We start from the raw sequence: 57,671 nt of genomic DNA on the forward strand, positions 1-57,671 counted from the left end.
ATTTCCAGCCGCCCCCCCCAGTCAATGGGGGGGTACGCTTTTCGAGTTCGCAATAGTCTGACCCCACAAAAGCACCAACGTATCGGTGAGTGGGAGCAGGTCTATGTCTGTAAAAGTGCTGATCGCCGGTGCAGCAATGGTGCCGTTTCTACCGCTGGGTGGCTCTGACAGTCATGCGGCATTGGCGGGGCAAGCCATTCGTGCAGCGCTGGCCGATGCGCGGATCGACTATGACCTGGTCGACCAGGTGTTTACTTCCTGCGTACACGCAGAAGCTGGTATCGCCGAGCAAATGTTGTCGCAGATTGGCTACTCGGGCGTGCCGATTTTCAGCCTCGGCGATGGCTGTGCGTCGGCCAGTAGTGCTTTCCATCTGGCCCGCAATAGCCTGCTGTGCGGCCAGGCTGAATGTGTCCTGTTGGTGGGTGTCGAGTGCATGCCGGCACACATCTCCAATCGTGAGTTTTTCGGTTTGAAAGATCTCGCTCGCGATGAGTCGGCAACGCTCAGGCAGGATGAGAACCCCATCGGCTTTATCGAGCGTCGACAACAACCGGCGCTGCTGTTCGCGGCCCAAACCAGTTGGTTATTGACACGCATGGGCATTGCTCAAAGCAGCTTCGATCAAGTGCTTGAGCAGGCACGGGCCCAGGCCGGACGCAATCCCTACGCCGTGTTGAACCGAGTGCCGGATCGCGACGGCTGGCTCCCGCCTTATCTGTGCCCGCCCGCCTGCGGTGCGGCGGCCATCCTGCTCTGTACCCCGGCCTTCGCCCTGCGTTTCGGCGCTCGGGCGGACGTCACTGTGTTGGCCTGTGTCAGGGGCAGTGACAGCGCTTCAGAGCAGGAAGCGGGTTGCGTGCTGGATGTGCTCGGACAGGCGACCACCCGGCGAGTCGCGCAGTTGGCCTATCAGCAGGCTGGCCTCGGTGCGGAAGACATCGACGTGGTTGAACTGCACGACCAAAGCGTCGGCGACTTCATGGTCAATAGCGCCGCGCTGGGCTTTTGCCGGGAGGACGAGATCGATCGATTCGTGCAGCAAGGACACCGCCTGAAAGGACAGATGAATGCGGTGTGCCCATCGGGTGGCTTGCTGGGACGTGGTCACGCCCCGGGTGCCACCGGGTTGGCGCAACTGGTCGAGTTGGTCTGGCAACTGCGCGGCGTGGCCGACGGCAGGCAAATTGCTGGTGCCCGCACGGCTTTACAACATAGCACCGCCCTGGGCCGGTCGGTGTCGGTCACCCTTTTGCAGCGCACCTGAGAGGAGGCTCACTACGCCGTGATTCAACCCATGACTTTTCGTAAACCATAGAGCAGGTGGCAAGCTAGATGAACAAAAATAATAAGATCTGCCATGCAAACCTTCGCAAAGGGTTGTTGGCCTCCGCCATTCTCACCGGCCTGGGCATCGCGCCCGTAGGGGCTGTGGAGATCAACACGGGGAATGAAGACTTTGCGGTTCGCTTCGACAACACGCTGAAGTTCAACTACGCCCAGCGCGTGGAAGCCCCCAACAGCAAGTTGGCCAATTCGTGGAACAACAATGACGGGGATCGCAACTTCTCCTCCGGCAGTCCCGTTTCTCAACGACTGGATGTGCTGACCGAACTGGACGTGGTTTACAAAGAAAAAGTCGGTTTCCGTGTCAGCGCCAACACCTGGTACGACCACGCCTACGACGATATTGGCAGCGATAACGCCTCGACCAATCAGCTCAACAACGGTAAGCCGGACTCTCGTCATCAAAGCGGTTACGCCGATCGGTATTACAACGGTCCTTCTTCGGAAATCCTTGATGCCTTCGTGTTTGGCAGCACTGAAGTCGGCGATGAATCACTGCTCAGCGGCAAGCTCGGCAAGCACACCGTTTACTGGGGCGAAAGCATCCTCGCCTTTGCCCATGGCAACAGTTATGGCCAGTCCGGCCTGGATATTTCCAAGTCGCTGGCGGTCCCGGGAACAGAAGCCAAAGAATTGTTCATTCCGCGTAATCAGTTGTCCACCAGCCTCACGGTCAATCCGGAACTGACCCTCGCCGCGCAGTACTTCCTGGACTGGGACGCCGCGCGGTTGCCTGAGTCGGGTACTTATCTGGGGTTCAACGACGGCATTCAAAATGGCGGGCACAACCTGTCGTTGATCGGCGGCCGAAACCCGTTGTTCGGCACACCTGGCCCACTGGGTGCCAACCAGTTTTTACGGCTGTCCAACGGGCATACGTTTACCCCGGACAACCAGGGTGACTTTGGCCTGATGGCCAAGTGGAGCCCGGAATGGCTGCAGGGTACGCTGGGTTTCTACTACCGCAAAACCTCCGACATTCTGCCCAACCTGGTGTTGCAGCCAACGGCGGTCGGCCCTGCGCAACTGATCTCCGGCAATGCCGGCAGCTACAACCAGTTCTATGTCGACGACATCGATATCTACGGCATCAGCCTGTCGAAAAGCATCGAAGGTGTCAGCGTCGGTCTCGACCTGAACTATCGCCACAACATGCCGCTGGCCAGCGTGCCGGCAACGGTCAATCCGGTAGCCGGTGCTGCCGGTTTGCCTGGCTTCATCAGTAGCTTTGATGGTGATAACGGCGTGGCCCGAGGCAACACCGTGCACGCGGTGCTCAACGGCTTGACCACTTTCGGTGCGACACCGGTCTGGGACAGTTCGACCTTGCTGGTTGAACTCGCCTACAGCCGCTGGCTGGATGTCACCGAGAACAAGCAGCTGTTCAAAGGCGAAGACTGGTATCGCGGTGTCGACAAGGTCACCAGGGACAACTATGTCCTGGGCGTCAACTTCAACCCGACCTGGTATCAGGTGTTTCCCGGCATCGATATGTACCTGCCGGCCAACTACAGCGTCGGCCTTGCGGGCAACTCGTCGGTTCAGCTCGGGGGTAACAAGGACTCCGGCAGTTACTCGGTGGGCGTTGGCATGGACGTGCACAACCAGTACCGGTTTGACCTGAAGTACGTGGACAACTTTGGTCCGTTCGACACCTGCGGCTCAGCCGGTGGTGCAGGTGCACAGGGCGAGGGTGCCGCACCAGGGGCCAACGGCCAATACAACTGCGTACCGGGGCAGACCACTGCTTTCGGCGGTACTCAGCCTCAGCTCAAGGATCGGGGCATGGTCACTTTTACCTTCAAAACGACCATTTGATCGAAGTCTTTGCTTGATAGCAGGAGTCACTCCATGAAGTTCGTCAATACGCTTTTGTTCACTGCCTTGACCGTTGCCATCGCGGGTGCGGCACACGCAGCCGTGTCCCCCGATGAAGCAGCCAGACTCGGCAACAGCCTGACAGGCGTCGGCGCTGAAAAGATCGGTAATGCCGACAACACCATTCCGCCCTACACCGGCGGTCTCACCACGGCGCCGGCCAGTTTTCAACCGGGTAGTTCGTTCCGTCCGGACCCTTATGAGGCCGACAAGCCACGCGTTGTCGTCGATGGCAAAAACGTCAGTCAATACACCGACAAACTGACCGCAACCACGCAAGAACTGCTCAAGCGTTACCCGACGTTCCGGGTCGATGTGTTTCCGACTCATCGCAGCGTTGCGCTGCCTCAACGGTTGCTGGATAACACCGCAAAAAACGCCGTCGGCACTAAAACACTCGAAGGCGGGGTAGCACTGGAGAACGCGTTGCCGGGCGTTCCGTTCCCGATCCCGAAAGATGGTTATGAGGCCATGTGGAACCACTTGCTGCGTTATCAGGGGTATGCCACCAATTTGAAATATGACTCCTGGAACGTCGACAGTTCCGGGAGGGCAATTCTGGCCACGTCCGGCAATGCCTATCTGGAATACCCGCTGTACGATCCCAAGCGTATGGACCCGGCGAAAGAAACGGATCTGTTCTTCAAGACCAAACTCTACTACCAGGCCCCGGCCCGTCGCGCGGGCGAAGCCATCCTGGTGCAGGATGCCGTCAACCCTCTGAAAATGGAGCGTCGTGGCTGGCAATACCTGCCAGGTCAGCGCCGCGTGAAACTCGCACCGGATATCGCCTACGACACGCCAAACCCTGGCTCGGCCGGTGCTTCGACCTATGACGATGCCTGGGTATTCAACGGCGCAATGGACCGTTACGACTTCAAACTCGTCGGCAAGAAGGAAATGATCATTCCTTACAACACGTACAAGTTGAACTACCACAAGGTCGCTGCGGATATCACCACGCCGCATCACGTCAATCCAGACCTGATGCGCTGGGAGTTGCACCGCGTGTGGGTGGTCGAAGCCACGCTGAAACCGGGCAAACGCCACATCTACAGCAAGCGCACCTTCTACCTCGACGAAGACAGCTGGATCGCCCTGGCTTCGGATGAATATGACGCCAGCGGCAAGCTGTACCGCGGGTCCTTTGCACACATGGCATACAGCTATGACGTGCAGGCGCCGAATTCCGATAACCACATGATTTATGACCTGGTCTCTGGCAGCTACAACATCACCGGCATCTACGGGCCGTACGGCGGCGTCAAGTACATCGACCCGCTTTCGAAAGCGCAATGGGCACCTGAGTCATTGGCCGGCACGGGTATTCGCTGAGCCGTAACGCAGGTGTTTTCTTGTCGCCGACAGTGTGTATCGCACTGTTCGGCGGCTTTTTTGCCGAGTAGACCTCATGAATACATTTAGATGGATTGCGCTCACTGCGCTAATTTTGGCGTTGGCTGCCCCATTCACCAGATCCGTCGTCGCCGCTGACTTTGTCGACGTGCTGTCGAGCCCCGCGATTCAGAGTGACAAGGCGATTGGCGGGGTGTTCACCGGGCTGACCCGTGCAGGTCAGCGCCTGGTCGCCGTGGGCCAACGCGGCCATATTTTTTATTCCGATGACAACGGCGTCCGCTGGCACCAGGCAGAAGTGCCGGTGAGTTCCGATCTGGTGGCCGTGCATTTTCCGAGCCCGACGCAGGGGTGGGCGGTCGGGCACGACGGCATTGTGTTGCACAGCGACAACAGTGGTGAAACCTGGAAGCGTCAGCTCGATGGCCGTCAGGTGGGGCAGATCATGCTCGAACATTTTCAGAGGCAAGAAGGGCAACAGCCCAACGATGCGTTATTGGTCGAGGCTCAACGAATGGTCGATGAAGGGGCTGACAAACCTTTTCTGGACGTTTGGTTCGCCAATGATAAAACCGGATATATCGTCGGCGCGTTCAATCTGATTTTCCGCACTGAAGACGGCGGCCGGAGCTGGGTTCCGTTGATGGATCGCACCGACAATCCGGGAGCACTGAATCTCTACGGGATACGAGCAATCGGCGATGACCTGTTCATTGTCGGTGAGCAAGGCCTGGTGTTGAAACTGGACTCGGCAACGCAACGCTTCATCAACATCCCGACGCCCTACAGCGGCAGCTATTTCGGCATAACCGGCAAGCCGGGCTCGGTGCTCGTCTATGGCCTGCGAGGCAATGTTTATCGCAGTGTCGATCACGGCGTGAACTGGGACAAGGTTGAACTGGGGCTGTCCTCAAGCATCACCGCGAGCACGATCACCGCCGACGGCCGAATCATCCTGGTCAGCCAGGCCGGGCATGTGCTTGTCAGCACCGACGACGGCGCCAGTTTCACGCTAAAGCCACAAGACCGCCTGGAGCCCGCCGCTGCGGCGCAGGCCATCGCATCAGACGTCGTGGTGGTCGCGGGCGCACGGGGCTTGCGCCAGTTGCCCTTCGAATGAGCCCACATCCCACATAATAAAAAGAGACGAGCCACTTCATGGGTAACTATAACCTCGATACGATGCCGGTGATCCGAGAGCTGAAGGGCTTCGATGCACGCTCCGGCAATGTCCTTGAACGCCTGATTTTCAACAACCGCCTGCTGGTGGTGCTGACCTGCCTGATCGTGACGGTATTGCTGAGCTATGTCGCGGCCACTGGGCTGATGCTCAATGCCAGCTTCGAAAAGATGATTCCGCAGAGTCAGCCGTACATCAAAAACTACCTTGAGAATCGTCAGGCGTTGCGCGGGCTGGGCAATACGGTTCGGGTGGTGGTGGAAAACACCGACGGCGACATCTACGACCCGAAATACCTGGAGGTGCTCAAGCAGGTTAATGACACCTTGTTCCTGACCCCGGGCGTGGACCGGGCCTGGATAAAGTCATTGTGGACGCCTGCCGTGCGCTGGACCGAGGTCACGGAGGAGGGCTTCCGTGGTGGCCCGGTCATGCCGGACTCCTACGACGGCTCGGCCAGTGGGGTCGAGCAACTGCGCTTGAACATCGCCCGTTCCGGCATCATCGGCAGTCTTGTCGGCAATAATTTCAAATCGAGCATGATTGTGGTGCCGCTGCTGGAGAAGGATCCGGTCACGGGCGCAGCAATCGACTATCACCATTTTTCGCGGATGCTTGAAGAGCAGCTACGCAACAAGTTTGAGTTTGCCGGCAGTAGCGCGGTACACCTCGCCGGTGAAGAGGGCAAAGGCCCGATCAAGATCCGCGTGATCGGTTTCGCCAAACTGGTGGGCGATCTGATCGATGGCCTGATGCTGATCATGATGTACTTCGGTGCCGCAGCGCTGATCGCTACTGCCATCATCTTTGGCTTTACCCGTTGCGTGCGCAGCACCGCGCTGGTGATTCTGTGCTCGGTGGTTGCGGTGGTGTGGCAACTGGGCCTGATCACCTTGTTCGGTTATGTACTCGACCCGTTTTCGATTCTGGTGCCGTTTCTGGTGTTCGCCATCGGCGTGTCCCACGGTGCGCAAAAAATGAACGGGATCATGCAGGACGTCGGACGCGGCACCCATCAGTTGATCGCCGCGCGTTACACCTTCCGTCGTCTGTTCCTGGCCGGACTGACCGCATTGCTGGCCGATGCCGTGGGTTTTGCGGTGCTGATGCTGATCGACATTCCGGTGATCCAGGACCTGGCCGTCACCGCGAGCATTGGTGTGGCGGTCTTGATCTTTACCAACCTGGTGTTGCTGCCAGTGCTCCTGTCTTATTGGGGTGTCAGTCCCAAGGCGGCGGCGCGCAGCTTGCGTCAGGAAAGTCAGGAGCTGAAAGGGAAAGGGCTGGGCAATGTGTGGAGCCTGCTTGACCGCTTTACCGAGCGTCGTTGGGCAACAGTGGCGGTGGTGGTGGCCGGGTTGCTGGCGGTAGGTGGCTTCATGGTCAGCACGCATTTGAAAATTGGTGATCTCGATCCGGGCGCCCCCGAGCTGCGCGCCGACTCACGTTACAACCGCGACAACGCCTACATCACTGCCAACTATTCGCTGTCCAGCGACCAGTTTGCGGTCATGGTCAAAACCGCCAGCGAAGGTTGCCTGAAGTACGAAACCCTGGTGGAAGCCGATCGTCTCGGCTGGCTGCTGCAACAGCAACCGGGCGTGCAGACGACCGTGTCACTGGTCAACGCTGTGCGCCAGATCACGGCGGGTTCCTATGAGGGCAACCCGAAAATGCTGACCGTCGCGCGCAACCAGAACGTGTTGAACTACGGCGCGCAACAGGCCTCGGTGAACAACCCGGAACTGTTCGACAGTGATTGTTCAATGATGCCGGTGATCGCTTATCTCTCCGACCACAAGGCCGAAACCCTCGATCACGTGGTGAAAGTGGCCGATCAGTTCGCCCGTGAGCACAGCAACGACGATCGGCAGTTCATGCTCGCCGCCGGTAGCGCCGGGATCGAAGCGGCGACCAATATCGTCGTGCGCGACGCCAATCGCACCATGTTGTTTTACGTGTATGGCGCGGTGATCGTGCTGTGCTTCATCACCTTCCGCAGCTGGCGAGCGGTAGTGGTGGCGGTCGTGCCGTTGATGCTGACGTCGATTCTCTGCGAGGCGTTGATGGTCTGGCTGGGCATGGGCGTGAAGGTCGCGACCTTGCCGGTGATTGCCTTGGGTGTCGGCATCGGTGTTGATTACGCGCTGTACCTGCTCAGCGTTCAATTGGCTCAGCAGCGTGCCGGTCTGTCGTTGACCGAAGCCTACAAAAACTCGGTGGCGTTCACTGGCAAAGTGGTGGCGCTGGTTGGCATCACCCTGGCGGCGGGCGTCATCACCTGGGCCTGGTCGCCGATCAAGTTCCAGGCCGACATGGGCATCCTGCTGACGTTCATGTTCATCTGGAACATGGTCGGCGCCTTGGTGCTGATCCCGGCGCTGTCGCATTTCCTGCTCCGTCGCGCTCCTTGAAATGATTGCTTGCATGATTTATCCGCTCCGCCACCTGTGAGTCTCTGCCGTTTCTGAAACATCGACATCAAACAAGAATAAAAGGAACACAAAACCATGCTGGGCTTGATGCAAGATCAACCGCTGTTGATTTCTTCCGTTCTGGAACATGCGCTGAAGGCGCATTCGCACACCGAAATTGCCTCACGTACGGCAGATGGAACGGTGCATCACTGCACTTACGCCGACATCGGCGAACGCGCTAAACAAGTGGCCAATGCACTGGTTGCGTTGGGCGTGCAATCCGGCGATCGAATCGGCACCCTGGCCTGGAACGGTTACCGGCACATGGAATTGTATTTCGGTGTGTCGGGCATGGGCGCGGTACTGCATACGATCAACCCGCGGCTGTTCGCCGAGCAGATCGAATTCATCGCCAACCACGCCGAGGACCAGTACCTGCTTTTCGACCTGTCGTTCGCTGAGTTGGTCGAGCAGATCGCGCCGCGCCTGAAGACAGTCAAAGCGTTCATCGCTCTGTGTGAGCGGGAGCAAATGCCGGCAATCAATGTGCCTGGCTTGATGTGCTACGAAGACCTGATCGCCGGGCACAGCAACGACTTCATCTGGCCTGAGTTCGATGAGCGCACGGCATCGTCAATGTGCTACACCTCGGGTACCACTGGCAATCCAAAGGGTGTGCTGTATTCGCACCGTTCTTCGATCCTGCATTCGCTGGCGCTGTGTACCTCGGAGGGCTTCGGTCTATCGGCGGCGGATTCAGCGTTGTTGGTTGTGCCGATGTTCCACGTCAATGCCTGGGGAATGCCGTATGCCGCCGCAATGTGTGGGGCAAAATTGGTGTTGCCGGGCGCCGCACTTGACGGCGAGAGCCTCTACACGCTGATGCGAGATGAACAGGTGACCCTGGCGCTGGGTGTTCCGACGGTGTGGATGATGCTGCAACAACATGTCGAGACTCAGGCTCTGCAACCGGCGACAGAGCTGTGCCTGAACCGGGTGGTGATCGGCGGAGCCGCCGCGCCGCGCAGCCAGGTCGAGACGTTTGAAACCCGTTTCAATGCGCGTGTGTTGCATGCCTGGGGGATGACCGAGATGTCCCCGCTGGGCACCATCTGCAATCCGCTGCCCAAACACCGTGATGCTTCGCTGGAAGCAGTGCTCGACTTGCAGGCCAAACAAGGGCGGGCGTTGTTTGGGGTGTCGATGAAGATTGTCGATGAGCAAGGCGCTGAACTACCGCGAGACGGCAAGGCAAGCGGTCTTCTACTGGTCAAGGGACCATGGATCGCCAGCCAGTATTACGGCGGCGAGGGAGGGCAGATTCTTGATAGCGAGGGCTGGCTCGATACCGGTGACATCGCAACGATCGACACTGACGGCTATATGCAGATCACCGACCGCGCCAAGGACGTTATCAAGTCGGGTGGCGAGTGGATTTCCTCGATTGATCTGGAAAACGCTGCCGTCAGTCACCCGGCCGTCGCCGAAGCGGCGGTGATCGGCATCCCTCATCCCAAATGGCAGGAACGGCCGTTGTTGGTGGTGGTGCTCAAACCTGGTAGAACCGCGAGCAAAGACGATCTGCTGACGGTGCTGCAAAGCCGCGTGGCGAAGTGGTGGCTGCCGGACGATGTGGCCTTCGTCGAAGCGCTGCCGCATACCGCCACCGGCAAATTGCAAAAGATGAAGCTTCGCGAACAGTTTCGCGACTTCAGATTTCATAGCTGAAAGGCTATTTATCCAAGGGCACGATCAGCGGGCCGGCGAAGGCCTGCATGATCAACGCCACGGGTTGGTTGTGGCTGACCAGTTGGGCCATGGCGTTCATGTAGGGCGTCAGGTGACGAAAGTATTTCTTGTAGCTCGGACACAGATAGTTCAGACCCGGCTCGCCGTCGGGCGCGTTCATGAAGCGGTTTTTCGGGCATTCGCCATGGCAGGCGAAGCGGTAATCGCACTGCTGGCAATACGTCGGCAGTGTCTCTTCCTTGGCGGCGCCAAAGGCTTGTTGCGCAGCAGAGGCGAGTAGCAGGGCCGGATCATCGGTCTTCAAGTTGCCCAGCAAATACTCGGGATACATGTAGTGATCGCAGGAGAAGACGTTGCCGTCGTGCTCCACGATCGCCGCTTTGCCGCAGCGCGGGCTGAACAGGCACACCGAGGCCGGTAGCTGACACCATGAAGCCAGTGCCCACTCGAAGTTCATGACATGAACCTCCCCGACGTCCTGGCGCACCCACTCGTCAAAAATCGTGATGAGAAAATCGCCATAGGCCTCGGGGGCAACCGTTTGCTCCGTCACCATCGCCGGCTCCGGCACCACGTGCAAGCGCAATTCCGGCGGGATAGCGAAATGCAGACCCAGACTGACCTGTAAGGCGCTTGGCACGCGTTCCACCACGGGATTGAACTGAATATGACGAACGCCCTCTGACTTGAGGAATCGATAGATTTCCAAGGGGAATCTGGCGACATCGCGCGCCACGGTCACCAACACATTGAAGTCGACGCCATGCCGCTTGAGCAGTTCGAGACCGTGTATCACGTCATCGAAACTGGAGCGTCCACGCTTGTCGGGGCGATAGAGGTCGTGAACGAATCGCGGGCCATCGAGGCTGATCCCCACCATGAAGCGTTCACGGGCGAGGAACGCGCACCAGTCGTCATTGAGTAACGTGCCATTGGTCTGCAACGTGTTGCGAATGACTTTGTTCCCCGCGAACTGGCGTTGATACAGGACCGCGCGCTGGAAAAAATCCAGCCCCAGCAACGTCGGTTCGCCGCCTTGCCAGGTAAATTCGACCTCAGGCGTGGGCTGGGCCTCGATGTAGCGCTGCACATACAGACGCAGCACCTCGTCGGTCATGCTGAAGCGTTCCCGAGGCGGGTAAAGCTGTTCTTTTTCGAGGTAGAAACAGTAGCTGCAATCGAGGTTGCAGATCGGCCCGACGGGTTTGGCCATGAGATGCAAGCCCTGGGGCGGGGATTCGTGGGTAGGCATGGGGGCAGGGTCCGGGAGTCATCTGTTTGCCGCCCGGTTGTCCGGGCGGCATTGTGGGTCAAGGCAAATATGTCACGTGTACATCCTTGACCTTGCCGTTGAATGCGAAGGGCGCACGCTCGAAATAGTCCAGGGTGACGGGGGAGCCGAGGTCTTGAGCCACGTCGAAGGTTTCGCTGGCGGTGAACGTCAGTGCCGGAGTAAACGACGTCACCCCTTTGGCGACTTCCTGCCCGTCAAGTCGCAGGCTCAGACTGGCCGGCGCTCCGGGCTTGGCTGACGACAGGGTCGTCAGCACTTCGATACTGACTTTGCCTGCGGGTACTCGTTCGGTCGAACGCAGTTTGACTCGAGAGATAGCCAGCGCGTTGTACTCGTAGTTCAGGAAACCGTCATCCATGTACAGGCTGACCCCGCCACCGATTCCGCCCAAGGCATACAACACGCCGGTGGCGTTAGCTGGAACCTCGGCGTCGACGAAAACTTTGCTGTTCTGATTGCGCAGGTTCGGGGCCGCAAATTCCGGAAAGCGCTGGACGCGATCGCTGAAATGCCATTCGCGTTGGCTGCTGGAGATTCGTGCGGTCGGATCGAGGAAGGGGTAGAGACCGGCACCAATCGGATAGACATGGTTTGCCTTGGCCTGCACGTCAAACTCCGCCTTCAGCTCCGCAAGTTTTTGCGGATTGATCGCGGCTACATCGTTGGCCTGGGAGTAGTCGTTTTGCAGGTTGTAGAGCGACCATTGATCATTCGCCGGATTCCAGCCCATGAACTGTGCAAAACCTTGCACCCAGGGTTTGCGCGGGCCAAAAACCGAGGCCATCCAGCCATCCTTGTAGATGCCGCGACTGCCCAGGACTTCGAAGTATTGCGCCGGTTTTTTCGACTTCACCTGAGCGTCATTGAAGGTATAGCGCAGGCTGATGCCATCCATGGGGTCCTGAGCGATACCGTTGACCTCTTTGGGTGGCATGATCGACAGCACGTCGTAGACCGTTGGGGCAATGTCGTTGACATGGTGAAATTGTCCGCGAACTCTGGCGTCGGCCTTGATCTGTTTCGGCCAGGAAACGGCCAGCGGCGTGCGCGTACCGCCGAAGTAACCAGCGACCAGTTTAGTGCCAACGAATGGCCCTGATCCTGCCCAGGCCCACGCAGCGTTGTACATGCTTTCAAGTTTGGGACCGCCGAGCGCGGACAAGCCGCCATACATCTCGTCGAGGACTTTCAGCTGCTGCTCTTTGGGAACTGGAATCCCGTTTTGGGCCAGCAACTCATTAATCGTGCCCTCCATCCCCTCGGAAGAAGCGCCGTTGTCGCTGAAGACATAAAAGATCAGCGTGTTGTCGCGCTTACCTTCACGCTCCAGTTCGTCGAGGATCTTGCCAGCCTGCGTGTCGGCATGTTCCAGGAAGCCGGCATACACCTCCATCAACCGAGCCTGATACTGTTTCTGTTCGGAAGACAAGCTATCCCAGGCTGGGAGTTCCGCCGGGTGTGGGGTGAGGACGGCGTCCTGGGGGATAAAGCCCAGCGCTTTCTGGCGAGCGAACGTCTGCTCACGATAGGCATCCCAGCCACCGTCGAACTTGCCTTTGTATTTATCGGCCCATTGCGCATTCACCTGGTGCGGGCCATGTACGGCACCCGGTGTCCAATACATGAAAAATGGTTTTTCCGGCGCGTAGGTCTGATGGTCTTGCAGCCAGTTTACGGCCTGATTGGCGAGATCTTCGCTGAGGTGATATTTCGGATCTCGCGCCGGTTCGATTGGCGTTGTGTCGCGGTACAGACGCGGTTCGTACTGAGAGGTTTCGCCGGCCAGGAAACCGTAGAAATGTTCAAAACCGTAGGCCGTCGGCCATGTATCGAAAGGACCGGCCGCCGTGGTGTCCAGGGGGGGGGTGTTATGCCATTTGCCAAACGCGGCGGTGCTGTAGCCATATTGCTTGAGCACCTCGGCCATGGTCACCGAGCTTTTGGGGATCTTGCCGGTGTAGCCTTCCCAATCGGTGGCCAGCTCTGCGATGACGCCGTTGCCAACTCGGTGATGGTTGCGTCCGGTAAGCAAAGCGGCGCGAGTTGCGGAGCTGATGGCAGCGGTATGAAAAGCGTTGTAGCGCACACCGCTGTCGGCGACTCGACTCAGGGTCGGCGTATGGACTGCGCCGCCGACGGTGTCGGACTGCGCGAAGCCGGCGTCATCGAGCATGATCACCAGAATATTGGGGGCCTCGGCAGGAAGGCGGGATTGCTGCTGACGTTTCTGGTGCTTCGATTCTTGCAGCGTCGGTTTGGCGTCACTGGCCGAAGGCGTCGGCGGGAAAGGCAGCGAGTCTTGTGCGGATGCGACCGAGCTGGCCAACAGTGCGCAGAGTTTCAGGGTGAAACGTCCGGCGGGTTGCAGCTTCTGGGACATGGGTGTCTCCGTTTTTTATTCATTGCGACGGCGCAGCCGCCCGGTCGAACACCGGACGGCCGAGAGATTGGAGAGCAGGTCAGACCGCAAAGCTGGTGATGTCTTTGGGCTCGATATCATTGGCTTTGCAGAACGCCAGGTAACGATCCACGCTGGATTTCCAGTTCTCGATGGCCACGACGTTGTTGTTGTCGTCGTAATACAGCAGGTCGCCCTGGGTGATGTTCAAGGTGATCAGTTCATCACCATATTCAGTCAGCACGATCGGCGTATGGCTGGAACCTGCGGTTTCGAACACCACGCCGCCCTGTGTCGAGATCCAGTCGTGCTCCAGGTATTTCCAGCCACCCTTGACGGTGTAAACGATGACCGTGCCGGAGTGATAGTGCTTGGGCAGAGAAGACCCGGCCGGGGCCTTGAGCAGGGTGATGGTTTCCCCGCGAACCGGGTCGCATTTGATGTATTTGATGAAGATTTCATCACTGTAAGGTGCGAACGGAACCCACGGCAGGTCCTCGTCGTTGATGGAGGAGGTGTCGATGTTTTCATAAAACATGCTTGTTGTTCTCTATTGGACGGTGGAAGGAACTGCGCGGTGCATTAAGAGCATCGTGAACAAACCGTGCTCACACCGCCCCCCTCTTGAGGAGGGGTATCCATCCAATGGCGTTGAATCGCGGCATTCGGAGTGCCGCGCAAATAACGCCAAAACAACAATATCTACGGTTTGCGGCCACCGTCGGCCTTTGGGTGATCAAATCGGACGTCAGGGCCTCTGCGAAACCCTGACGCTCCGGTTTAGCGGCGGCATGCCAGCGCCGTCCGCTGCAACTGGTCGTTAGGCGCTCAATTGATTTTAACGATCGCGGGCGGACTCCACGTGCCTTTGCCAGGAGGCAGGACGGAAGGGGTTTCGGTCTTTGGCCAATACAGGCGCATCACCATGTAGATCAGATCATTCGGTGCGGGCAGCCAGTTGCTTTCCTTGTCCGCGCCGGGCGAGTCCTTCTGGATGTAGAGTGTCAGCGAGCCGTCTGCATTCTTCTTCATGTCGGGTAGCATCGGCGAGTTGATGAGGTAGCGATTGATCGGGTTTTTAATCAGCAGTTGCGACTTGCCGTCGTACATTGTCACCGACCAGAAAGCATTGACCGGCGGAAGCTGTCCAGCGGGAAAGGTGATGGTGTAGTTGTGTTTGCTGCCGTCAAGCGGCGTACCGTCGGACAGGATCTTGGCCATCGGATACGTGGCCTCTTCGGCGTCGTTGGCGTAGATGCCCGCTTGCGCGATGGCGGCACGCTTTAGCCAATCATCCTTGTAGAACGCCGCGTCACCGCCGGAACTCACGATGTTCCAACCATTGACCTGCGTGCCGAGATGATTGACTGCATTCTGGACCTTCGCATGCCCAGCCTGCATGCCCTCAACCACTGCGGCCTTTTGCTCGGCGGAGAGCTCCTGGAAGTTGAAATCCTTGCCGGCGCCAATGCCCAGGTGGGCCAGCTTCGCGCGGATCGCCGTTTCTTCCGGTGTAGCAGGGGCAAGCTGCATTACAACGCCCAGATATTTGAAGAAGTCGGTCTTCACCAGGTCCTTGTCGATCTTCGGTAAGTCGAGCGCCGGCGCGGCAGGCGGCGCAGGCTGCTTGAGATAAGCCGATAGCGGCCGGGCCGCATAACCGGACTGGATCTTCTCGACGTTTGGCATGTCCGCCGGGTTGTAGAGCTGAGTGCGAAAGATCACGAAGGGCAGTTGTGTGCTGGAACGAAAAACCTTCTTGATGCCTGTCGGGGTCACGCCCTTCCAGTCTGGGCCGACCAGCATGTAATCGCCGGCTGCGTTGCCGGTGGTACGGCTGCCGATGTAACCGAAGTTGTTGGTGCTGTTATCGATGAGCTGCACCGAGTAGTACCGCGGTTTCTCTACCGCCGGTACCGAGAGCACCATCGGCTCGCTCCGCAGGTCCATGAACATCAAGGAATACGGTGTGTCGCTGTTCGGCGAGACGATGGCCGTGTCCTTGTAAGTAAAAACATTGTGCATGCTGTGAATGTGGTTGAACGGCGCCTTGTACTGGCCGGAGTTTTTGTCCACGGCATAGTCGTACATGATCGCGTAGTTCATCACGATGGGCAGACCGTAGATATAGCCTTCTTCGGCGATGGCTTTCGTTTCGGCGGCAGTGATGTCCGCTGCTTGGGCGTGCGTAAGTCCAAAGGACGCGAGCAATGCCAGCGCACAGCCAAATGTTCTCGGGAGTGTGGTTATCATGAACTTGAAACTCCATTTTTCGTACTGGATGAGTGAGTCGGCCAGTTAACTGCAGGTCCGGTGATATTCTAGTTTCACTTAGGAAAAAGGAGGGTGTACGCCACTCGAAAGCCCCAGCCGTGTGCACCCTCTTCAGGACTGTCCGCCCAGTATCGCGGTCCCACCTGAAGGCTCATGGGCTGCTTGCCGACTTTGAACAATTGCGTCACGAACAAGTTGATCGGCACATTCCACTCCCTGGCTTCCCAGTCGTAAGTGGATTCGGTATTAATTCCAAAACTGGTGTACGACGTTGTCGTATAAACCAGGAAGGGTTGTAGATACGTCTGGTTGACCTTCTCCTTGTCATCGGCCGGGTCGTTGTCCAGTGACCAGATATGGTTCGCCAGAATACCGGTCGTCCAACCGTTGGCTTGCTTCAATGCCACCGCTGTCGGTCCAATTCCCCATTGTTCGCTACTCAGAAGCTCATCACTGCCGGTCGGTAACAACAACGCGGGGCCTGCGCCCCAGATCCAGCCGTCCTCGGTGGGCTTTTTGGGCGAGAAAAAGAAGCTTTGCGAGGTGTCGCCCACTCCGCTTTTATCGGCGATACCCCTCGGTGCCAACCCGTGCTGATCAATGATCGGGAGGATCGTGCGAGAAATCAGATTCCAATCTTCATTAAGTGTGAAGGGTAATACCGGCTGGATATTGGTTACGCTCTGGATTCCATTACCGGAGGGACCCATTTTCTGATTCCAGTTGTATTGAATGGGCAAGCTGTACAGTGCCGCGACTGGATTTAATGACTGCTTAGCCAGTTCCGCCTGATCGTCAGCCTGGCTGGAAACGGAAATACCTAAAAACAAAGGTGATAGTAAGAGTCGTTCAATGTACTTGGTCATGTCGAATTCCGTTTACAGTCAGCCTTAACTGCCTTGCGGCATAACGCGGGCATCATTGCCTGAGCCTTGGATATACACCTTCGAGCCTTTAGCCAGGGACGGATTGATCGGTTGGGTTACCGATACGAGCACGCCACTGCTGACCCGCACGATGATCTGTTGCGCCTCGACCGGTTGGTCATACTTTTTCTTCTCGGCGTAGTTACCGCCAGCAGCACCGGCGAGCGCGCCGGCAACCATGGCGACGTCACGGCCGGTGCCTCCCCCGATCAAGCTGCCAAGCGCCAGACCGCCAAGGCCACCGAGTACGGCGCCGACACCACTGTCGTGGTTGGTCTGCATCTGCGTCAGCGATATCTGCTCGATCTTCCCTGAGCGAATCTCGATTTCACCAGCGCCACCATCGGTTGACCCGACGGCGGAACAGGCACTTATCAGCACCGTCATCAACGTGACTGACAGCCAGGACAGGATTATTTTCATTACGGTTCACCTCGTTATTGGTATTTGGCAGTTCAATCAAGGCTTAACTGCGAATGAACGCCCAGAGATCGACATTCAACTTGTCGATCGCCGCTTTGAAGTCCTGGGCGGTGATCTTCTGACTTTCGTTTTCCAGCGTTGTACCAAACACTTTGCGTACTACCTTGGCTACCGTCTGGTTGGTTCTCGCATCGATAATCTCGGCCTCGATGAACAAAGTGCTGTCCTGATCACGGTGGCCGGTGGCGGCCTGTGTTGCTCCGACCACGGCGGCGATCGGCACCACTTCGTACCATTTCATCCCTTCGTTTTCGGCATTCACCCCGGTGATCGCCGCACGCATCAGCAGGGTGTTGGAACCCACCGGCGCGGCGCTGGTATTGGAAACCACACGGTATTTCTGACCCAGGGTGCCTTTAACCTTACTGGTCATGTAGTTCTGGATGTCGGTCAGCGTTTGCTGGTTGACCCGCTCATCGGGCTTGGGCGCGGGATAAAGCTCCAGATTGTTGAACACCACCGTGTCATAGGCATTCGGGTTCCACGACGGACTGACCCAACGCATTGTTGTACCGCCGCTTGCCGTTTTGACTTCCTGCAAGTTGTTGTAGTTGGACAGATAGCCCGAGTATTGCTCGGCTTCAGTGACTTTCGATACGCAGCCGGTCAATAACAAGCTGCTCAGTGCGGCACTCGTTATCCATTTGTGCGAGAAGTTCATATAACGGTACTCCTTGAGGGATATGTTCCTGAATGTCTTTTATTCAAGGTCAGATTCTGTGGCCTTAGCCCCTTCGGAATAGGCCCCACTGGATCTCAGCCTGAGCAATCGAACGACTGCTTGCCAACTGCAAGCAGTCGCAAGCGTCGCGTTACTTCAATGCCACCACTGCCGGCGGCTGCCAGCTGCCGCTGCCTGCGGGAAGAATTGAAGGCGGCGTGGCCTTCGGCCAATAGAGGCGCATTACCAGATAGGCCGTGTCGTCAGGCGCGGGCAACCAGTTGGACTCCTTGTTCTTGCCCGGCGAATCCTTTTGGATATACAGCGTCAGTGAACCGTCCGCGTTCTTTTTCATGGCCGACAGCATCGGCGAATTGATCAGGTAGCGGTTGATCGGATTCTTGATCAGCAGTTGGCTCTTGCCGTCGTACATGGTCACCGACCAGAAGGCATTGACGGGCGGCAGTTTGCCGGCGGGGAAGGTCAGCGTGTAGTTGTGCTTGCCGGTATCCAACGTCTGGCCGTTGCCATCGGTACGCGTAATGGGATACATCGCCTCGGCGGCGTCATTGCCGTACAAACCAGCCTTCGCGGCGCCAGCACGCATCAGCCAGTCGCCTTTGTAGAACGCCTGGTCGCCGAAGAACGCGCCGACGCTCCAGCCGTTGATATTCTTCATTCCGCTCGAGAGGAACTTGTCGACCTTTTCGTCGCCGGCTTTCATTCCGAGCAGGACCACGGCCTTGTGCTCGAGCGAGAGATCCTTGAATTCGAAGCTCCGGCCGGGGCCTACGCCGATGCTGGCCAGCTTGGACCGGATCTCCTTGTCGTCTGCCGATGGCGGCACATACTCCAACGCGGCTGACAGGTACTCGAAGAAGTTGGCCTTGATGCCCCCCGTCGTGGCCGGAACGAAATCAATCTTCGGCACAGCGGGCGGCGCGGGTTGATGGAGGAAAGCGGACAGCGGCTGGACCTTGTAACCCGCCTGCACCTTCTCGACCTTCGGCATGTCGGCCGGATTGAACAGCTGAGTGCGGATCAGCGTCAGTGCGAAAGGGGTCGTGGAGCTGAACACCTTGTCGATGCCTGGAGGTGTCGCACCCTTCCAGTCGGGGCCTGCAATCAAATAGCTCCCGGGTGCGCTGGCCGTGGCCCGACTGCCGATGTAGCCGTAGTTATAGGTATTGCCGTCGATCAGTTGCACCGAGTAGTAGCGTTTTTTGGAGACGGCCGGCACGGTGATCACCAACGGCTCGGCGCGCAGGTCGGTCCAGAGAAAGGAGTACGGCGTGTCGCTGTTGGGGGTAATGATGGCCGTGTCAGCGGGGGTCGCGACCTTATGATCGTGGTGCAGTTGGTTGAAGGGGGCCTTGAACTGGCTGGACTTGGAGTCCACCGCGAATTCGTTCATTACGGCGTAGTTCATGACCAGCGGCAAGCCGTAGATAAAGCCTTCCTCGGCGATCGCCTTGGTTTGCTCCAGGCTCGGCGCGGGAACGCCCTTGGTCACATCGGCCTTGTCGGCCTGTGTGATCGGATCGAGCTTGCTCGTGCACCCGGTGAAAAGCGTTGAACCTACGACGACCGCCGCAGCCAATGTCCAGCCACTGTGAGACTTCCTGTTCATTTTCACCTCGTTAGTTTTGTACAAGCCGGTGTCGTGAGCGTTCATGCCCACGGTTAGATACTAGGCATGACACCTGAAACGCTCTTGGATTTTTCTCAGTAGCGCCAAGTCATGTTGCCAGTCAGGGCTTGAATCCAGGCGTTGTCGAACTCGCCTGAGACACGATTACCTGACAACGTTTTTTGCTGATCGACGGACATGTCCCCCATCCACACCGTGACCCAACTGAAATTCACGTCTGTCTCTTTATTCAGTGAATAAGTAAAGCCTGTGGCGAAGCGCCAGGCGGCGCCCATGGGCACGGTGAGCGTACGATTACCGTCGGACACTGCGGACGTGTCATAGGCGACACCGAAATCCCAGACCCAGTCCTGGTTCATCTGGTATTGAGCGCCAAGCGCCAATTGATACGTGTCTTTGTAATGCGCATCGATTGAAGCGGCCCGGGAACCGGTTCTGGACGTGTCTACGTCAATGCCGATGTCACCGAATTTCGACCAGTCCTGCCAATTGACCGAGGCCAGAACGGCCCATTGCGTATCCAGTTGCTGGTACAGGCTGAGGGTCGCCGTTTGCGGTACTTTCAGGTCGATTTTGGTGTTGAGGTTGTTGAGGCGACTCACCAACGGAGCACTGCTCTTCACATCCAGGCGATCCTCGAAGTCGAGGTCAACCTGACTGGTGTAAGCCAGGCCAATCCGGGTACCGGGCTTTGGGGCATAAATCACGCCTGCGTTGGCGCCGTAACCCCAGGTGCTGTCCCGGTATTTGTATTGGCCGTCACCCCGTTGTGTCAGTCCGAGCGGCGCCTGATCGATGGCGGCTTCGCTCTTCAGCATCCCGTACATGGCTTTGAGTCCGACGCCGACGGACCATTGATCGTTGAAGCGATAGGCGACACTGGGTACCAGTGACAGTCCCGCAATGCTCGCGTTCTGTACGAAATAACGGCCGGACCAGTCATTGTCGTAGTTTACAGCCAGACCGAAATCGCCATAGGAGCCGAAACCGACGGACCACCGATCATCCAGTTGATGGCTGATGAAGAAACTGCCACCCGGTATGGGATCGAGCGCGTTACCGCTGCCAGTGCCCGGCGTATTGGTTTCACTGTCCCGATCGAACGATAAGTCACCAAAAAGAACCTGAGCGCCAGCGGAGATCTGTGTTCCGCTGAGGTAGCTCAAGCCGGCGGGGTTGCTGGCAATGGTCGAAGGGCCTTGTGCCCGGGCCGCTGCACCGGCATTGGCCAGTCCGACGTTGTCGGTGGCGGTTTCGTACAACATTAGGCCACCGGCAACACTTCGGCCACTGGTCAAGAGTGTCAGCGCACCAAGAACAGCAATCGACAACACGCTTTTATTCAATGGCATGAGATCCTTCTCTTCAGATCACTCAGTCGATATCGCTTAGATCGCCCCAAGGCCGAGGCGCCGTCTTTTACTCGTGCGGCTTTCTTGAGTGTCTGCGCGGAACTCCAACCGCAGGTGCAACTAATCGCCGGCCTCAAGAACCGTTCAAAAAACCGAAGAGCAGCTTTGCGACCAGCCTGTTGTTGCGTTCACTTTACGACAATCATCAGAAAGGCACCTTGCATTTTCGGACAGTGCGTGCGGTATCGCGGGGGTATGGGAATTGTTGAATCAACCCTCGATGGAAGTTACCCCAGCCCGTCTCTCCAATGCTGTGGTGACGTATTTGTCCACGTTTTGAATGCACGGGAGAAGGCGTTTGGATCCTGGTATTGAAGGGTTTGAGAGATTGTGGATATCGGCAGATCGGTATCTTTCAAGAGCTGCCGCGCGAAGTTGCTTCTGGAATCGGTGATCAGTTCTTTCAGGTGAGAACCTTCCGCATCCAGCCGGCGTCGCAGCGTTCTTTCATGCAATGAGAATTGACTGGCGATGTGCTTGGAGTTTGCCTGGCCTTGCAATAATAGAGCGTATGCCTGGCTCTTTATTTTTTCTGACATCGTCAAATGTGACGTGGCGATCGAAATAGCCAGTTTAAGTAGATGGTGTAAGCGTGGATTCGCCGTACATTGAATTTGCCGGAGTTGCTGATTGTTTATTACAAGCCCGGAGATGCTTGCATTGAACTGAATGTTACAGCGAAATTTTCTGACGTACGGGTTGATATCGGATGGCTTGCGATATGAAAACTGCACACGAACGGGGGTCCAGTTAGCGCCTAACAATGTCCGCAACATTTGCAGGCCAACCATGACGGCAGTGTCAACTAGTAATGATTGATTGGGCAGGTCGTGGCGATAAATGACATATCCCAACAAACTGTGTTGACCCGCCAAGGGAAGAAGGAGTGGGGTCGCACCACGATCATAGAGATTGGCATGCCCGACCAGATCGTTCAATGCATCGCCTGGTGTAGTCGCAAGACGCATAAGCTGACCCACCGGACCCAAATTTTCCAGCGAAAAGCGCTCACCGATCAACAGGCCAATATGGGGGCACTGAGTGTGTTCGAACGCCGTGTTGAACAGACGAGCAACGTCCATGTAGGCGAGATGGTTGTCTTCATATGCAAATTGCTCAAGGCTGATACCAGCGTCTTTGAAAACGCCTCGCGAGGAGCCCCCTATCGCGTCAACTACTTCCGGGAACCTACGGAATGGACTTGTACTAATTTCTCCAGGCCCGCCCATTCTTAAAGATGATTTTTTGGAGGGCATATAAGCTCGCTATCATTCCTGAAACTGGGGCATTGGCCACGCTGGCGAACATCTGACACATGACGAGCAAAAGAGCGTAGCGCCCAAGAGCCGGCGCCTGGCACCTCGCGGCCGTTCTGCGCTGCCAGTCCTTGGACCGAATCATCAAATACACGAGTCGTGCGCATTAATTGAATCCAAAAATACATAATATTGAATACATTGGTTTTAGCACGGATGCGCTTTTTTTCAAATGGTCCATAGAGACTCTGCTCCACCATAATAGCCGCTTCCATATATCGACGAAGCTTGGTTAGAGGGCATTCTTCTGATGGTTTCGTTTCGAGTACTTGGTAAGAAACAAAAAATGAAGTGGAGCCAACAGAGGGAGTGGGCCCTCTTTTTCTGTTTTAGCAAGGCGACTGTCCGCCCTCAAGGGTTGTCGCTTGCCGGCGCTTTGGGAACGCAGATGTGTCCGATGTCGTTTATCTGCGAAGACTGCTATTGGCCGATTTCTGCCGGTCATTAAGCCGAAATCAAGCTGAAGAACGTGCTCGGCGATGTTTGCGCAACGATGAGGACTCAACACTAAAGACGCCGGCTTAAGAAGGCGGTAAAGAGCCAGTCGCGGTATTCGCAGGAAAAGACAGCATCGACTCGGCTGGCGGATGCTCGTAGGTGGAGGACAGCACGGCACTGAGTCGATCGCCCAACAGGTCCCAAGCGCGCTTCTTCTCTTCGGCATAATCGTGATGCAGGTAGTGGCGCCTTACCCGGGAGCCGGCCAACACATGGTTTTGGCAGCGGTCGATGACGTCCAGGCTGACCCCCAAGGCCTGCATCATGGTCGCACCGGTGCGGCGTAGGTCATGCGGCGTCCAGTCGCCGTTTTGGCCGTGGGCAAGGACCAGGGTGTCGTCGTGACGCCGTCTGGAGAGGGCCTTACGGTTTTTGAACCGGGCTTGGCGGTCACCCACCTGTTTGCTCACCACCTTCACGTCCACATGCCCATCATCCTGCTTGTTGGGAAAGCACCATTGGCTATGTCCAGTAAGGGTTTTCAAGTCCTGAAAGAAATGCAAGGCGAAGGGGGAGAGGAAAACATGGTGATCCTGTTTTTTGCCCCGGGTGCCTTTGACGTTTTCACTGGGGAGGAACCAGGTCTGCCGGTCCAGGTCGACATTTTTCCATTCGGCCTGCAGTAACTCACCAATCCGGCACAAGGTGCCCAGGCTGATCCAGAGCGCAAGTTGAGTCTCCTTCTTTAATGGACGAATACCTTCGTACTTTTGACCAGCGGGGAGGGCGTTGTAATCGGCGGTCATTTGCTGGAAGCGGTTGTGCAGTTCCAACAGCTCAGCCGGCAAAAGGATGCGGCTTCTTTCTGCCTCGTAGCCGGCGGGGATCAAGGGGGAGATGTCGACCAGTTCGGTCGGATCGCCCTCGATCAATAAGGCCCGCCAGGGCTGACGCTTTCTGGCCCAGCTGAACATCTGAGTTAGGTCGGCGAAGAAACTGATGGCTTGCCGGTGAGCGCCGCGGTTGAGCACGGTGCGGATCAGCGCCCGAACATCGTGTTCGGAGACGCTGCTCACCGCGGTCTTGCCAAGTGCCGGAAAAAGGTCTTTGTTAAAACGGCGTTGTAGTTCGGCATTGCCATCTTTGCGCGCCACGCCATCCAACAGCCAGGCCTTGGCCAGATCTTGGACGGTCAGCGTTTTCACCCTCGCCGTTTTTACTTGTTCGGCCTCTACCTTAGCCGCGGCGTATGCCTGCGCCTTGGCGGTTTTCTTCTGCTCGTTGGGATTGATTTGCTCATCGATGAGCGCTCGGGCCTGGTTGCGAGCCTTGCGGATGTCCGTCAGGGATTTGCGCGGCCAGGAGCCGCAGGAGTACTCTTTGTTCTGGTCACCCCACCGATACCGATAGAAAAAGCTGACTGTCACGCCGTCCTTGCGGACTGAGATTCGACCGGCCAGATTGCCATCCTCCCTGAGGATTCGGCCGGCATCTTCAGCGGTCAGCGACTCGAGTTCTTTGATGGTGATTTTAGCCATAAAATAGGTTCCCCCTACTTTTACCCCCACAAAAACGTCGGCTCTTGATGGACGTTACTGGACTCTCGTAGAGCAGAACACCGCTGGAGCTCAAGTAAATACTAGCTTAGAAAAATCCAGAGTAAAATTTTGGAAGCTTTCAAGAAGTATGAAAAAGGAGATGGGGTGCTAGGGGTCGAGTGTTCGAATCACTCCGTCCCGACCATATAATTCAAGGGGTTGCGAGATTTTATCTCGCGACCCCTTTTTAATCCAGGCCGTTTTTACCCCTACAAAACGGTTGGCTCTCAGTAGAATCATCACCGCATCTTGTCATGTGAGTTCACGTCGCTTCTGGCCCTTTTTCGCGCTGCCTTTGGCACCGATCCACTCCAATGCCAAAGGGCTAGATGTAAACAATTTTGTTATGAGCATAATTAGGTATTGCGATCATAATTCATTGCCGACATGTGGAGGCCAGTAATCAGTAATGACGCCGGGCTGACGAGCAGTTTCTTTTATTAACATCTTCAATCAATGAAGTTCGCTGCTGACATACATCGCATCGGAATGCCAAGACATGCTGCTCAACCTAAACTCTCGTCATAGAGTGGTGGCGGTTAGTTATTGTATTTTAATGATGACCTTGCCTTTTGATCTCCCTTGCCCGACATAACTCAACGCCTCGGCTGTCGATTCGAAAGGGAAGGTTCGGTCGATCACCGGCTTTATAATGCCGGACTCGATGAGCGCCGTTATCTCATCCAGCTGGGCACCACTGGCACGCATAAATACGAACGCATAGTTGATATTTTTTTTACGCGCTTTTCTGCGGATACCACTGCTCAACATACGCATGACCAGGCCCAATCCCCAAAACAGTTTTTGCTCTTCAGCGAACTGCGGCGTCGGCGGACCCGAGATGGAAATGAGCTGGCCACCAGGCTTAAGAATGGTGAGCGACTTTTCCAGTTCTTCAGCGCCCAAGCTGTTCAAAACGACGTCGTAGTCCTGCAAAACGCTTTCGAAGTTTTGCTTCTTGTAGTCGACGACAACGTCCGCTCCCAGCGCTTTAACCCATTCAACATTGTTTGTGCTGGTGGTTGTCGCAACGAAGGCGCCCAGATGCTTGGCGAGCTGGATGGCGATGGTGCCAACACCGCCGGAACCGGCGTGAATAAAGACCTTCTGGCCTTTTTGCAACCTGGCTGTTTCAACCAACACCTGCCAGGCCGTCAGTGCGACCAGGGGGAGGGAAGCAGCTTCTTCCATGCTGATATTTTTGGGTTTCAACGCGAGTGCATTTTCTTCCACAGCAATAAGCTCGGCGAAAGTGCCTATGCGCTCTTGAGGAGGGCGCGCGTAGACTTCGTCACCTAGCTTGAAGCGCCGCACAGCTGAGCCCACGTCAACCACCACCCCAGCTAGGTCATTGCCCAGTATCAATGGGAATGAATACGGCAATATTAGTTTGAATTCGCCTTTACTGATCTTCGAATCGAGCACGTTGACGCTTGTGGCGTGCACTTGAACCAGGACGTTATGGGCACCCAATTCAGGGGCAGGCACCTCGCCAATACGTCCATTATGCTTGCCGTAACGGTCGATTAAAAAAGCCTTCATATTGATTCAACTCTCATCGCTTGAAATGGGAATGACGGAGCATCCTCAGGCATCCAGGAATGCCGTTGCTTTCGCCACGAAGTCGGCATGATGTTGAAAAATTCCGCCATGCCCTGCGTCTTCGTAAATGATCAGGTGTGAATTCGGGATCCGGTTTGCCAAGTCGGTAGAGTTCTTCGTGGGCACCATGATGTCGTTGTCACCGTTCGCGATTAGCGTCGGTATCTGTATGCGACTGAGATTTTGTGGGGGCTGCCTGCCCCACGCGTTAATGGCTTTCAACTGCTGCAAAAAAGCGGTTGGTGTTGGATTTTTGTCGCGATCTTTCCTGCGCTCCTTCAGGCGATTCAGAAAGTCCTTGGCGGCTCGCCGGCCATTGACCGTCGAGGTGAAGAATAGGTAGGTCTTCGGGTCGCGCAACGTCAGCAAACCTTTAAGCATCAATGGCCATGACACTGACCAGACCTTGTCGATGCCGGTGCCGCCAGCAGGCCCGGTACCGGTCAGAATCAGTCTGCGCACCAGGTCAGGGGTGCTCAGAGCAATTTCCTGGGCCACGAACCCTCCAAGTGAAAAACCCAGCAGGTCGACCTTGTCGAAACCCAGCGCACGAATTAAAGCGATGGCATCGTTTGCCATTTCGCTGACCGTCGAAGGGGCGGTGCCATCTGAGGCGCCGATTCCCCGATAGTCAGTGGCGATGATGCGCCTGGTGCTTGCGAGCCCATCCATGATCCGTGGGTCGAAGTTGTCCAGCACTGCGCCCCAATGGTTAAGCAGAACGAGCGGCAACTCACCCTTGGGGCCTATGTCACGGTAAGCGAACGCTGTTCCTTCGACCTTGATCCATTGGTTCGCTGCATTTACGAACGGCGTGCGCGATCCGGGATGAAATTTTGTGTCTTGAGTATTCATGTTTGCCCCGTGATGCGGGTCGAAAAGCTGCAAGTGAGACTGTGTTGCAGGCGCTTTTAAATCGAATGTTACGCACCAGCGCCTGCTGCGCGATGATTACGCCTTGGCTTGATAACGCTCGGCGACATCGGATTGCCTGATCTCTGACAGCAAGCCCTGACGTGCACCCTGCAAGGCATCCCAACGGGCGGCGTCCTGCAAGGGTGGAATGGTCACGGGCTCGCGACGATCAAAACCGACCAGCGCCGCATCGACCAGATCACCCACTTCCATGACGTCAGTGAGGGTATTGATGTCGATGCCTGCTCGCTCCCAGATTTCGGTGCGAGTGGCTGCCGGCAGAACGGCTTGCACATAGACGCCTTTGGGCGACAGCTCCAGGCTCATACCTTGAGAAAGAAACAGTACAAACGCCTTGGTCGCGCCGTAGACCGTCATCCCGAACTCCGGTGCCAGGCCAACGACCGAGCCTATGTTGATAATCGCTCCGTCCCCGGCTTGTGCCAGGCGTGGGGCGATGGCGCTGGCAAGCCGTACCAGTGCGGTAGTGTTGAGCGTGACCAACTGAGCAACGCTGTCGGTGGATTGTTCGATAAAGCTGCCGGATTGTGCGGCGCCTGCATTGTTCACCAGGATGCCAATACTGGCGTCGTCGCGCAGGCGAGCCTCGACCGTGGTCAAATCGCTGATTTGGGTCAGGTCAGCCTGGAGAACATCAATGATGATGTTGTGTTTCTCACGCAGCCGGGCTGCAAGAGCATCCAGCCGCCCTTTGTCGCGGGCAACCAGTACGAGGTCGTGCCCGCGCTGTGCAAAGCGCTCGGCATAGGTAGCGCCGATGCCAGTGGAGGCGCCGGTAATGAGAACGGTGGCAGGGATGCTCATGAATTGATCCTCAGTTTCGGATATCGATAGGCGAGTCATGCGTGGTGTCCGGAGGACGTGCGCAGACGTGATTTTTAGCCGTGCCGGGTACTGGATTCAGCAAGGGTTGGGTAGTCGATGTAGCCTTCTGCCCCGCCGCCATACAGGGTCGCAGGATCGAATGCCGACAAAGAGGCAGCGGTTTTAAGGCGCTCCACCAAGTCCGGGTTACCAATGAAGGGACGTCCAAAGGCGATCAAGTCAGCCTTGTCATCGTTGAGTTGAGAGGTGGCCAAATTCACGTCGTAGCCATTGTTCGCGATGTAAGTGTTTTTGAAGCGTTGGCGCAAAGAACCAAAGTCGAAGTGCGCAATATCGCGCGGCCCGCCAGTCGCGCCTTCGACCACATGGAGGTACACAATGCCCAAGGCATCGAGTTGGTCGACAATGTAGTCAAACTGGGCCTGCGGTTCGCTGCTGGAGACACCATTGGCTGGCGAAACTGGCGATATACGGATGCCTGTGCGTTCTGCACCGACCTCGGCTACTACCGCCGCCGTCACTTCCAGCAGTAGGCGAGCGCGATTTTCAATCGAGCCACCGTAGGCATCGGTGCGGATATTGGCACCGTCCTTGACGAACTGATCCAGCAAATAGCCGTTTGCGCCGTGGATCTCTACGCCATCGAATCCCGCAGCGATGGCATTTTCCGCCGCTTGGCGAAAATCATTAACAATCCCGGGAAGCTCGCTGATATCAAGCGCTCGCGGCTCAGAAACGTCTAGGAAGCTATTGTTGACGAACACCTTGGTCGCGGGACGGAGAGCGGAGGGTGCTACCGGAGCGGCACCGTTCTCCTGCAGGTCAACGTGCGATACGCGTCCGACATGCCACAGTTGCAGGAAAATTCGTCCGCCTTTTGCGTGGACGGCATCGGTGACCTTGCGCCAGCCATCAATCTGCGCCTGCGTGTAGATACCGGGCGTATCCTGGTAGCCCTGTCCCTGCTGCGAGATCTGCGAGGCTTCGGAGATCAACAGACCTGTAGAGGCTCTCTGGCTGTAATAGGTTGCAGCGAACTCGCTCGGGACGAAGCCTTCTCCCGCACGGTTACGCGTCAGCGGAGCCATCACGATTTTGTTGGAAAGTGTCAGCGAGCCGAGCGTGTACGGCTCAAATAACGTCTTATCGTTCATATCGTTTCCATACTCGTTGATTAATGAGGGCGACATGCGCCGTGCCAGGGAAGATTCGTGTTGGCGTATTTATGATGTCGGTCATACTCAAAACTGTCAACGATTTTGATTATGATCGACATCAGAGTATGATGAGGGCATTGCTTTGAGATGCAGAGGCGCAGGAAATGAAGATCACCAAGGCGCAATCACTTGCCAATAGAGCTCACATCGTTGAGACGGCTTCAGAGCTGTTTCGCGAGCGTGGCTACGATGGTGTAGGGGTGGCTGAACTCATGGCAGCAGCCGGATTTACCCAAGGCGGTTTCTACAAGCACTTCGGTTCCAAGGCTGATTTGATGGCTGAAGCGGCAGCGAACAGTCTTTCGCATTCGCTGACCAGTTCCGAAGGTCTCGAAGTTGCTGAGTTCATCGATTTGTATGTGTCGAGGGATCACCGAGATGGCAGGGGCAGCGGTTGCACCATGGCGGCCCTTTGTGGAGACGCTGCGCGTCAATCAGATGAGTTGAAAGCCACCTTTGCCAGCGGGGTAGAAAGCACGCTGGCAGCGCTCGAAGAAAAGTACAACGCGAGGCAAGACGCGCCGCAGGATGGGGTACGGGCAAAAATGATCGACATGCTGGCGCATGCAATCGGTGCGGTCATGTTGTCACGCGCCTGCCCAGATGATTCTTCTCTGGCTGATGAAATACTCGAGGTTTGCCACGCTGAGATAATTGCTTCATTGCCGTTGGCTCAGCATTGCCCCGGAAAGTAGGCACCATCTTCCGTGAACGATATTCAGCAGTCTCTCAACTTCGCCCAAAATTCTTCAGCGGATTGGCTGATAGGAGCCGTTGGACGCGTGAGGTGAATTTCCAAGGGGATATCCCAGCTTTCATCAAGAGCTCGTACAAGACGTCCGTCGGTGACTTCCTGTTCGGTTAGGCTCCTTGGTAGCCAGGCCACACCTTTGTTTTCCAGGGCCATGGACATCAGTACCGCAGCGAGGTGACTACTGAATAATGGCTTGAGGTGAAGGAAATCTTCCTTTCCATTAAGCCGGTGAGCCACGATGCGTCCCAACCCGGACTCTTGGGTATACGCCAAGTACGGCAACGATGCGGGCGAACTTTCAAAGTTGGCAGAAGCGCTCGCCAATGGAACGAGAACATCTTCGCCAACCTTTTTGCCTATGAACTGATCAGGGGTCAACAGCGGTGGAACATCCGGGTGACGATGACAAAGCAGGAACTGCACCTGGCCCTGAATCAGCATCTGCTCACAGACCGCCATGCTGTCGGAATGCAGCCGCACAGCCTCAATGGGAGCGCCGTTTTCCGTGCTTCTTAACCATCTCGGGAAGAAAGTGAACGACAGCGAATGGGTTGCAGCGAATTGCAGAGTCTTGGCAGCCATTCCCGCCACTTCCTGGGCTTCGCTGCGCATTCGGTACAAGCGCCTGGCAGTCTCCTGGGCACTTGGCAAAATCTGCTTCCCAGCCTCGGTCAGCGTTGCACCTTGTGGCGTGCGAACGAACAGTTCAACACCCATCCAATTTTCCAGTGAGCGGACTCTGCGACTGAATGCCGGCTGAGTAACGTGGCGCGCTTCAGCGGCACGAACAAAGCTGCCGTACTCTGCCAACGCTGAAAAATCTTCTAGCCAAACGAGTTCCAAGGGCCATGCCTCCTGTGCATAGGGCTCGGCATTAATAGCATTGGGCGGGTGTCATCGCAAAGCATAACGTGGGGCCACCAACAACAAGAGGAGCCCGTCATGCGTATCGTAGACATCCGTGAAAAAACTGTTTCTATTGCCTCCCCAATTGCCAACGCCTATATCGATTTTTCCAAAATGACCTGCTCGGTTGTCGCTGTCGTCACGGATGTGATTCGCGATGGTAAACCAGTAATCGGCTACGGCTTCAACTCCAACGGTCGCTACGGTCAAGGTGCACTGATGCGTGATCGCTTCCTGGCGCGTATCACGGAAGCTGATCCAGATACTCTCATCGACCACGAGAACAACAACCTGGATCCGTTTGCCATCTGGAAGACTCTGATGACTAACGAAAAGCCAGGTGGTCACGGTGAACGTTCAGTCGCAGTGGGTACCATTGACATGGCTGTATGGGATGCCGTTGCCAAGATTGAAGGCAAGCCTCTGTATCGCCTGCTGGCCGACCGTTATCGTGACGGCGTGGCAGATGACAAGGTGTGGGTCTACGCAGCGGGCGGCTACTACTACCCTGGCAAAGATCAAACCAAGCTCAAGGCAGAAATGCAGAGCTATCTGGATCGTGGCTACGACGTCGTCAAGATGAAGATTGGTGCAGTATCACTGGACGAAGATATCCGTCGTATCGAGGCGGTACTTGAAGTGGTAGGGGACGGTCGTCGACTGGCGGTCGATGCCAATGGCCGCTTCGATCTGAAGACAGGTATTGCATACGCGGAGGCCATCAAAAAGTACAACCTCTTTTGGTACGAAGAGATTGGCGATCCGCTGGACTACGCGCTGCAGGCTGAGCTTGCAAATCACTATGAACTGCCAATGGCTACCGGGGAAAACCTGTTCTCCCACCAGGATGCCCGTAACCTTCTGCGCCACGGCGGTATGCGCCCTGATCGCGACTACCTACAGTTCGACTGTGCTCTGTCCTACGGGCTCGTGGAGTACATGCGCACCCTGAAGGTGATGGAAGAAATGGGTTGGTCCTCCCGCCGTGTAGTTCCGCATGGTGGTCACCAGATGTCCCTGAACATCGCAGCGGGTCTGCACCTGGGCGGTAACGAATCGTACCCAGACGTGTTCCAGCCTTTCGGCGGGTTCGCTGACGGGATTCGTGTGGAAAACGGCTATGTCGGTCTGCCGGATATTCCAGGTGTCGGCTTCGAAGCCAAGTCCGCCTTGTACGCAGTGATGCGTGAGCTGGGCGAAGGCTAATAGCCCTCGAACTGCGGCCTTTTTCAAGAGGCCGCAGTTATCAGGCGTCACTCACTGACGCCACGCCACACGCCCATCACAAAAATAAAATGAGGTGCTCCCGTGGAAATCTCCAAGTCCCGCTGGTACAGCCAGCTGTATGTGCAGGTGCTGATCGGTATCGTCATCGGTGCAGCAATTGGTCACTTTGAACCGCAATTCGGAGCCAAGCTCCAACCTTTTGCGGATGGCTTTATCAAACTCATCAAAATGCTGTTGGCGCCTATTATTTTCGGTACCGTCGTCGTTGGTATCGCTAAGATGGGCAGCATCAAGGAAGTCGGGCGGATCGGCGTCAAAGCGCTGCTCTACTTTGAAATCCTTTCAACCATTGCGCTGGTCATCGGCCTTATTGTGGTCAATATCGCAAAGCCAGGCGCTGGGATGAATATCAACGCTACCACGCTTGATGCCAGCGCTATCGCCAAGTACAGCCAAGCCGCCAGTGAGCAGGGCGGAACAATCGATTTCTTTCTCAACATAATCCCGAGTACCTTCATTGGCGCATTCTCGAATGGCGTCATGCTTCAGGTCATCTTGATTTCGGTTTTGATGGGCGTTGCCCTCGTTCAAATGGGCGAAACCAGCAAACCGCTGATTAATACCATCGACCTGTTTCTGCAAGGGCTGTTCAAGATCGTGGCAATGGTTATGCGTCTGGCTCCGATTGGTGCCGGCGCTGGGATGGCTTTCACTATAGGCAAGTACGGAATTGGTACCTTGCTGTCACTCGGCCAGTTGCTGGTCGCGCTCTACATCACGACCTTGATTTTCATCGTGGTAGTGCTGGGTACGGTTGCTAGATGGTCGGGCATGCCGCTTATGCAATTTCTTCGTTATTTCAAAGATGAAATTCTCATCACGCTTGGCACCTGCTCAACCGAAGCCGTACTTCCGCGAATGATGGTGAAACTTGAAAAGCTGGGCTGCAAGAAGTCAGTGGTGGGCATGGTGCTACCAACTGGATATGCCTTCAATGCGGATGGCACCTGCATTTACCTCACCATGGCGGCGATTTTTATCGCACAGGCAACCAATACGCCACTGACGTTTATGGATCAGATGATTCTGTTGGGCGTCTTCCTGCTGACCTCAAAAGGCTCCGCTGGCGTGGCGGGTGCCGGGTTCATAACCCTTGCGGCAACGCTCACAACCATCCACTCCATTCCGTTGGTAGGCCTTGTCCTGCTTTTGGGCATCGACCGATTCCTCAACGAAGCGCGAGCCGTGACTAACCTGATCGGCAACGGTATCGGCACCATCGCCATTGCCAAATGGGACAACTCCTTTGACGTCGAAGCCTGCGAGCGTGAGATTGCCGCAATGAAACTCGAAAAGGCAGCGCGAAAAGAATTGTTGGCGCAAAAGTAATCTGCAAAGTTTACCGGTCATTTCCGCTTCAACCACGGCCATGACCGGTAGTGATTTCCAGGACTCGTTCAACGCGGAACGATCCCAAAGAAGTCCTCGAATGAATTTGATGGAGCCGAAAAAATGATTGAGCGATCTCATCATGAATTGCGCAAGGCGTTTGGTGATTTACTTCATGGAACAGTCTGTAAATTTGCTGCTTCCGTATTCGATCCCATCTCGGTTCGTATGGCATCCGACCTTGGTTTTGAGGTTGCAATCCAAGGTGGTTCCGTCGCCTCGCTTCAAGTGCTCGGAGCTCCGGACATTTCTCTGCTCACGCTTGATGAATATGTCGAGCAGGTTTCCAGAGTCGGGCGGGCCAGCCAAATCCCAATCATTGGGGACGCTGATCATGGGTTTGGTAACGCACTCAATGTAATGCGAACAGTGACCGAACTGCAGAAAGCCGGTGTTGCTGCCCTAACGCTGGAAGACACCCACCTACCGGCCAAATACGACGAGCATTCGCACGTACTTATCGAAATGGAAGAAGCCGCAAGCAAGATTTACGCTGCGCGGTTTGCCCGTTCAGATGATGCCCTCAGCATCATCGCCCGTACGAATGTGGCCGTTACCACTTTAGAAGACTCCATTGCACGCACCACGGCCTATCAAAAGGCTGGGGCCGACGCGATTTGCCTTGTCGGAGTAAAGGACTTCCAACACTTGGAGGCACTCACCTCGCATCTTTCCGTGCCGATCATGCTGATCAATTATGGAAACCCTGCACTGAGCGATGTTGAGAAACTGAGTGCAGCCAATGTGCGGATCGTGGTCAATGGGCATGCCCCATTTTTGGCCGCGATCAAAGCGAGTTACGAGGCATTGCGTGAGCAGAGCGGATCGAAAGGAGTGGAGCTCTCCCTTCCAGAGCTGCTATCAAAATACACGCTTTCGGATAATTACCGTGAGTGGGCAAAGACCTATTTGAAGTCAGAACACGGTTCTAATTGAGCTTGAGACAGGTGAAATAAAGCGTCATGAAAAAAACGATTCTGGCCTTCAGTCGCGTCTCTCCAAGCCTGCTCGAGGCTTATAAAGATCAGTACAACATCATTATCCTCAGCCCAGAGAATGGTGATATGGACGCTCAGTTTAAAGCTGCTCTACCCGAGGCCCATGGATTGATCGGTGGAAATCTTCGTCTGGGCGAGGCCGACCTCGCATCGGCGAAAAACCTGGAGATTATTTCCAGTATCTCGGTTGGCTATGACAACTATGACCTCAGCTTTCTCAATAGCCGAGGGATCATGCTGACCAATACGCCGGATGTGCTGAACGAGACAACAGCTGATCTGGCTTTCGCTCTGATCCTCGCCACAGCACGGCGTATCCCTGAGCTGGATGCCTGGACGAAAGACGGAAATTGGACAAAGACCATCGATGCATCCCACTTCGGATGCGATGTGCATGGAAAGACCTTGGGCATTATCGGTTTAGGCAAAATTGGAGAGGCCATCGCCCGTAGAGGTAGGTTCGGTTTCGGTATGGATATTTTGTACAGCGGCAAAACCCGCAAGCCCAAACTGGAGCAAGAGCTGGGGGCAAGGTTTGTTACACAAGAAACGCTTTTGGGCGAATCCGATTTTGTGTGCCCGGTCGTTCCATTGACCTCCAATACCAGGAACCTCATCAGCCATTCCGAGTTGGCGCAGATGAAGCCTGAAGGCATTTTGATCAACGTGTCTCGGGGCCCAGTGGTTGATGAAGAGGCACTGATTCAAGCACTTGAAGCAAAGGCAATACGGGCAGCGGGATTGGATGTTTACGTGAAGGAGCCTTTGCCGGACTCCAGGTTCTTCAAGTTGAAAAACGTCGTCACTGTTCCCCATATTGGCTCAGCAACAAACGAGACGCGCAACGCAATGGCAAAGCGAGCCCTGGAAAATTTATTGATGGGACTTGAGGGCCAGTGGCCGCGAGACCTCGTAAATTCGCAAGCATTACGCCAATAAGAATTGGATTTCTTGAGTAACGCCTAGCTGCCGCTACGATCCGTGCGCTTCTGGCCATAAGAGGGCCACAGGAGCCTTAGCGCTGGACAACGCATCCAGGTGAAGACCCACCCTGACCGCCCCTGCGCAGTATCAATACCGCCACCTCATAAACAAGGACGGTTTTTCCCCTCGTCGTAGCGACGTCAATTTTAAACACAACCCACCCTCGATCATGGTTTTCCGCGTGGATGAGTGATCGAACGACTTGAGCTGAGAGCTTGAGAATGTCTCCAGGTATTACTGGAGCAACCATCCTAAATCCATCGATCTTCCCTCCCGCCACGACGTTTGTTTGAAGCAGTAAGGCATCACACATCAACCGCTGCGAGATACCGAAGGTTTGTACCCCGCTGGCACAGTGCACCCCTAGCGGACTCGAACGGGCAAGGTCAGGATCTATATGTATATCGAGAGGATCGTACTCGGCAGCAAAGGCGATAATTTGTTCCGTTGTGATAGGAACAGATTGCTTGGCTGTCCAAGTTCTACCTGGGGTGAGGTCTTCCCAATACAGTTCTTTCTCTGCCACGGTATCTCCTGGATTCTGCAGCGTTAAACTCGCGACACTGACGCTCAAAACTTAGCTGTGCGTTTCTCCACAAATGCTCGCATCCCTTCTTTTGTTGATCGCATTCAGCGCGTCTGGGCGGTTAAGCGTGATCAAGCCAGCTCCTTCGACATGATCAACTATTAGGGGCCGGTAGTTCACAGACAAATCCTTTGCGCAAAAAAAAGATTTCCGAGGCGCAGCGGGAGATTTATTACAGCTAGTCAACGCTCCTCTATGAGAGGAGTTCGATAGCAATCGCGGTCGACTCGCCGCCACCAATGCACACAGAAGCGATGCCACGCTTTAGCGTGTGCTGCCTCAAGGCATTTACCAACGTAACAACAACACGCGCGCCTGACGCGCCAATCGGGTGCCCCAAAGCGCATGCCCCACCGTGGACATTTAATTGCTCATGTCCGACATTCAAGTCTCGGATAACAACCATGGGCACCACGGCAAAGGCCTCATTGATCTCAAAGAGATCAACATCCTGCATTGACCAGTTGGTTCGCTCTAGCAAGCGTTTAATCGCACCGACCGGAGCGGAGGCAAAGAGGCCGGGAGCGTGCGCGTAGGATGCATGACCTGCTATCCGGGCCAACGGTGTAAGGCCTCTACGCTCGGCTTCAGACAAGCGCATCAGCACGAGGGCAGCCGAGCCATCCGAAATAGAACTGGAGTTCGCCGCAGTCACCGTCCCGCCTTCGCGAAACGCAGGTTTCAACGTAGGAATTTTGTCGATCCGGGCCTTACCCGGCTGTTCATCGCTTTCAATCGAAACCGTCTCACGGCCAGACGAAGCCAGCACAGGGACAATCTCGTCCTGGAAACGCCCTTCGGTGATTGCCTTCTGAGCTCGGGTCAACGAGCTGATCGCAAACTCATCCTGCTGGCCTCGAGTGAATCCATAACTCTGAGCACAGTCTTCGGCGTATGTGCCCATGAGCCGGCCTTTCTCGTAGGCATCTTCCAACCCATCGAGAAACATATGATCAATGATTTTGCTGTGGCCCATTCGATAGCCTGAGCGAGCTCGCTCCAACAGGTAGGGAGCGTTTGACATGCTTTCCATACCTCCGGCAACCACCACCTCCGCGCTCCCGGCATGGAGAAGGTCGTGGCCGAACATCAGCGCTTTCATGCCAGAGCCGCACATCTTGTTGACTGTTGAGCACACCACTTGCTCCGGAAGATTCGCCAACAGGGCAGCTTGGCGAGCCGGAGCCTGGCCTTGCCCAGCTTGTAGCACGCATCCCATGATGACCTCGCCAATGTCACTGGGCTGCAAGCTGGCTCGCTCCACGGCGGCACGAATTGCAACCGCACCCAGCTGCGCAGCGGTGACTTCCTTGAAATTCCCAAGAAAGCCTCCTAACGGAGTTCGGGCAGCACTGACAATGACGATAGGGTCGGTATGGCTCATAACTGAATCCTCTGTTTCATGTTGGGGGGCTTGTGCCCGATCACAGACTTTTAGCTCGATCTAATTCGCGGCCATTCTCAAAGCACCATCCAAACGAATCACCTCACCATTGAGCATGGAGTTTTCGATGATGTGCGCTGCCAACGCTGCGTACTCGGAAGGCCGTCCCAGTCGTGGAGGGAACGGCACATTGGATGCCAATGATGCCTGCACGTCCTGAGGCATACCCGCCATCATCGGGGTCTCAAATATTCCGGGTGCAATGCACATAACACGGATGCCTGAACGAGCTAGGTCGCGTGCCAATGGCAATGTCATGGCAGCAACTCCACCTTTGGACGCGGCGTAAGCGACTTGGCCCATCTGACCGTCAAAAGCTGCGACAGAGGCCGTATTTATGACTACGCCGCGCTCACCTTCTTCATCGGGCTCTCCTCCCGCCATAGCCTCAGCAGCAAGGCGAACCATGTTGAAGCTACCGATCAAATTGACTTCGATAGTTCGGCGAAAACTCTCAAGCCCATGTGCGCCATTACGGCCTAAAACCCGTTCGGCTGGTGCAACACCCGCGCAGTTGATCACCCCATGCAACGCGCCAAAGACGCCTACTGCAGAGGCAATCGCTGTACGGCAATCGATTTCACTGGTGATGTCTGCTCGCACGAAAATCGCACGTTTTCCTAGCTCGTCAGCGCGAGCTACACCAGCGGCTTCGTTCACATCAACCAGCACCACGTTTGCACCTCGGCCCACCAACTCACGCGCCGAAGCCAGCCCGAGTCCAGAACCTGCGCCAGTAATTAGGAAGACTGAGTTTTCGATGCGCATGATGTTTCCTCACAAATTGGCAGTACCGCATACGCGGTTATTTGACATGTAAAAGGCCCAAAGGCCAGATCGGGCCGGCCGCCGGTTTACTTCAGGTGTAAGCCACGCTGGAGATTCTTAAACGGATGTTGTCTGTGATCACTGGCCTCGACAATGCTCAAACGCCTCAGCTTGGTTGAATGCTTTGGATAATCGAGGCCAGGCATCGAGGGTTAGAAGGAGAGGGTGCAAATGGGCTCCCTGCTAAAAAACCTTCGGGTTGACATGCAATGCTGTGAAGCTGGAACGTAGATAAACAATTTAGGCTCGTCAGGTTGCTCAAAGCAGACCTGCCGAAGAGATTTGAAGATCAGCATAAAGTCAGATTTCAACTGCGGAGAGGAATAAGCATGCTCATCCAGGACAAGGGAACTACTTCAATTGGATTGGTGCATGAAGCCCTCGATGGCGCATTGCGACGCCAACTGGACACATCCATCGTATTGCAGCAAGCACGTATAGATCCGGAACTCCTCACTTCCCCCCAAGCCAGGGTTTCGGCTGCTGCATTTTCTCGCCTGTGGGTCGCTCTTTCAGATCTACTCGACGATGAGTTTTTCGGAATCGATAGCCATCCAATGCGACGAGGTAGCTTCCGATTGATGTGCCAGTCTTCGATTGACTGCGAGTCGTTAGAGCAAGCGTTGCGGCGGATTCTGAAATTTCTACGCCTCGTATTGGACGACATTCACGGTGAGCTGAGGCTTGAAGACGACTCCGCCGTCATCGTTATCCATGACAAAGGAATTGAGCGCCGCCTCTTTAGCTACGGAACATGGCTGATCTTGGTACATGGATTGCTCTGCTGGCTGGGCAACAGACGCATTCCGATAAAGGAACTCTGCTTTAGACCGAATCGACCGCTCGACGATAGCGACTATCGGATGCGCTTCTGCGAAGAAATTCAGTTTGGCGCTCCAGTTACGATGATTCGTTTTGACCGTATTTTTCTAAGCCTCAAGGTCGTGCAAAACAAGGCCAGCCTATCGACGTTTTTGAAAGAGTCGCCTGCTAATTTGCTAGTAAAATATCGTAACGAGGACAGCATCAGCGCCCAGATCCGAATGAGATTGAGATGCCTGAATCCGGAGGAATGGCCAGAGCTGGATAAGGTGGCAAAAGTGCTCCGCATGTCATATTCGACGCTTCAGCGAAGGCTCCAAGCCGAGGGGGTTAGCTATCAGCGTTTGAAAGACAATCTGCGCCGCGACATGGCGATCAACCTGCTGTGCCAGCCAAATATGACAGTAACCGAAGTAGCTGCTCTCACAGGCTTCCAAGAAAGCAGTGCATTTCACCGTGCCTTCAAGAAGTGGACGGGAGTGAGCCCTGGCGCTTATCGCCGCTCCAATGCTGAAGAACCGGACGAAAGCTAAAAGCCTTACTTCCGGAACAAGAGAACTACTTCCCCCGCCAGATTACGTACTGAGATCTGCAACTCGTTTCACCCGCCAAAATGCCGATGGACATCTCCTCCCCAAGATCACATTGGTCGTTTCTGGCCAGCTATGGGTGTCTAAATCGGTCAAGCAGAACGATGTCGTAGGGCATAGGCCACAGCAAGCCCAACTCCTACGATGCGACGCAGGTAGCCCTAGCGTCGCATCTCAAGCAGACCACCGAGTCTTCAACCGGTGCGTTCTCCTCCTCGATATGCCTCCAAGACTGGGCGCCTAGCACTTCACAAACAAAAACAAGATCGAAGGAGACGTGATATGCAGCCGGTAAACGTTTATGCACTCGCGGTTGAATCGAAGTTCAACCGCTTCCATGGGCTCATTCTATTTTGGTGTGTCCTCATTCTGATAATTGATGGCTATGACCTTGCTGTAGTCGGTGCAGCCCTTCCGGCGATCATGAAGGACATGAACATTGATCCAACCAGCGCCGGCATCATGGCTGGTTCTGCGCTCTTCGGAACGATGCTCGGAGCGATTTTTCTTGGGACGCTAGCTGACCGTATTGGGCGTCCCAAGATGATCGCAATCTGTGTGGCCTTGTTCAGTATTTTCACTGCTGGGGCTGGTCTCACCAGTGACCCGATTAGCTTCAGCATTTCTCGCTTCATCGCGGGCCTTGGCATCGGCGGCGTACTGCCAATTTGCACCGCTCAGATGGGTGAGTTTTCTCCACTCAAACTCCGTACGCGCCTGGTGACCCTCGTTTTCGCGGGGTACTCCGTGGGCGGTATTTTGGTTGCACTAACTGGCAAGCAACTCATTGAAAGTCACGGATGGCAGTGGGTCTTTTATGTGGCACTGCTGCCAGTGCTTCTGATTCCTATGATCCTAAAGACCATGCCTGAGTCCATAGGCTATCTGCTTAAAACCGGACGTCAGGATGAACTACGGGCTATTGCTCGCAAGATAGACCCTACTCTCATTATCGACGAAAACACTGTGATGACCGGAAACGCCACAGTATTGGATAAACAGGAAGCGCCAGTTCGTAACTTGTTCAAGGATGGTCGAGGCTTTAGCACCGTAATGATTTGGGCTGCGTTCATGACCGGCCTCTTCATGGTGTACGCCCTTAACTCCTGGTTGACCAAGCTTATGGCGATGGCTGGATTCAGTCTTGGCTCTGCGTTGAACTTTGTGATTGTTTTCAATGTGGGGGCCATCGCCGGTGCAATTGGCGGTGGATGGTTGAGTGACAAGCTAAACATCAAACACGTACTGGTCTGCTTCTACATCGTAGGAGCAATTGCTCTAACAATTTTGGGTTATACGCGCTCAACGACTTTGCTTTTTCCAGTGGTGTTCATTGTCGGGGCATCGACTCTTGGTACCCAGCTGTTGGCATATGCGTACGCTGGGGATTTCTACCCGTCATCGATTCGTTCAACCGGCGTGGGCTTCGCGTCTGGTGTAGGAAGAATTGGCGCTATCGTCGCACCTATCCTCATCGGCTGGCTGGTATCACTAAACCTTCCGCTTGAGAAAAACTTCATGGCTATCAGCCTTGCTGGTCTTATTGGCGCTGCCGCAGTCACCATGATTAACCAGTCGCGCGCAGACTCTACTCAAGTCAGAAAGGCCCCAGCCCTGTCTAGCTAATACCATGATACATCCGCCTGTAACTGAATCCGTGGAATCGAAGGCATGAAAATGAATCGCTTATCCCAACCGCCAGTATCGTCTGAACTGCTTAGCCAAACGGTTGATTGGGCGATAGCTTCACGACGTAGCATTCGGGCTTTTTTGCCCACTCCTGTGCCACGCGAAGAAATTGAATCGATCCTTGATATCGCTCGATTCTGCGCAACGGGAGTGAACATGCAGCCTTGGCGCGTCCATGTTGTCACTGGAGAAGCAAAGACTCATCTTTCATGCGCCATCGCGGAAATTGACAACAATCCGTCACTCAGCAACAACCTTGAAGACGCATACGAATATTACCCACGCGAATGGACTTCGCCATACGTGGATCGGCGAAGGAAAGTAGGTTGGGAACTCTATGGACTGCTGGGAATTGCAAAGGGTGACAAGCAGCGGATGCATGCGCAACACGGTCGCAATTACCATTTCTTTGATGCGCCAGTCGGCTTGATTTTTACCATTGATCGAGTGCTTAAGGAGGGGAGTCTCCTTGACTACGGAATGTTTCTGCAGGCCGTGATGGTGGCCGCGCGAGGGAGGAAGTTGCACACCTGCCCACAAGCAGCCTTTTTAAAATATCACCACGTTATTTCGCAAGCCCTTGCGATCCCCGCTGATCAAATGCTGGTTTGCGGAATGAGTCTTGGATACGCCGACGAGACCAGTATTGAGAACACCTTGGTTACTGATCGGGAGCCGGTGAGCGCGTTTTCCACTTTTCATCACAATAATAAGGAGACAACACCATGAAACCTGGTGCTTATGAGAATGGGCTTGATCACTGCACGGCAAACTATTTGCCCCTGACTCCACTTGGTTTTCTAGATCGCGCAGCACTTGTGCACCCGGATCGGATAGCTGTAGTTCATGGTGAACTTCGCAGAACCTGGAGTGAAACTCGCGAACGGTGCTATCGCCTAGCCTCAGCACTTTCCGAAAAAGGCATGGGTTCGGGAGACACCGTTTCAATTCTGTCCCCCAATACCCCTGCCATGCTCGAGGCGCATTTTGGGATCCCCCTCTGCGGCGCGGTACTGAATACAGTTAACTACCGCCTGGATGCTGAAGGAGTGGCATTCATACTTCGTCATGGGGAATGCAAGCTCCTCTTGGTGGATCGAGAGTTTGCTGCACTGGCTGATGCCGCTCTTGATCTCCTGGAGCACCGCCCTATGGTCATCGACATCAATGATCACCTGGCGCCCATTTGCAAAAGCAATGGAGACATCGATTATGAAACCTTCATTGGCAGCGGTAGTCCTGATTTCGAGGGCGTATGGCCCAGTGACGAGTGGCAGCCGATAGCGCTCAACTACACCTCAGGTACAACCGGCGATCCAAAGGGTGTCGTCGCTAGCCATCGCGGCACATACCTCATGAGCATGCTGCAGATGACTAACTGGCCGCTTTCTCGGGCTCCTCGTTACCTGTGGACACTACCTATGTTCCACGCTAACGGATGGTGTTTTACCTGGGCTATCACTGCGGCGGCCGGCACGCACGTGTGCCTGAGAAAAGTTTCCGCAGAGACGGTGTTTGAGTCGATAGATAACTATGGTGTCGATCATTTCTGTGCGGCGCCTATTGTTATGGCCATGATTGCGAACGCCGCAGACCGTCCTCCGCTTAAAACTCCGGTTCGAGTGCTGACTGCTGGTTCCCCACCTCCGGCCGCCGTACTCAACGCCGTAGTCTCACAAGGCTTCGACGTCGACCACGTATATGGAATTACAGAAGTTTCCGGCACCCCGATTAGCTGCGTATGGCAAGACGGCTGGGACGATTTAACACCGAGTGAGCAAGGCGCTCTCCGTGTACGCCAAGGGGCTCGTGCAGCAGCCTTCGAAGGCTTGATGGTCGCTGACTCCGAAACTATGCAGCCAGTACCAAAAGACGGCCAAACAACTGGTGAGCTGCTGCTCAAGGGCAACACCGTGATGATGGGTTATCTGAAGAATGAAAGCGCAACCCGAAAAGCCTTTGAAGGCGGCTGGTTTCATACTGGTGATGTAGCAGTTGTGCATCCCAACGGTTATGTACAAATTACCGACCGTTGCAAGGACGTCATTATTTCCGGAGGGGAGAATATCTCGTCCGTAGAGATCGAAGAAACCATCCACTGTCATCCAGCTGTTTTACATGCCGCAGTCGTCGCTCAGCCTGATGATAAATGGGGGGAAGTCCCCTGCGCGTTTGTTGAACTAAAGAGTGGTATTGAGCCTCCCACCGAGGCAGAAATAATTGTGTTCTGCCAAGCCCGTCTTGCTCGATTCAAATGCCCTCGCAGGGTGATCTTTACGGAGTTGCCAAAAACCGCAACTGGGAAAATCCAGAAGTTTTTACTTCGCGAGCAAGCAGGCAGTCGCGATGCAATTGTCCGTTTAGCTTAAAATTGCTAGGGCGTGTTCAGCTCGCTCCTAGGGGGCTGAATTGTTTGGTATGGAGGAAATTATAGAAACTAATTTCCACTCATAGGCCCACGAAAAACTACCATCGCGTCGTCGACATACATTTGGGTCGCAGATATAGCTCGCGCGGCGCTACTAATTAGGTACTGAGTAATTGTGCGCGCTGCAAAGAAGTGAAAGGTGCCTGCAGTGCCGAGCAGTAGTAAAAACTACTATTGGTCGCGGCGATCACTTCTCGCGCACAATTTTCAGATATGAATGTTGTAAGCGGCGCAATGGTAAGTTTGCCTGGATAAAAAATCCCAAAATCCATCTGGAGTCAGAAAGGTGGATTGCACCATTAGATGCGATGGAGGGAACTCCCAGTGTGCAAATTAGGTTGATGCGTTCGCATTAGCGAATTCTGTGTTGGATTCGTGTGTGTTGCGTTGGCTTGGAAGGTTTTCTTGTTGCTTCTTTTACTTACAAATTATAAAAAAATCGGAGCGTTATAAGTGAACGTAAAGAAAATTTCTGCAACTTTGGTGTTTGGCAGCATTGCCCTAAGTGGCCAGGCGTTTGCTGACTTCCTAAGTGATAGCAAAGCTACCTTGGGAATGAGGAATTTCTACTTCAATAACGACAACCGTGATGGCACCGCTGCCCCTTCGAAAACCGAGGAGTGGGCGCAGGGTTTCATGTTGGACTTCAAGTCGGGATATACCGATGGCGCCGTTGGTTTTGGTGTTGATACCCTGGGGTTGCTGGGCATTACCCTGGACACTGGCAAGGGACGACACGTCGGCAGCTCTATGATTCCCTCGGACAGTGACAACCGCGCCGTCGACGAGTGGAGCCGGCTGGGGCTGACCGGAAAAGTCAAAATGTCGAAGACCGAACTACGCTACGGCACCTTGATTCCGAAACTTCCGATTCTGGTCGCCAATGATGGACGGGTGCTTCCACAAACCTTTGAGGGCGGCCAAATCACCTCGAGCGAGTTCAAGGATCTGACCCTGACGGGTGGGCGAATTGAACATGCAACAGGTCGCGGTTCAACTGATCAGACGGGGCTGGCCGCTATGGGCGGTACGCGTGAAAGCAACCAGTTCGACTTCGCCGGGGGCGACTGGAAAGTCACCAAGGATCTGACGGCTCAGTACTACTATGCCCATCTCGAGAACTACTATAACCAGCAGTTTTTTGGACTGATTCACACGCTTCCGTTCTCGGACAACCAATCCCTGAAAACCGACCTGCGCTACTTCAAAACTGACTCGTCAGGGGAAAACAGCTCCGGTACATCGGGTTACAGAATCAGTGGCTACACCAAAAACGGTGATGGCGCGATCGACAACCGTCTCTGGAGCGCTGCATTGATATACACCCTTGGCGGTCATGCGATAACGGCGGGCTACCAAAGCGTTTCGGACGGTAGCAGCTTCACCCAAGTCAACCAGGGTAGCTTGGTAGATAAAGGCGCCGGAGGTAGCAGCTTGTACCTGTATACAGATCGTCTGATCCAGAGCTTCACCCGTGCAGGGGAGCGTACGTCATTCGGTCAGTACGCCTATGACTTTGCCGCCCTGGGTGTCCCAGGCCTGAAAGCCTCGGTCATGTACGTCTCCGGGGACAATATCAAGACGAGATCCGGCGACAATCAGAAAGAATGGGAAAGGGATATCTTTCTGGACTACGTCCTTCAGTCGGGCGCGCTCAAAGGTGTTGGCTTCGGCTGGCGCAACGGTAAATCCAATAGCGAAGCCGCCCGTGATCAAGATCAGAACCGGGTGTTTGTAAGCTACAGCATTCCCCTTCTTTAAACGTGCAACATAAAACGTATCGCGCTCATTTCGAGAGTTCTGAGCTGGTCAATTTACCTCTGCGCTGACACGTCCTGTTGACGCTGGCGCCGAATTGACCCACGAGCTGAAGCAAGACTGACCCACCTCAAAATCTGCACAAATCTCGCATGGGCAATGGTTCGAGAGGAACAGACTGGGTCAGTGACATCTCGGCAACTGGGTCAATTCGGCATCGGTGCCAACAATTAGGGCTCTTGCGGGCGAAACACATGCTTCTAGGCGCTAACTAAATGGCGAGCGACAGCTTACAGCTGTCCAGGATTTCGTCGGCTAGCGGCGTATCATCTGGGCAGGCCCGCGACAGTACAATGGCTCCGACCGCTTGTGCCAACAATGAAACTGCCTTGGCACGGGCTTCCTTTTGCTCGTTAGCGGATAGCCCGGAACTCAAGCCTGATATTAGCTTCTCTATGCCAGTCTCAAATACGGACTTGATTTCTATATGTTGACGAGCAGCATCGCCACCGAGCGCAGCGATCGCGCAACCTTGGCCGACTGAATCACGGTGAGCACGGGAAACGTAGTAATTGATGAAGTCACTCGCATTGGAGTCAACAGTCATTTGGGAAAGAGCAAACGACGTAGCTTCGATCATCAGTGTCGACTTTGAGCTGAATTGGTTGTAAAACCCTCCATGAGTGAGTCCGACCCCCGCCATCAATTCCTTAACCCCGATACCGTCATAGCCGCGCTCGCGGAACAGCACTGAAGCTGACTCAACAACGCGTACCCGATTTTTCCGCGCCTGTGCTTTGCTGGTTCTCATTTTCAGACCTAATTTGACTATCTTATTAATTAGCTGAGTTGGGGCAAGGATGACTAAAATCAAAACACTTGCCGTGTGGTGTTATTGCTATAGTTTTATGATCTAGTCGAGTTTATGGGGCGCCTTGCCATTGTCGGCGGCTTGAAAAGCCACTATTGAAAAGATGGTGTGCCGAGACAATGTTATAATCTGAGTGTCGAATCAGGATTTTTCCTTGTATCGTCGACAGGGGTGACTTTGGTGCCTCGGCTATGGAGGCGATCGCTTTTAGTACTGACTCAGATATGTCTATTAGTAGATTTATGCCCTCATGTCGGTATGGGTTCCTTCTGTTTCTGAAGATTTCGGGGTTCAAGTCGAAGAGTTTGGCATTGCATCATCCGGTTTTTTCCAGTCGGAGATATCCGAGCGGCTTAAGTACTGGGGTGATTCATGTTCCTTTATAAGAAACGCGCAACGTCCTCTTACTCAGCAAGAATGACGATGGCATTATTCAAGATGCCACGCCAAAGGGACGTCAAAATCGATGTGTTAACTGTGCTGCTATAATGTGTGCGCTATTATTGTATTTAGCGCTAAATCCGGGTTGTAAACCGTTTGTATCGGTTTGATTAACAGATGTGGTTGACTCCCTTAGATAGGTATAGGCTATATCGATAGTCAGATCAGAGTTGATAAGTTAATCCCCATGTGGTTGATTCGTTCACATCAACCATCAGGCCCAAATTATAGCCAATGGCAGTATCGTTGCCTTTTACAGTAAGCTGCGTGTCCTTTCCATCATTCAAAGCTCCTGTGGCTAAATAGGACTGGAGGTTGTTCTCAATACGATTGAATGTGGTGCCAATGCCAATAGCTACTCGATCGTTTAAGCGGTACGAGACAGCAGGGTGCAATGTTTTAACCTGAACCTTGCTGTAGGAGCCATGGTAGCGACCTTGGAAGGAGCTCTCATAATCATTAACGAGGCCGTATGACGCATACAGACCAATGCCAGCGGTAAAACGATCGTCGATTGGCGAGGAGAAGTATCCAAAAGGAATAGCTGTAAGAGGTACGGAATTGCCGTCAGTGGTACCTGGGGCAGTACTTCTTGCATCGCTTATGTTAACTGTTGCGTCAATTAATGCCAGTCCGCCGCTTACCTCTATTTTTTTGATTTTACTTAAACCCGCTGGGTTACCATACACGGTGCTTGCGTCTATTGCTGACGAGGAGCGGCCAGCATAAGCAGTCCCCGCAGCACTAGCGCTTTGTTCGTTGAGCGCAAGTCCATTTGCCCATGAAGCAGATGGAGTTCCTAGTGTTAGTAGTAGAGTCGCCCCGAAGAGTATTGAACTGCGCGGGGTAAGGTCTGAGTTTGTTTTAAGTTTAGACTGGACGTTAGGGCAGGGATGAGGTGTCACGCCAGCTGATGGTTCAACTGTTTTTTTTGTATTCATTAGATGACCAATTTTTGTTTTTATGCTTAGGCGATGGTGCCGTTTTCCGCTAAGGATGGCAGTTCTTTAATATGACTAATCTGATTCTGTATTGATGTGGTTTTTTATCGATTTAAAAGTTCTCTTACGGCTTCTTTAGAAAGATTCTGTAGAAGGCATAATTCGCGTCGTCCTGTATGACTTTTGGACATGGATAGTTGTACCCCTGGCAAAACCAGCGCAAACGCAGTCGCTAATCGGCCTCTGCAATTCGAGACGTTTATCAGCGTCTTAGTCGCCGCATCCAAGTGGCGCAACGGTTCTGCTCTTGTTACCGAGCGCGTTCGCCCGTAAAGCAACCCGTTATTCCAATTGGGTCATCGCAATCCGAGTTTCGATTTGAGGTTTCCCTTTCACTGGTATGTACGACATCGCGTGTTCCGCTAGTGCAGTGATCGTCAGACTTGGGTTCACGCCAAGGTTGGCACTGAGCATTGATCCGTCGCAGATCAGGAGGTTGCGATATCCAAACACTCTATTTTGCGCGTCCATGACACCATGGCCGTCGGATTCCGCCATGGCGCAACCGCCCATGCAATGCGCGGTTGTTGGAATGTTGAACAGAATTTCGCTGAGGAAGGTGGTCGCTATACCACCTAGTGCCTTGGCACCCTTCTCGACGAAGGCATTCGCTTGCGGGATGAACGTAGGAATTGGGCCGCCTTCTGTCACTAGACGGCTTCCAAACGGCCAGTACCAGCGACGTTTAAGACGCATATTGATATGAGCATCGACCGTTTGCATCACAAGCAACAACATGTTTTCCCGTGCGAAGCCTCTGGGGTTGTGTACCCGTAGGGCCTGCATCGGGTGCCTGAGTAATGTCAGTATCCAAGTACTAATTCGCCTCCAGCCAGGGCGACCACCGCTCATCAGCGTCATCATCAGCCCTATGGCATCTGACCCTTCCGGATAGCGTACGACACCTATATGAGTATGCTCGTCCAAGTAGATACTGGCCCCGCCCGCCAAGCCTGGCGACATACTTTTATCTGTGGAAGGGAAGCGGACGCCGATAAGTGACTCGGCATTGGTGCGTATCCGTTTACCCAGATCCTGACTGATACTAGGCAGAGAGCCTTTCTCCCTGAGCCGGAACAGCAACTCCATCGTCCCTAACGAGGATGCCGCGAACACCACGCCTCGGGCGCGGAGGACCCGCTTACTCTTGCGGAACCAGGAAGTCGAACATTGCGTGTGGATCTCGTAGCCATCGCTGCCGTCCACCTTGCCATTCAACGGTCGGACGTCTACGACTTGAGTTTCCGCAAAGACTTGAGCTCCGTGCTTCTCAGCCAAAAACAGGTAGTTCTTGTCGAGTGTGTTCTTGGCATTGTGCCGGCAGCCCATCATGCAGCCGCCGCAGCCCACGCAACTGCCTCGCTCAGGGCCTTCACCGCCGAAGTACGGATCGGGATAGGTTTTGCCCGCGACCTCGCCCTCTGGAGCGAAGAAGGTACCAACATTGGGTGCGTGAAAGGTGTGGGCGACGCCATTTAGCTCCGCCATCCTTTTAAGACGCAAATCCGCTTCTCCCAGGATTTTGCCCTCAGTCACTCCCAGCATTCTCTCGGCCTCTGCATAGTGCCTTGGCATGATGCTCTTCCAATCTGCCAGACCTGCCCATGAGCCCTCGTCCCATACCTTATCGGAAGGCCTCAGCAGTGCGTTGGCGTAGGTGATGGAGCCTCCGCCGACCGCATTGCCGCTTGCGACGACCACGTGTCGAAACATCCGCATGTTGTAGAAGCCGAACATTTTCAGCGCAGGCATCCACATCCATCTACGCAGATCCCAGTTGCTTTTCGGAAAGTCCTCGGCACGCCAACGGCGCCCCATTTCCATCACGCCAACACGGTAGCCCTTCTCCGTCAGCCGGTGCGCCGAAACGCTGCCGCCGAAGCCCGAGCCTATGACGATGAAGTCAAAGTCGAAAACCAGTTCCACGTTACGCTCCCATTTTTATTTTTTTGGAGAGGTCATGGCCTGCAAAAGCAGAGCAAGGCCCAGTCACGAATTCACTATACGATTCGTATTTCATTAATGCTATATTTTTTGTATAGTAAATACCGACGATCACAGGCTAGAATTGCTCCAGCCTCAGAATCCGAAACCGCTCGTGAGGAAAGACATGACCGATACGCATCAGACTGCCCAAACTCGCTTCAGCGAGATCGATGGCGACCGCTTCGCCTACCGCAGGTGGGGAAATACGGCCACCGAACAGCCGCCGCTGCTGATGCTTCAGCACTTTCGCGGTGGCATGGATCACTGGGATCCGCTGATGACCGACGGCTTGGCCCAGGGCCGGGAAGTGATCCTCTTTAATGGTCGTGGCGTGGCCTCTTCCTCCGGCCAGCCACGTCGTCGTATTGAAGACATGGCTGATGATGCCGCCGCCTTCGTACATGTCTTGGGCCTGGAGAAAATCGATGTATTGGGCTTCTCACTTGGCGGCTTCCAGGCGTTGGATCTGACATGGCGACATCCCACACTTGTTCGTAAGCTGATGCTATTGGGTACAGGCCCGCGTGGAGGCAACCCGGACATTGAGCCTAAGGTGCTGACAACCGCGCCGCGTCCAGTTCCGACCTACGAAGACTTTGAGTACCTGTTTTTTGGCCGCTCCGAGGTGGCAAAGCGAGCTGCAAGCGAATTCTGGGAGCGCCGGCATCAACGCGAGGATCAGGATCCGCCTACTTCGCAGGAGGTTGCATCAGCGCAGATCGAGGCAAACATGCTGTATCTGCCGAGGGTGTCCGAAGAGGATCCGTTTGCCTACTTACGTCAAATCAAGCAACCGACGTTTATCCTTAATGGCGTGCACGACGTAATGATTCCGACCATCAACTCGTTCTACATGGCGCGCAATCTGCCGAACGCGCAGTTATTTATTTATCCGGATGCCGGGCACGGCGCGCAGTTCCAGTACCCGGAGCGCTTTCTCTATCACGCCGCTAGGTTTCTCAGCGAATAACGTCAAACCCGATCCACCGACTCAAGGTTGTCACCATGATCAAGTTCAAATTTCTATTGTGGATGTTCACCCAACTGCTGAAACGGCAGGTCAGGATAAACCCCAACTGCGCCCGCTACATCGAAGGCGAGGATCTTGTGTTCCAGATCCGTACCGATGCTGGTATCGGCCGCTATTTCGTCATCCGAAACGGCGCCATCCGATCCGTTGCCGGCCTGGCCGACAATCCGCTCTTCACTTTGAAATTTAAAGACGCCGATAAGGGTTTTGCAATTCTCTCGGCCAAGGACAGCCAGGCAGCGTTCCTTAGGGGGCTGGGTAACGAGGAGTTGGTTATCAGCGGTGATTTCCTCAAGGTAATGTTTTTCCAGGGACTGACTGCTTACCTGCAGCCACCCAAATTGGTCGCTCCCTATGACCGCACTGCGTTTTAACGACGATGGCGCCTGACAAAATGCTAAACAAGACCTATGGGCAGCTTTGTCCGATTGCCAGAAGCCTCGATGTGCTAGGCGAGCGCTGGACGCTATTGGTGCTCCGCGAACTGCTATTGGGCCCAAAGCGGTTCAAAGAGCTGTTGGCAGTATTGCCTGCAATGGGGACTAACCGGTTGTCCGCACGGCTGAAGGTGCTGGTAGACAACGGAATCGCCAAGCCTGCTACAGCGCCAATGGCCGCCTACGAACTAACGGAGTTGGGGGAGCAGTTGCGTAAACCACTGCTCGCGCTAGGACTCTGGGGGCTGAGCTTGCCAGTGGACGAACGCATCGATCCCGCGACTGCACGCGCTGAACTCATAGCCCTCAGCCTCACGGGCATTGGCCGCTCCGATGCAAGCACTGGATTACGCGCCACATACGAGTTTCACGTGGGCGAGGAAGTCTTCCATATACGCGTGGATGACAGCGAGATACTCGCGCGCTCAGGTTCTGCCCCAGCGGCCGATGTGGTCATCCACTGCGATCTGAATACCTTCATGGCGCTGGCCCTACGACAAATTTCGCCGGCAGACGCGTTGCGCGAAGGTCGGGCTCATCTACCGCACACACAGCTCGAAACCTTCGAGCAACTGTTTCAAGTGCTCGAATTCAATCCGGAAAACTTGCCGGACACATTGCTTGCTGCTCTTCCTCATTCCAGCCTTGTGGGAACACCAGATGAAAGCTGAAACAAACCTGCTGAACCAATCCCTGCAACTGCCCAACGGAAGCGTGCTGCGTAATCGACTGGCCAAGGCATCGATGAGCGAGACGCTGGGCACTTACAATAACCGGCCTACCCTAGGGTTAGTCGAACTGTACCGTCGCTGGGCAGCCTCCGGTCTGGGGCTTATCATTACGGGGAATGTGATGATTGACCGTCGATCCCTTGGCGAACCGGGCAATGTCGTCATTGAGGACGAGGAGGATCTGCCGGTACTGCAGCAGTGGGCGAAGGTTGCTACCGACCAGGGGGCGGCGATCTGGGTGCAACTCAACCACCCAGGCAAACAATCGACAAAGGGGCTGAACGCCAGCAACCTTGCTCCATCGGCTGTTCCGTTTCGAGAGGATATGGCTGCCTTTTTCGAAACCCCGCGTGAAGCCACTGTTGCCGAGATCCAGGACATCATCGAGCGCTTCGGGCGCAGTGCCGCCATCTGCAAAAAAGCTGGTTTCAGCGGCGTGGAAATCCACGGAGCACACGGCTACCTAATCAATCAGTTCCTCTCACCCCATCACAATCGGCGCGAAGACGAATGGGGTGGCACACCGGAGAAGCGTCGCCGTTTTGTGCTGTCCGTCTACGCCGAAATTCGACGCCAGGTCGGAGCGGACTTCCCGGTGGGGATTAAACTCAACTCGGCTGATTTCCAGCGCGGTGGCTTCACTGAAGAGGAGTCGATGGAAACTATCCGCGCGCTGATCGACGCTGGTATTGATCTAATCGAGATATCCGGCGGCACCTACGAGGCTCCAGCCATGAGTGGTGCGATGCATGAGCCGAAAAAAGGCTCTACCGTAGCGCGCGAAGCCTACTTCCTAGAGTTCGCCGCGAAGGTTCGAGCTAACGTGCAAGTGCCCTTGATGGTCACAGGCGGTTTTCGCACTGCGGCAGGGATGAACGAGGCACTGCGCTCCGGATCGCTAGATGTGGTCGGTCTGGCACGACTGCTGGCCATTGATCCGGATGCCCCAGCGGCATTGCTGAGGGGGAGCGACAGCAATCAACAGGTGCGACCAATCAATACCGGCATCAAGGCCGTGGATCGCATGGGGATTATGGAAGTCCTCTGGTACACCGGACAACTCAAACGCATTGCCAAAGGTGGCGAACCTTGCCCCAACGAAAGTGGATTCTGGGCGTTCCTTAAAGCTGTGTTCGGCAGCGGGTGGGGGGCTTTCCGCACTCGCCGCTTGCGGGCCCGCTCCTGACTGAAACCGGCATAAGCTGCGAGTCCCGAGATGCTGCCCTCAGCACTCAGCACCACTCGGCCGCTTTATTGCAGCACTGGCGTTGAACTCTTACTCGGGTCGTCCTTTGTCTGGCCGATAGACTCAACGCCAACAAAGCCCCTGCGGCATTACTGAGCTTAGGTTCCATGTTTAAAGGCTTTCACGATGAAGCAGCACTGAGATCGTATGCTTTACAGCGGGGGATGGCGATGCCGTCCTGATGCTCCACGGGTTCCCCCAGCCGCTAGCGATCTAGAAGCAATCGCACCAGCAAAGGTCGCGCGGGGCTGTAGCGTAGTGTGTGCTGACCTGGTCGGCTATGGCAGGGTCGGGTAAGCCTTCGATGCAAGCGGATCTTTCCCACTACGGCTTCGGGCGGTGGCTGCATACTAACTGGCACTGATGCGCGCTCTGGGGCGTGAACGCCTCCATCTGGTCGGGCACGATCGCGGGGAGCGCATCGTGCACAGATTGGCCTCGAATACCCTCGCGCCGTTGCCAGCGTCGTTTGGATGGTGCGTATGCCACGGGAGGCGTCCCTTAGAACCTGGTAGACCTCACGGGCATTGAGAGGGGAGTTTGTGTTCAAATCATACTGCGCTCGAGTCATCGCTTGCCCATGGCTAAGCTGTGGTGTGATGTGACATCAACGAGAAGGTCGCTACTTCGGGTCAACGAGGCCCGGATAGCCTATCAAGAGACTACTCACTCAGGCGTCATGAGCACCGCTAAAGTCATGTTGATGAACTCTTCGTTATTGCTGATCGTTGCCAGAGCACCGCGCACATTGCCGCCAGCTTCACCCGCGCCACGCTGTTCGACCCACAGCGTCAACTCCATGATCGCGGCTTCGAGAGCTTACTAGTTCTGATTGATCTTGAAAGTAGGGAAGGGAGTAGGTCTGCATTCGACATTGTGATTCCTCCGTGGAAGAGGGTAGCGTAGCAAAGGTCTGAAATCGCCGGGCACCGTTTTGACGCTGTTGAGTCCTGGCTGACCAAGTGAGTTTGGTTTGAGTACAAAAAAGGCCCGAGATGGGCCTTTTTTACTGTTTGGCGGACGTTGATTCTAGAGTTGGTTTTCTGTAGTCGATAAGCCAACCGGTTGACTAGGCTTTACCGTATTTTCTCGGGCAAGCTCAATGCACTTCAACGCCAAAATGGTTGTCGGGTCGACCAATGCAACCTCATGATTTTTGATCATGTAGGATTCGCTATGCTCGAGCGCCAGAGGTAGCTCCGTACATCCCAGGATGAGCACATCAGCGCCCAGTTCACACAAGTGCTCTGCGGCGGTCAGCAGCTGGTCTTTGCAGATACCGTCTGTGAAACCCGCCTTGATTCCGTTGTCTCCGTAAATCGACTCCATCACCAACGCTTGGTAATCGACACCAGGGGCAATTATTTGCAATCCAACTCGTCGAGCAGCCTCGTGATACACCTGACTTTTAATTGTGCCTGAGGTCGCTAGCAGCCCGACGGTTTTACCAGCGCCATACCTCTGCACAATAGCCTCTACTGTCTCTGTCAGCATGTTCACAATAGGCACACGTAGGTGCGCCTGAATGCGCTCAACAAATGCATGAGCTGTATTGCACGGAATCGCTATGGCATTGGCGCCAGCGCTTTCCAGTCGCTTGCATGTTGCGTACATCGCCATCGTCGGGTCGGTTTCGTCATACAGCAGGTTCGCTGTGCGATCAGGGATCTGGGGGTTTTGTTCGACCACCATTTTGATGTGCTCTTGATCGCGACCTGCCGGTGTATGCGCAACGACCTTACCCATGAAGTCGACCGTTGCTGCCGGCCCAACTCCACCCACTATCCCAAGCTTGAATGGCGGGCGGGTAGACTGACCTTTTTCCAAGGTTGCGAAAGTGGCATAAATCTCGTTGATATCCAGGACAGTCAAGCCACGCCGTTGAAGATCGCCGCAGACCAGTGAGAGCTCAGTCATGCCAGGCAGGATGATTGTGGCCCCCTGATCCTGAAGCGAAAGGCAGGCCTGATAGACACACTCCAGCGGTACACCGTCAAGGTACCCATCTTTGATACCATTAACGCCATACATCGCGTCCATCAATCCGGACTGCTTGTTATCATTTGGATAAATGAGCTTGAAGTCATTGCCGAAATAGCGCTCAAACAGTCCTGAGTGCCGAACATAGTCAGACGCGATGATTCCCAACGTACTGCCGCATTCAGCGACATGATCCACGTGCTTGCGTAACGCCGCCATCATATCCAGAACGGGTATGCCAATTTCCTCCTGGATCTCCTCAAGAAAGGTGTGACTGGCAAAACAAGGCAGTAAAACTGCATTGACTTCGCTGGCCTCGAATGTCTGACAAACCTGGAAAACATAGAACTTCCTGGAGGTCATACTGGCGCCCCGATCCAGGGGCATCAGGACGTCTTTGAAGGGGTGTTGCTCAAACAGGAAGTGATAGCGACCTTGATCCTCCAGAACAGCTCTGGACTTCACCAACTTGTAGAAAAGATCGCCGCCGGCCAGTGAGCCAAGCCCGCCGACGATACCTAGTTTGCGAGCAAACGATGACCCGCTGGACGGCTTCGATTTACCTTTCATGGTTAGGTTCTCACGCGGTGGCTGCAGTATGAATCGGGAGCGGAGACTCAGTGCCGGGCACGTCTTCAGCTTCTTCATGTGATTCTGATTTGGCAACCACAGCCGTCGCGATGCTATTGCCAACGACGTTGGTGGCAGTCCTGGCCATATCGAGGAATTGGTCAATGCCAAGGATCAACAAAATACCGGCTTCGGGAAGATTGAACATGGGTAACGTAGCCGCCACCACAACCACCGATGCTCGGGCTACACCCGCCATACCCTTGCTGGTGATCATCAGCGTCAGCAAGATCAGCAGTTGCTGTGTGAAGCTCAAGTCGACGTTGTAGGCCTGTGCAATGAACATGATGGCGAACGCTTGATACATCATCGAGCCATCAAGGTTGAATGAGTACCCCAACGGTAGAACGAAGCTTGATACGCGCTTCGGCGCACCAAACTTCTCCAGTGCCTCCATGGTTTTCGGGTATGCGGACTCGCTACTGGCAGTGGAAAATGCCAACAGAACAGGTTCGCGGATGAGCTTGCCCAAGGTAAACACTGAGCGCCCCAGGAACAGGTAGCCGGCAGCGAACAACACGCACCACAGAATCACAATGCCCAAGTAGAACTCGGCAATCAGCTTTCCGTAATCGACTATCAAGCCAAGACCTTGAGTGGTGATCGCCGATGCGATGGCTGCGAAAACGCCGATTGGCGCGAAGGCCATGACGAAGTCAGTGACCTTGAACATCACCTTGGCCAGCTCTTCGATGCCATCGACAATCGTTGTGTAACCCGCTCGCTTCACACCCGCCAAGGCAAACCCGAAGAACAACGAGAACACCACGATTTGCAGGATTTCGTTGTTGGCCATTGCTTCAGCAATGCTGCGGGGAAACACGTGACTGATGAAAACCTTGAGGCTGAAATCCCCGGTGTTCACCACGGGGCTCGCCGCATGCTGGACGACCTCCATGTTCAGTCCTGCGCCGGGTTGGAACAGGTTCACCAGGCCCATGCCGATTGCCAGCGATATCACCGAAGCGGTGACGAACCAGGCCATGGCTCGCAGGCCAATGCGCCCAACGGAGCGGGAGTTTCCCATGCTGGCAATGCCGCCGACCAAGGTGGCGAACACCAGAGGCGCGATGATCATCTTGATCATGCGTAAAAATATGTCGGTGACCATCGAGAAGTAAGACGCGATCTCTTTGGCGCTTTGTTCGCTCCCTGCGAAGTGGTGGCACGCCCAACCTACAAGCACGCCTAAGGCGATGCCAATTGCGATCCGACGCGGAAGTTTATTTTTCTTCACGGAGCTTTCCTCAAGTGGTTTTTTTGCTTTTTTTACTTGGCAGGAGACAAGTGTCATTAGGTCGAAGCTCTTCGGCCTCGCTTCTACGTTTTCGATTCTAGGGCTGGGGTTGAAGGGTCGTGATGAGTAATCCCGATAGCCTCATGCGCTTTTGGAATAGTTTTCGAAATCGCTGCTTCATCCCGACTGCGGCGCAGTAAACTGCTCATTCGGGGCATGAGGTGTCGGTATGCAAATCAAATGGCTGGATGATCTTCTGGCGGTCGCGGAGTGGAAGAATTTTTCTCGGGCTGCGGAGGTTCGCTGTGTGACCCAGTCGGCTTTGTCGAGGCGTATAAAGTCACTTGAAGAATGGGTAGGTGCGGAGTTGGTGGATCGTGGCACCTATCCTGTCCAACTGACCTCTGCTGGCCGCACATTTTGTGAAGAAAGTCGCGAGGCATTGGCGGGGTTAATGAGGCTGCGCTCAAGCCTTCGCGAGGTAGAGCGGATGCCAGGGCGATCCATCCAGGTCACTGCCGGCCACAGCTTGTCGATGACATTCCTGCCGAAATGGCTGAAGCAATTTCAGCAGCACAATGAGCAATTCAATGCGCGGGTCGTTGCCGCCAACATCCACGACGCGGTCATATCTCTGGAGGAGGGGAGTTGTGATCTGAT

The 57,671-nt window shown here is 55.0% G+C and carries 46 protein-coding genes and 1 pseudogene (1 of these 47 running past the window's edge); 21 read left to right on the top strand and 26 right to left on the bottom strand.

Annotation, left to right across the window (positions count from 1 at the left end; genetic code table 11):
* Window positions 1–103: 103 nt before the first annotated feature.
* The 6 genes from KGB20_RS09350 (at window position 104) to KGB20_RS09375 (ending at window position 9,906) form a co-directional block, all read left to right on the top strand.
* A complete protein-coding gene (locus KGB20_RS09350) occupies window positions 104–1,267 on the top strand; it encodes a thiolase C-terminal domain-containing protein (protein WP_077182748.1) in 1,164 nt (387 codons plus the stop codon).
* A 68-nt stretch (window positions 1,268–1,335) separates the two neighbouring features.
* Window positions 1,336–3,165 carry a DUF1302 domain-containing protein gene (locus KGB20_RS09355; RefSeq protein WP_223532205.1) on the top strand — a complete coding sequence of 610 codons (1,830 nt, stop codon included), beginning with the start codon at window positions 1,336–1,338 and terminating at the stop codon, window positions 3,163–3,165.
* Window positions 3,166–3,198: 33 nt separating this feature from the next.
* Entirely contained in the window at window positions 3,199–4,560 is a 1,362-nt protein-coding gene (locus KGB20_RS09360; RefSeq protein ID WP_077182750.1) for a DUF1329 domain-containing protein, read from the top strand.
* Between the two features lie 76 nt (window positions 4,561–4,636).
* Window positions 4,637–5,701, top strand: coding sequence for a WD40/YVTN/BNR-like repeat-containing protein (locus KGB20_RS09365; protein WP_077182751.1), 1,065 nt, complete (start codon window positions 4,637–4,639; stop codon window positions 5,699–5,701).
* Window positions 5,702–5,739: 38 nt separating this feature from the next.
* On the top strand, window positions 5,740–8,175 hold the full coding sequence (locus KGB20_RS09370; RefSeq protein WP_077182752.1) for an efflux RND transporter permease subunit: 2,436 nt from the start codon (window positions 5,740–5,742) through the stop codon (window positions 8,173–8,175).
* A 96-nt stretch (window positions 8,176–8,271) separates the two neighbouring features.
* The gene (locus KGB20_RS09375; RefSeq protein ID WP_223532207.1) at window positions 8,272–9,906 is read left to right on the top strand and encodes a 3-(methylthio)propionyl-CoA ligase; all 1,635 of its coding nucleotides are present in this window, start codon (window positions 8,272–8,274) and stop codon (window positions 9,904–9,906) included.
* A gap of 4 nt (window positions 9,907–9,910) precedes the next feature.
* Here KGB20_RS09375 and KGB20_RS09380 read toward each other — a convergent pair whose 3' ends face one another.
* From KGB20_RS09380 to KGB20_RS09450, 15 genes are all read right to left on the bottom strand, one after another.
* A complete protein-coding gene (locus KGB20_RS09380) occupies window positions 9,911–11,179 on the bottom strand; it encodes an anaerobic sulfatase maturase (protein WP_223532209.1) in 1,269 nt (422 codons plus the stop codon).
* A gap of 58 nt (window positions 11,180–11,237) precedes the next feature.
* Entirely contained in the window at window positions 11,238–13,601 is a 2,364-nt protein-coding gene (locus KGB20_RS09385) for an arylsulfatase (RefSeq protein ID WP_223532211.1), read from the bottom strand.
* Between the two features lie 79 nt (window positions 13,602–13,680).
* Complete coding sequence (locus KGB20_RS09390) at window positions 13,681–14,157, bottom strand: 2,4'-dihydroxyacetophenone dioxygenase family protein (protein ID WP_077182756.1); 477 nt, start codon at window positions 14,155–14,157, stop codon at window positions 13,681–13,683.
* Between the two features lie 290 nt (window positions 14,158–14,447).
* On the bottom strand, window positions 14,448–15,872 hold the full coding sequence (locus tag KGB20_RS09395; RefSeq protein ID WP_077182757.1) for a DUF1254 domain-containing protein: 1,425 nt from the start codon (window positions 15,870–15,872) through the stop codon (window positions 14,448–14,450).
* Window positions 15,873–15,946: 74 nt separating this feature from the next.
* Complete coding sequence (locus tag KGB20_RS09400) at window positions 15,947–16,759, bottom strand: hypothetical protein (RefSeq protein ID WP_077182758.1); 813 nt, start codon at window positions 16,757–16,759, stop codon at window positions 15,947–15,949.
* A 24-nt stretch (window positions 16,760–16,783) separates the two neighbouring features.
* Window positions 16,784–17,242, bottom strand: a complete 459-nt coding sequence (locus KGB20_RS09405; RefSeq protein ID WP_077182759.1) for a glycine zipper 2TM domain-containing protein — start codon at window positions 17,240–17,242, stop codon at window positions 16,784–16,786.
* A gap of 43 nt (window positions 17,243–17,285) precedes the next feature.
* Window positions 17,286–17,963: a DUF3313 domain-containing protein gene (locus tag KGB20_RS09410; protein WP_077182760.1), complete on the bottom strand. Its 678-nt coding sequence runs from the start codon at window positions 17,961–17,963 to the stop codon at window positions 17,286–17,288.
* Between the two features lie 151 nt (window positions 17,964–18,114).
* Window positions 18,115–19,593, bottom strand: a complete 1,479-nt coding sequence (locus KGB20_RS09415; RefSeq protein ID WP_077182761.1) for a DUF1254 domain-containing protein — start codon at window positions 19,591–19,593, stop codon at window positions 18,115–18,117.
* Between the two features lie 95 nt (window positions 19,594–19,688).
* On the bottom strand, window positions 19,689–20,966 hold the full coding sequence (locus KGB20_RS09420) for an OmpP1/FadL family transporter (protein ID WP_082240447.1): 1,278 nt from the start codon (window positions 20,964–20,966) through the stop codon (window positions 19,689–19,691).
* A 287-nt stretch (window positions 20,967–21,253) separates the two neighbouring features.
* Complete coding sequence (locus tag KGB20_RS09425; RefSeq protein WP_077182762.1) at window positions 21,254–22,282, bottom strand: AraC family transcriptional regulator; 1,029 nt, start codon at window positions 22,280–22,282, stop codon at window positions 21,254–21,256.
* Window positions 22,283–22,863: 581 nt separating this feature from the next.
* On the bottom strand, window positions 22,864–24,318 hold the full coding sequence (locus KGB20_RS09430) for a tyrosine-type recombinase/integrase (protein ID WP_077182763.1): 1,455 nt from the start codon (window positions 24,316–24,318) through the stop codon (window positions 22,864–22,866).
* A 603-nt stretch (window positions 24,319–24,921) separates the two neighbouring features.
* Window positions 24,922–25,920 (bottom strand): NADP-dependent oxidoreductase, encoded by a 999-nt coding sequence (locus tag KGB20_RS09435; RefSeq protein ID WP_159389625.1) that lies wholly within the window; start codon window positions 25,918–25,920, stop codon window positions 24,922–24,924.
* Between the two features lie 45 nt (window positions 25,921–25,965).
* Window positions 25,966–26,835, bottom strand: coding sequence for an alpha/beta fold hydrolase (locus tag KGB20_RS09440; protein WP_218543122.1), 870 nt, complete (start codon window positions 26,833–26,835; stop codon window positions 25,966–25,968).
* 96 nt (window positions 26,836–26,931) lie between these two features.
* The gene (locus KGB20_RS09445; protein ID WP_218543124.1) at window positions 26,932–27,720 is read right to left on the bottom strand and encodes an SDR family NAD(P)-dependent oxidoreductase; all 789 of its coding nucleotides are present in this window, start codon (window positions 27,718–27,720) and stop codon (window positions 26,932–26,934) included.
* Window positions 27,721–27,794: 74 nt separating this feature from the next.
* Window positions 27,795–28,895 carry an alkene reductase gene (locus KGB20_RS09450; protein WP_218543126.1) on the bottom strand — a complete coding sequence of 367 codons (1,101 nt, stop codon included), beginning with the start codon at window positions 28,893–28,895 and terminating at the stop codon, window positions 27,795–27,797.
* Window positions 28,896–29,062: 167 nt separating this feature from the next.
* Between KGB20_RS09450 and KGB20_RS09455 the strand changes: the two genes are divergently transcribed.
* Window positions 29,063–29,653, top strand: a complete 591-nt coding sequence (locus KGB20_RS09455; RefSeq protein ID WP_159389629.1) for a TetR/AcrR family transcriptional regulator — start codon at window positions 29,063–29,065, stop codon at window positions 29,651–29,653.
* 23 nt (window positions 29,654–29,676) lie between these two features.
* On the opposite strand, the gene KGB20_RS09460 is transcribed toward KGB20_RS09455, so the two are convergent.
* Entirely contained in the window at window positions 29,677–30,555 is an 879-nt protein-coding gene (locus KGB20_RS09460) for a LysR family transcriptional regulator (protein WP_159389630.1), read from the bottom strand.
* A 99-nt stretch (window positions 30,556–30,654) separates the two neighbouring features.
* On the opposite strand from KGB20_RS09460, the gene KGB20_RS09465 reads away from it, so the two are divergent.
* The 4 genes from KGB20_RS09465 to KGB20_RS09480 all read left to right on the top strand — a co-directional run bounded on the left by KGB20_RS09465 (window position 30,655) and on the right by KGB20_RS09480 (window position 35,231).
* Entirely contained in the window at window positions 30,655–31,824 is a 1,170-nt protein-coding gene (locus KGB20_RS09465; RefSeq protein WP_159389631.1) for a mandelate racemase/muconate lactonizing enzyme family protein, read from the top strand.
* 102 nt (window positions 31,825–31,926) lie between these two features.
* On the top strand, window positions 31,927–33,234 hold the full coding sequence (gene dctA, locus KGB20_RS09470; protein ID WP_159389632.1) for a C4-dicarboxylate transporter DctA: 1,308 nt from the start codon (window positions 31,927–31,929) through the stop codon (window positions 33,232–33,234).
* A 123-nt stretch (window positions 33,235–33,357) separates the two neighbouring features.
* Window positions 33,358–34,230, top strand: coding sequence for an oxaloacetate decarboxylase (locus tag KGB20_RS09475; RefSeq protein WP_218543128.1), 873 nt, complete (start codon window positions 33,358–33,360; stop codon window positions 34,228–34,230).
* A 26-nt stretch (window positions 34,231–34,256) separates the two neighbouring features.
* Complete coding sequence (locus KGB20_RS09480) at window positions 34,257–35,231, top strand: 2-hydroxyacid dehydrogenase (protein ID WP_218543130.1); 975 nt, start codon at window positions 34,257–34,259, stop codon at window positions 35,229–35,231.
* A 76-nt stretch (window positions 35,232–35,307) separates the two neighbouring features.
* On the opposite strand, the gene KGB20_RS09485 is transcribed toward KGB20_RS09480, so the two are convergent.
* The 3 genes from KGB20_RS09485 to KGB20_RS09495 all read right to left on the bottom strand — a co-directional run bounded on the left by KGB20_RS09485 (window position 35,308) and on the right by KGB20_RS09495 (window position 38,074).
* Entirely contained in the window at window positions 35,308–35,802 is a 495-nt protein-coding gene (locus KGB20_RS09485) for a MaoC/PaaZ C-terminal domain-containing protein (protein WP_218543132.1), read from the bottom strand.
* A 253-nt stretch (window positions 35,803–36,055) separates the two neighbouring features.
* Window positions 36,056–37,246 (bottom strand): acetyl-CoA C-acyltransferase, encoded by a 1,191-nt coding sequence (locus tag KGB20_RS09490; RefSeq protein WP_218543134.1) that lies wholly within the window; start codon window positions 37,244–37,246, stop codon window positions 36,056–36,058.
* Window positions 37,247–37,306: 60 nt separating this feature from the next.
* Window positions 37,307–38,074 (bottom strand): 3-hydroxyacyl-CoA dehydrogenase, encoded by a 768-nt coding sequence (locus tag KGB20_RS09495; RefSeq protein WP_223532213.1) that lies wholly within the window; start codon window positions 38,072–38,074, stop codon window positions 37,307–37,309.
* A 389-nt stretch (window positions 38,075–38,463) separates the two neighbouring features.
* Between KGB20_RS09495 and KGB20_RS09500 the strand changes: the two genes are divergently transcribed.
* The 5 genes from KGB20_RS09500 to KGB20_RS09520 all read left to right on the top strand — a co-directional run bounded on the left by KGB20_RS09500 (window position 38,464) and on the right by KGB20_RS09520 (window position 45,424).
* Window positions 38,464–39,489 carry an AraC family transcriptional regulator gene (locus tag KGB20_RS09500; RefSeq protein ID WP_218543138.1) on the top strand — a complete coding sequence of 342 codons (1,026 nt, stop codon included), beginning with the start codon at window positions 38,464–38,466 and terminating at the stop codon, window positions 39,487–39,489.
* A 339-nt stretch (window positions 39,490–39,828) separates the two neighbouring features.
* Window positions 39,829–41,172: an MFS transporter gene (locus KGB20_RS09505; protein WP_218543140.1), complete on the top strand. Its 1,344-nt coding sequence runs from the start codon at window positions 39,829–39,831 to the stop codon at window positions 41,170–41,172.
* 45 nt (window positions 41,173–41,217) lie between these two features.
* Window positions 41,218–41,964, top strand: coding sequence for a nitroreductase (locus tag KGB20_RS09510; protein ID WP_218543142.1), 747 nt, complete (start codon window positions 41,218–41,220; stop codon window positions 41,962–41,964).
* Window positions 41,961–43,604, top strand: a complete 1,644-nt coding sequence (locus KGB20_RS09515; protein ID WP_218543144.1) for an AMP-binding protein — start codon at window positions 41,961–41,963, stop codon at window positions 43,602–43,604. The genes KGB20_RS09510 and KGB20_RS09515 overlap by 4 nt, the downstream gene beginning before the upstream one ends.
* 512 nt (window positions 43,605–44,116) lie before the next feature.
* Window positions 44,117–45,424, top strand: a complete 1,308-nt coding sequence (locus KGB20_RS09520; protein ID WP_218543146.1) for an OprD family porin — start codon at window positions 44,117–44,119, stop codon at window positions 45,422–45,424.
* Window positions 45,425–45,692: 268 nt separating this feature from the next.
* On the opposite strand, the gene KGB20_RS09525 is transcribed toward KGB20_RS09520, so the two are convergent.
* The 4 genes from KGB20_RS09525 to KGB20_RS09540 all read right to left on the bottom strand — a co-directional run bounded on the left by KGB20_RS09525 (window position 45,693) and on the right by KGB20_RS09540 (window position 49,660).
* The gene (locus KGB20_RS09525) at window positions 45,693–46,232 is read right to left on the bottom strand and encodes a TetR/AcrR family transcriptional regulator (protein ID WP_218543148.1); all 540 of its coding nucleotides are present in this window, start codon (window positions 46,230–46,232) and stop codon (window positions 45,693–45,695) included.
* 517 nt (window positions 46,233–46,749) lie between these two features.
* Entirely contained in the window at window positions 46,750–46,908 is a 159-nt protein-coding gene (locus tag KGB20_RS09530; protein WP_223532216.1) for an outer membrane protein transport protein, read from the bottom strand.
* Window positions 46,898–47,674 (bottom strand): OmpP1/FadL family transporter, encoded by a 777-nt coding sequence (locus tag KGB20_RS09535; RefSeq protein ID WP_411740892.1) that lies wholly within the window; start codon window positions 47,672–47,674, stop codon window positions 46,898–46,900. Before KGB20_RS09535 ends, KGB20_RS09530 begins: the two co-directional genes overlap by 11 nt.
* Before the next feature lie 342 nt (window positions 47,675–48,016).
* The gene (locus KGB20_RS09540; RefSeq protein WP_223507845.1) at window positions 48,017–49,660 is read right to left on the bottom strand and encodes a GMC oxidoreductase; all 1,644 of its coding nucleotides are present in this window, start codon (window positions 49,658–49,660) and stop codon (window positions 48,017–48,019) included.
* A gap of 184 nt (window positions 49,661–49,844) precedes the next feature.
* Between KGB20_RS09540 and KGB20_RS09545 the strand changes: the two genes are divergently transcribed.
* The 4 genes from KGB20_RS09545 to KGB20_RS09560 are packed head-to-tail and all read left to right on the top strand — an operon-like array spanning window position 49,845 to window position 53,104.
* A complete protein-coding gene (locus KGB20_RS09545; RefSeq protein ID WP_218543152.1) occupies window positions 49,845–50,690 on the top strand; it encodes an alpha/beta fold hydrolase in 846 nt (281 codons plus the stop codon).
* A gap of 35 nt (window positions 50,691–50,725) precedes the next feature.
* A complete protein-coding gene (locus KGB20_RS09550) occupies window positions 50,726–51,124 on the top strand; it encodes a helicase (RefSeq protein WP_218543156.1) in 399 nt (132 codons plus the stop codon).
* Between the two features lie 20 nt (window positions 51,125–51,144).
* On the top strand, window positions 51,145–51,858 hold the full coding sequence (locus KGB20_RS09555) for a winged helix-turn-helix transcriptional regulator (RefSeq protein ID WP_218543159.1): 714 nt from the start codon (window positions 51,145–51,147) through the stop codon (window positions 51,856–51,858).
* Window positions 51,848–53,104, top strand: a complete 1,257-nt coding sequence (locus KGB20_RS09560) for an NADH:flavin oxidoreductase/NADH oxidase family protein (protein ID WP_218543161.1) — start codon at window positions 51,848–51,850, stop codon at window positions 53,102–53,104. The genes KGB20_RS09555 and KGB20_RS09560 overlap by 11 nt, the downstream gene beginning before the upstream one ends.
* A 726-nt stretch (window positions 53,105–53,830) precedes the next feature.
* Here the strand turns inward: KGB20_RS09560 and KGB20_RS09565 are convergent.
* From KGB20_RS09565 to KGB20_RS09575, 3 genes and pseudogenes are all read right to left on the bottom strand, one after another.
* Window positions 53,831–54,039: pseudogene (locus tag KGB20_RS09565) on the bottom strand (hypothetical protein).
* A gap of 154 nt (window positions 54,040–54,193) precedes the next feature.
* Window positions 54,194–55,714 (bottom strand): amino acid racemase, encoded by a 1,521-nt coding sequence (locus KGB20_RS09570; RefSeq protein ID WP_218543164.1) that lies wholly within the window; start codon window positions 55,712–55,714, stop codon window positions 54,194–54,196.
* Window positions 55,715–55,724: 10 nt separating this feature from the next.
* A complete protein-coding gene (locus KGB20_RS09575) occupies window positions 55,725–57,011 on the bottom strand; it encodes a dicarboxylate/amino acid:cation symporter (RefSeq protein ID WP_218543222.1) in 1,287 nt (428 codons plus the stop codon).
* Between the two features lie 229 nt (window positions 57,012–57,240).
* On the opposite strand from KGB20_RS09575, the gene KGB20_RS09580 reads away from it, so the two are divergent.
* On the top strand, window positions 57,241–57,671 hold the 5' end (the start) of the coding sequence (locus tag KGB20_RS09580; protein ID WP_218543167.1) for a LysR substrate-binding domain-containing protein. Its footprint extends 499 nt past the window's final position; 431 of the gene's 930 nt are visible here — the first part of the coding sequence; the start codon lies at window positions 57,241–57,243; its stop codon lies off the right edge, out of view.

The sequence above is a fragment of the Pseudomonas sp. BF-R-30 genome (genome assembly GCF_019956175.1).
In the GTDB taxonomy this organism is placed as follows: domain Bacteria; phylum Pseudomonadota; class Gammaproteobacteria; order Pseudomonadales; family Pseudomonadaceae; genus Aquipseudomonas; species Aquipseudomonas jessenii.

What these genes read in the sequence shown, in the direction of transcription:
- KGB20_RS09400 (WP_077182758.1), bottom strand. Translation starts at nt 16,759, where the DNA reads ATGACCAAGTACATTGAACGACTCTTACTATCACCTTTGTTTTTAGGT.
- KGB20_RS09480 (WP_218543130.1), top strand. Translation starts at nt 34,257, where the DNA reads ATGAAAAAAACGATTCTGGCCTTCAGTCGCGTCTCTCCAAGCCTGCTC.
- KGB20_RS09560 (WP_218543161.1), top strand. Translation starts at nt 51,848, where the DNA reads ATGAAAGCTGAAACAAACCTGCTGAACCAATCCCTGCAACTGCCCAAC.
- KGB20_RS09350 (WP_077182748.1), top strand. Translation starts at nt 104, where the DNA reads ATGTCTGTAAAAGTGCTGATCGCCGGTGCAGCAATGGTGCCGTTTCTA.
- KGB20_RS09510 (WP_218543142.1), top strand. Translation starts at nt 41,218, where the DNA reads ATGAAAATGAATCGCTTATCCCAACCGCCAGTATCGTCTGAACTGCTT.
- KGB20_RS09455 (WP_159389629.1), top strand. Translation starts at nt 29,063, where the DNA reads ATGAAGATCACCAAGGCGCAATCACTTGCCAATAGAGCTCACATCGTT.
- KGB20_RS09550 (WP_218543156.1), top strand. Translation starts at nt 50,726, where the DNA reads ATGATCAAGTTCAAATTTCTATTGTGGATGTTCACCCAACTGCTGAAA.
- KGB20_RS09525 (WP_218543148.1), bottom strand. Translation starts at nt 46,232, where the DNA reads ATGAGAACCAGCAAAGCACAGGCGCGGAAAAATCGGGTACGCGTTGTT.
- KGB20_RS09355 (WP_223532205.1), top strand. Translation starts at nt 1,336, where the DNA reads ATGAACAAAAATAATAAGATCTGCCATGCAAACCTTCGCAAAGGGTTG.
- KGB20_RS09365 (WP_077182751.1), top strand. Translation starts at nt 4,637, where the DNA reads ATGAATACATTTAGATGGATTGCGCTCACTGCGCTAATTTTGGCGTTG.
- KGB20_RS09505 (WP_218543140.1), top strand. Translation starts at nt 39,829, where the DNA reads ATGCAGCCGGTAAACGTTTATGCACTCGCGGTTGAATCGAAGTTCAAC.
- KGB20_RS09570 (WP_218543164.1), bottom strand. Translation starts at nt 55,714, where the DNA reads ATGAAAGGTAAATCGAAGCCGTCCAGCGGGTCATCGTTTGCTCGCAAA.
- KGB20_RS09445 (WP_218543124.1), bottom strand. Translation starts at nt 27,720, where the DNA reads ATGAGCATCCCTGCCACCGTTCTCATTACCGGCGCCTCCACTGGCATC.
- KGB20_RS09415 (WP_077182761.1), bottom strand. Translation starts at nt 19,593, where the DNA reads ATGAACAGGAAGTCTCACAGTGGCTGGACATTGGCTGCGGCGGTCGTC.
- KGB20_RS09515 (WP_218543144.1), top strand. Translation starts at nt 41,961, where the DNA reads ATGAAACCTGGTGCTTATGAGAATGGGCTTGATCACTGCACGGCAAAC.
- KGB20_RS09395 (WP_077182757.1), bottom strand. Translation starts at nt 15,872, where the DNA reads ATGATAACCACACTCCCGAGAACATTTGGCTGTGCGCTGGCATTGCTC.
- KGB20_RS09490 (WP_218543134.1), bottom strand. Translation starts at nt 37,246, where the DNA reads ATGAGCCATACCGACCCTATCGTCATTGTCAGTGCTGCCCGAACTCCG.
- KGB20_RS09535 (WP_411740892.1), bottom strand. Translation starts at nt 47,674, where the DNA reads ATGAATACAAAAAAAACAGTTGAACCATCAGCTGGCGTGACACCTCAT.
- KGB20_RS09430 (WP_077182763.1), bottom strand. Translation starts at nt 24,318, where the DNA reads ATGGCTAAAATCACCATCAAAGAACTCGAGTCGCTGACCGCTGAAGAT.
- KGB20_RS09555 (WP_218543159.1), top strand. Translation starts at nt 51,145, where the DNA reads ATGCTAAACAAGACCTATGGGCAGCTTTGTCCGATTGCCAGAAGCCTC.
- KGB20_RS09495 (WP_223532213.1), bottom strand. Translation starts at nt 38,074, where the DNA reads ATGCGCATCGAAAACTCAGTCTTCCTAATTACTGGCGCAGGTTCTGGA.
- KGB20_RS09385 (WP_223532211.1), bottom strand. Translation starts at nt 13,601, where the DNA reads ATGTCCCAGAAGCTGCAACCCGCCGGACGTTTCACCCTGAAACTCTGC.
- KGB20_RS09425 (WP_077182762.1), bottom strand. Translation starts at nt 22,282, where the DNA reads ATGCCCTCCAAAAAATCATCTTTAAGAATGGGCGGGCCTGGAGAAATT.
- KGB20_RS09465 (WP_159389631.1), top strand. Translation starts at nt 30,655, where the DNA reads ATGCGTATCGTAGACATCCGTGAAAAAACTGTTTCTATTGCCTCCCCA.
- KGB20_RS09500 (WP_218543138.1), top strand. Translation starts at nt 38,464, where the DNA reads ATGCTCATCCAGGACAAGGGAACTACTTCAATTGGATTGGTGCATGAA.
- KGB20_RS09370 (WP_077182752.1), top strand. Translation starts at nt 5,740, where the DNA reads ATGGGTAACTATAACCTCGATACGATGCCGGTGATCCGAGAGCTGAAG.
- KGB20_RS09405 (WP_077182759.1), bottom strand. Translation starts at nt 17,242, where the DNA reads ATGAAAATAATCCTGTCCTGGCTGTCAGTCACGTTGATGACGGTGCTG.
- KGB20_RS09440 (WP_218543122.1), bottom strand. Translation starts at nt 26,835, where the DNA reads ATGAATACTCAAGACACAAAATTTCATCCCGGATCGCGCACGCCGTTC.
- KGB20_RS09420 (WP_082240447.1), bottom strand. Translation starts at nt 20,966, where the DNA reads ATGCCATTGAATAAAAGCGTGTTGTCGATTGCTGTTCTTGGTGCGCTG.
- KGB20_RS09375 (WP_223532207.1), top strand. Translation starts at nt 8,272, where the DNA reads ATGCTGGGCTTGATGCAAGATCAACCGCTGTTGATTTCTTCCGTTCTG.
- KGB20_RS09360 (WP_077182750.1), top strand. Translation starts at nt 3,199, where the DNA reads ATGAAGTTCGTCAATACGCTTTTGTTCACTGCCTTGACCGTTGCCATC.
- KGB20_RS09435 (WP_159389625.1), bottom strand. Translation starts at nt 25,920, where the DNA reads ATGAAGGCTTTTTTAATCGACCGTTACGGCAAGCATAATGGACGTATT.
- KGB20_RS09545 (WP_218543152.1), top strand. Translation starts at nt 49,845, where the DNA reads ATGACCGATACGCATCAGACTGCCCAAACTCGCTTCAGCGAGATCGAT.
- KGB20_RS09475 (WP_218543128.1), top strand. Translation starts at nt 33,358, where the DNA reads ATGATTGAGCGATCTCATCATGAATTGCGCAAGGCGTTTGGTGATTTA.
- KGB20_RS09410 (WP_077182760.1), bottom strand. Translation starts at nt 17,963, where the DNA reads ATGAACTTCTCGCACAAATGGATAACGAGTGCCGCACTGAGCAGCTTG.
- KGB20_RS09390 (WP_077182756.1), bottom strand. Translation starts at nt 14,157, where the DNA reads ATGTTTTATGAAAACATCGACACCTCCTCCATCAACGACGAGGACCTG.
- KGB20_RS09380 (WP_223532209.1), bottom strand. Translation starts at nt 11,179, where the DNA reads ATGCCTACCCACGAATCCCCGCCCCAGGGCTTGCATCTCATGGCCAAA.
- KGB20_RS09450 (WP_218543126.1), bottom strand. Translation starts at nt 28,895, where the DNA reads ATGAACGATAAGACGTTATTTGAGCCGTACACGCTCGGCTCGCTGACA.